Source organism: Caulobacter sp. (assembly GCF_017744445.1).
In the GTDB taxonomy this organism is placed as follows: domain Bacteria; phylum Pseudomonadota; class Alphaproteobacteria; order Caulobacterales; family Caulobacteraceae; genus Caulobacter.
In genome coordinates this window covers 54738-108698 of sequence record NZ_JAGIBH010000014.1, presented here as the reverse complement: position 1 = coordinate 108698, position 53961 = coordinate 54738, and the positions used below count along the sequence as shown (strand labels likewise).

Sequence of the window (53961 nt, the reverse complement as noted above, 5' to 3'; positions counted from 1 at the left end):
TCGACCCCAAGGTCGCCAGCGGCCACTACGGCTCCTACACCTCGCTGGTCTATATCGTGCCCCTGCTGGGCGGCTTCCTGGCCGACCGCTATCTGGGCACCCGCAAGGCCGTCGCGTTCGGCGCGATCCTGCTGGTGGCCGGCCACCTGGCCATGGCCGTCGAGGGCAAGCCTGCCGTCCAGACCCTGACCTATGCCGGCCAGACCTACGAATTTAAGTCCGACGGCCGTGGCGACGAGCGCGTGGCCAAGATGGTCGTGGCGGGCAAGCCCTACGACGTCAGCGCGACCGAGACCGGCGACTTCACGATCAAGAACCTGCCGGCCGACGCCGGCCTCCCCGCCGTGCTGCCCAAGGGCCAGTACAAGCTGGACGTGGCCGGTCGCGACCCGATGTACCTCAACATCTTCTGGCTGGCCCTGTCGCTGATCATCGTCGGCGTGGGCTTCATGAAGTCGAACGTCGCGGCGCTGGTCGGGCAGCTGTATCCGCAGGGCGATCCGCGCCGGGATCCCGGCTTCACCCTCTACTATTTCGGCATCAACCTGGGTTCGTTCTGGGCCTCGATCCTGTGCGGCATCCTGGGCGTCAATGTCGGCTGGTGGGCCGGCTTCGGCGCGGCGGGTCTGGGCATGCTGGCCGGCTTCATCATCTTCGTGCTGGGCAAGCCCTGGCTGCTGGGCCGCGGCGAGCCGCCGGAGGGCGCGAACCTGAAGGAGAAGGTCGCCGGGCCCATCACCCGCGAGGTGGTGATCTACGGCGTCTCGATCCTGGCCGTCGTGGCGGTGTTCCTGGTCGTCCAGCGCACCCCGGTCGTCAATGTCACCCTGCTGGCCGGCATGTTCGGCTCGCTGGGCTATATCCTGTGGTTCGCCTTCGCCAAGTGCGAGAAGGTCGAGCGTGAGCGCCTCCTGCTGGCCACGGTGCTGGTGCTGGGCGCGGTGGTGTTCTGGACCCTGTTCGAGCAGGCCGGCTCGTCGCTGAACCTGTTCGCGGCCACCAACGTCAACCTGACCTTGATCTCCAAGCCGGTCGAGTGGTTCGGCGGTTCGGTGGTGCTGGGCTCGCCCGCCCAGCTGAGCGCTGCGGGCATCTCGACGGCGGGCAAGTTCTGGGTCAACACCGACTTCAACGCCGCCCAGACCCAGGCCATCAACGCCGGCTGGATCCTGATCTTCGCCCCGGTCTTCGCCGCCCTGTGGACGGTGCTGACCGCGCGCGGGATCAACCCCAACCCGATGATCAAGTTCGGCCTGTCGCTGATCCAGGTCGGGGCCGGCTTCCTGATCCTGCTGGTCGGCGCCCAGTTCGCCGACGGCGCCTTCAAGATGCCGCTGATCTTCCTGGTGCTGATGTACATGCTGCACACGGGCGGCGAGATGTGCATGTCGCCGGTCGGCCTGTCGCAGATGACCAAGCTGTCGCCGCTGCACATGGTCTCGTTCGTGATGGCCGTCTGGTACATGGCCCTGGCCATGGCCAACTTGTTCGGCGGCTGGATCGCCGCCATCGCCGCCACCGAGACCATCGGCGGCCAGGTGCTGAACCCCGCCGCCGCCATGGCCCAGTCGCTGCTGGTGTTCAAGGTCATCGGCCTGGCCGCCATCGGCCTGGGCGTGCTGTTCCTGATCCTGTCGCCGTTCCTGAAGAAGTGGTCGCACGGCGCCGATGAAACCGATCCGCAGCCGATCGCGGACTCGACCGTCTCGGGCCAGGCCTAAGGCCCAAATGAAAGAAGGGCCCCGGCGGCTTGCCCGGGGCCCTTCACGAGGCGTGGAGGGGCCACGCCTCACCTTCGGGTGGGACGGTCTCGGGGGTGGCTCAAACCGCCCGAGGCCGTTTCCGCTCCCTACCCAAAGCTCTTGCGCACCTTGATGAACAGGTACGGCTCGAACGGAAGTTCACGCTGTTCCACTTGGGCGACGACACCGGTCCCCCGGCCGCCGGCGTACATCACCCGCGTGCGGCCCTTGTGCCGGCTGGTCCAGTTGGCCAGCTCGGTGCGGATGGTCAGGTCCTTGCGCGGCCGCCACTCGAAGAAGCCCTCGATCCACTGCTCGTAGGTGAAGGTGCGCACCTCGCCGACTCGGTAGTAGCGCTGCTCGTTCGGGCAGAAGGTGATCACGCCCCAGCTCCACTTGCCGCCCGGCATGTCGCGCGTGAAGCGCACGTCGCAGGTGAACGGCGTCTGGCCCGAGATGCGGCGCTTGGCCTGGGTGACCGGGTCGGTGACGTCGCTCTGCGCCCAGGAGGCCCGCATCTTCAGCTGGCCGCCGCTGACGCCCAGCTTGTCGGTGGGGAGGGTCAGGTTGACCTGGTAGAAGTCGCTCTTGCCGTCGCCGATATTGCCCGGCGCCTCGAAGACCTTGTTGATCGGGATGACGTCGACCACGTCCTGGATCTCGGCGTGGCGCCACAACAGCACCAGGGCGCCGCCGCCCCAGAAGCGCTTCTCCCAGGCCGTCTCCAGCACCCATTTGCGCTCGGGCACCAGGTCCGGGTTGCCGGCGTCGACCGTGCCGGTCTCGGTGCCCGCCGACGAGACGAAGTCGCCAAAGTCCAGCTGGCCCACCTCGCGCTCGATCCGCACCCGTAGCTGATCCGTGCCGGTCGGCGACCAGGTCGCGAGCAGCCGGGGCTTGGGATAGAAGAACTTCTTCGCGAGATCGGTGTCGCCGCTCTGGCTGATCTTGGAGACTTCAAGGCGGGCGCCGGCCTCGACGTTCAGCTTGGGCGTGGCCCGCCAGATCGCCTTGCCCGACAGTTCGCCGCGCAGCTCCTCGACCTTGACCTGGGCGGCCGGCAGCGGGAGGGCGACGCTGTTCTCGAAATAGCGCGTGTCGCCGTCCAGGACGTTATAGGCGCCCTCCAGCCCGGCCTCGAACGACAGCTTGTCGCTGCGGCGGTGGCGCAGTTCCGAGCGCAAGATCGTTTCGCCGGTGTCGGTGCGCGACTTGTAGTCCACGAACAGGCGCGGATCCTCGAAGGTCGAGCCGTAGATCTCGCGGTTCAGGTTCTGCAGCAGGACCAGCTGCAGGTCCGAGCGGGCCGACAGGGCGCGGTCGAAGCGACCCCCGAACTCGCCCGACCAGCTGTGCAGCTTCTCGCCGGTGACCTCGCGGCCGGGCGCCGGGAACACCCGCGTGGCGGTGACGTCGCGGTCGTAGCCGAAATATTCCAGCTTGGCGTTGACCCGGGCCTTGCCGCCCAGGGTCGGCCGCTGCACCGCGCCGCGCAGCACGTAGTTGTAGATGGTGTCGTAGCCCTTCAGGGCGTCCTTGGCGGTCGGGACGCCATTGCCGTCGGCGCGCAGGCGCACGCCGCCGTCGAAGGTGTTGTCGGTGCGGTCCTGGGTGGCCCGCAATGAGCCTTCCAGCGCGTAGTCGCCCTCGCGGCGCGAGCCTTCCAGCTCGACGATCGGGCCGAACATGCCATCCGGATAGACATAGGTCTGGACGTTGACGACCTTCTGCACCTGGACCGTGCGCTTGAGCACGATATTGGCCATCACCGTGCGGCCCTGCATGTCGATGCCCGGCGCGCCGCCACGGATCAGGTCGATGCGCTCGACGGTCGGGGCCGCGATCCGCCGCAGCATGTCCTCCAGCGATTCGTTCTTGGTCGTCGGACGCTCGCCGTTGATCAGCACATTGCCGGCCGCGCCGGCGAAGCCTCGAACATTGTCGCCCTGCTCCAGATTGAAGCCTGGCAGGCGGGTGATCATGTCCAGGGCCGTGCTGGGCTGGGCGGCGGCGAAGAATTCGGGAGCGTAGGGGATGACGCCGCGCTGGGACGGCTCGACATCTTGAGGCGCCATGGGGGCGGCCGGCGCGGCGGTGGAAATGGGTGGATCGGCGTCGAGCGGGGCGACCCCCGCCATGGCTATCAGCAGCACGCTCGCGAGCATCCGTCCGTTCCCCTTTGAAGGCCCTCCCCAGGGCCTTTGTTCTGCGGGGGCAACGTGGCCGGGGCGGGCTCGCGAAGAAAGTTACAAGCGTGAAATGTGGATTAAACTTCCGACACGTTGCCAGTGATCACTGTGGCCGAGCCGCTTGCGGCAAGGCTTTCGTCGCCCTAGGTGCTCGGGTTCCGAGGAGCTTTCGATGACCAACGCCGTGACCCCGCTGACGACGAACAACCTGGCCGGCAGCGACGGCGAGGCCCTGCTGGCGCTGAACAACGCCCATGCGGTGGAGCTGTCCTGGCTAGAGCTCCAGCGGCTGGCGCATCTGGTGAGCGAGGCCTTCGTCGCGCGTCGCGTGGGCGTCGCCGACGCCCTGCTGCTGACCTTCGACCAGGCGGCCGACTATGACAGCGTCAACTATCTGTGGTTCCGCGAGCGCTATCCGAGCTTCGTCTATGTCGACCGGGTGGTGGTGGCCGATAGCGCGCGGGGCAGAGGCCTGGCGCGGGCGCTGTATGACGACCTCTTCGCGGCGGCAAAGGCGGCCGGGCACCAGCGGATCGTGTGCGAGGTCAATTCCGATCCGCCCAACCCGGCGTCGGATGCGTTCCATGCGGCGCTGGGGTTTGTCCCGGTGGGGACGGCCGAGATCCATGGCGGGAAGAAGACCGTCACCTATCTGGAACGCCCCCTCTAGCCCGTTTTCCCGGCGAAAGCCGGGACCCAGATCGTAGGGCTGTGGAGGGCACGCAAAAACGCCCGCGATCCTGTCCGGGGCGCGGGCGCTCTTGCATTTGGGCCCGGCTTTCGCCGGGGAAACGGATGGAGGTTAAACCGCCGTCCCACCCACCGTCAGACCCGTAATCTTCAAGCTCGGCTGCCCCACGCCCACCGGCACGCCCTGGCCGGCCTTGCCGCAGACGCCGATGCCGGGGTCGAAGTCGAAGTCATTGCCGATCATCGTCACCCGCGTCAGGGCGCTCGGGCCGTCGCCGATCAGCGTCGCGCCCTTGACGGGCGCGGTGATCTTGCCGTCCTCGACCAGATAGGCCTCGGTGCACTGGAAGACGAACTTGCCGTTGGTGATGTCGACCTGGCCGCCGCCGAAATTGGCGCAGTACAGGCCGCGCTTCATGGAGGCGATCATCTCCTGCGGATCGTCGTTGCCGGCCAGCATGCCGGTGTTGGTCATGCGCGGCATCGGCATGTGGGCGTAGGACTGGCGGCGACCGTTGCCGGTGGCCTTCATGCCCATCAGGCGGGCCGACATCCGATCGTGCATGTAGCCCACTAGGATGCCGTCCTCGATCAGCACGGTGCGCTCGGTGGGCGTGCCTTCGTCGTCGACGGTCAGCGAGCCGCGACGGCCGGCCAGCGAGCCGTCGTCGAAGACGGTGACGCCGGGCGCGGCCACGCGCTCGCCGATGCGTCCCGAGAAGGCGCTGATGCCCTTGCGGTTGAAGTCGCCTTCCAGGCCGTGGCCGACGGCCTCGTGCAGCAGCACGCCGTTCCAGCCCGGACCCAGGACCACGTCCATCTCGCCGGCCGGGCAGGCGACGGCGTCGAGGTTGACCAGCGCCATGCGCAGGGCCTCGTCGACCTGGCCTTGCCACTTGTCGGGGCTGATCCAGGCCGAGAAGCCGGCGCGGCCGCCGGCGCCCGAACTGCCGGTCTCGCGACGGCCGTCCTTCTCGACGGTGACCTGGACGTTCACGCGCACCAGCGGGCGCACGTCGCGGATCAGCTTGCCATCGGCCCGCAGGATCTCGACCACGCGGCGCTCGCCGGCCATCGAGGCCATCACCTGCACGACGCGCGGATCGCGGGCGCGGGCGAAGGCGTCGATCTCCTGGAGGAGCGAGACCTTGTCGGAGAATTCGGGCGAGGAGACGGGGTTGTCCTCGCCGTACAGCTTTTCATTCGTGGAACGGGGAGCCTCGGCGCTGACGCCGGCATAGCCGCGCTTGGCCAGCTTGGCCGAATCGGCGGCGCGGCCGATGGCGGCTTCGCTGATCTCGGCGGCGTGGGCGTAACCGGCCGTCTCGCCGGCCACCACGCGCAGGCCAAAGCCCTCGCCGCTGTCGTAGGAGGCGCTCTTGAGGCGTCCGTCGTCGAAGACGAAGGCCTCGCTCTCGGAGCGTTCGAGGAACAGCTCGCCGTCGTCGGCGCCGGCCAAAGCGTCGCCGAGGATCGACTGGGCGCGGTCACGATCGACGCCGGCGGCGTCGAGAAGGGAAGGGGCGGAGATCGGAGCGTTCATGCCCATACAGGTAGGCTTTCCGAACGCGTCCGTCACCCCGCCCCTTTGTCTCAGTACTCGCGGCGGACTTCGCCCGAGCCGGTGATCTCGCTGCTGACCGACTTGGGTTCGGTGCGCAGCTCGACGTCGCCGCTGCCGGAGATGTCGATCTTGGCCTTGTTGGTGGCGAAGATCGCGCCGCCGCCGCTGCCCGAGACGCCGACGACGGCGTCCTTGGCTTTCAGGTCGGTCAGGTTGACGTAGCCCGAGCCCGAATTGTCGACCGTGGCCACCTCGACCCGGCCCGTCGCATTGACGTCGCCGCTGCCGCTGACGCTGACCCCGATGGCCGGGTGGTCGTAGCGACGGATGTCCAGGTCGCCCGAGCCGCGGATGTCGAAGCGGGTCACGTCCGGGGCGATGACGGTGATCTTCACCCGCTCGGAGTCGCTTTCGAACCGCAAACCCATGGCGTCGATCGTCACGCGGTCGTGGTCGATGCCGTCGCCGCCATCCAGGTAGATGCGGCCGCCGTCGACGCGCAGGCGGTTGACATAGTCCTTGGGGCCGGACGCCACGACCTTGGCCTCGGCGCCCTGGACGAAGACCACGTCGACCGGCAGGTCGATGGTCAGCTGGTCCTTGCCCGTCCAGGGCAGGGTGCGGTCGATGCTGGGCGAGGCCGCCCGGCCGGTGACCGTCACCTTGCGGCTCGAGCGGATCACCTGGCCGTTGTCACGGACGATGACGGTCTCGCCATTGTCGTCGAACGGCAGGGTCCAGCCATTCTTCATGATTTCCGGACCGGCGATGGCCGCCACGGCGGCGAAACAGCCGACGGAGAGCGCGAAGCTGGCCCCGGCGACGATGAGCGTATTACGGATCAACATGGGTCCCCTCCAATTCCGCTCAAGCTTGCTGCATGGCCGGCTTCAGCAGCCGGTAGTGAAGGCGGGCGTACCAGACGACCGCATTGAAGACCCCGATGGTCACCAGCGTCAGCAGGGCGCCGAAGCAGGTGGCCAGGCCCATCAGGCCCAGGCCCGCCAGGAAAGCGGTGATCGGGCCGCCGGGCGGGGCGGTCAGCGGGCCGGCCGCGAAGACGAAGCCGCCGGCGATGAACATGGTCACCACGGCGACCAGGAAGCCGAACAAAGCGCCCAGCACGCCCATCAGCAGGGGCAGCAGGAACATCACGTCCAGCGCGCCCAGGCCGATCAGGGCGATGATCGCGCCCATGGCGTTGGACGGCGTCTTCTTTTCTTCCCACGACTTCAGGCCGGCCTCGGCGCGCATCTCGCGAGCCAGGCGGTCGGGATCGCCCAGGGCGGCGGCGACCTCGGCCTCGGTGCGGCCGGCGGCCTGGCCGTCGGCGAAGTGGGCCTCGTGATCGGCGACGATGTCGGCGATCGTGGTGACCGGCAGGCCGGCCAGGCCACGACGCAGGCGGGTGATGAACTCGGCGCGGGTCATGCGGCGGCTCCCACGATGTCGTTGACCGCGGCCGAGAAGGCCGTCCATTCGGCCTTCTGCTGTTCCAGGCTCAGGCGCCCGGTCTGCGTCAGCCGATAATATTTGCGCGGCGGACCGCTCTGGCTTTCCACCAGATAGGTCTCGACCAGCCCATCCGACTGCATGCGGCGCATCAGCGGATAGATCGTCCCTTCCCCCATATCGATGTCCTTCGTGAGCCTGCTGGCGATCTCGTAGGCGTAGCTGTCGGCGTGCGAGAGCAGGGCCAGCACGCACAGCGCCAGCACGCCTTTCTTCAGTTGGATCTCAATTGTTTCCGGCACGGCGTCCTTGGCCTCCGTTGATGCGCCCTTGTACCGCCAGGTACTGTGCATCACAAGGTACCTGGCAATGAACAATGCGTAATGATTCCTGGAGGTCTGGAGGGCGCTGCCCGCACCGCTTTCGGGGTCGTGTTGAGAGGGGTTCGCAACTGGGCCCACCCTTGTGACGCAAAGCGGGCAATCCCATGTCGCGCGGGTGGTCTCTGGTGCTTGGCAAGGGCTGGCGATGCGCGTATGCAGCCTCCGGACCGACCATCGGGCGGACTGGGCGTCGACGCGCGACTCACCTGTGAGCAGCATCGATTGCAGAGGGCCGGCCCGGGGGTCGTAATACGCAGAATCGGCGCGGCGCGGCCTGGGGCAATCCTGGGTCAACTCGCCGCCGAAACGGGCCGTGAGGGATATGAAGGCGCAATTTTCGGGGATTCGGCGGATTCTGTCGGGCGCGTCCGCGCTCGCCGCCACGATGATGTTCGCGGGGAACGCCCTCGCCGAGGATCTGCTGGGCCAGCCGACGCCGGGGGCGATCGACCTTCAGCCGGCCGCTTCTGAGCTGAAGCACCACGCGATCCAGTTCCACAACCTGGTCCTGATGCCGATCATCACGCTCATCACCTTGCTGGTGCTGGGCCTGCTGATCTGGATCGTGGTGCGCTACAACAAGAAAGCGAACCCGGTCCCGGCCAAGTTCAGCCACAACACCACGATCGAGATCATCTGGACCCTGGTTCCGGTCCTGATCCTGATGGTCATCGCCATCTTCTCGTTCCGCCTGCTGTTCCACTACAACGATATGCCCAAGCCCTACATGACCGTGAAGGCCACGGGCTATCAGTGGTACTGGGGCTACGAGTACCCGGATCAGAAGATCAGCGAGATCGTGTCGCTGCCCCTGACCAAGGAACAGGCCGACGCCAAGAAGGTCCCGTACCTGCTGGCCGCCGACAAGGCGATGGTCGTCCCGGTCAACCAGGTCGTCCGCGTGCAGGTCACCGGCGCCGACGTGATCCACGCCTTCGCCCTGCCGGCCTTCGGCCTGAAGATCGACGCCATCCCCGGCCGCCTGAACGAAACCTGGTTCAAGGCCGAGAAGACCGGCGTCTTCTACGGCCAGTGCTCGGAACTGTGCGGCGTCGATCACTCGAACATGCCGATCGAGATCCATGTGGTCTCGCAAGCCCAGTTCGACGCGTGGGTTAAGGAAAAGGTCGCCCCGCCGGCTCCGGCCGCCGCGCCGGCCGCTCCGGCCGAAGGCGCTGCCCCGGCCGCTGCCGCGACCCCCGCCTCGGCTCCGGCCGCCGCCCCCGCTTCCGCTCCGGCCGCGGCTCCCGCCGCGCCGGCGGCCTAAGACTACGTAGGATAGAAGTCCGATGGCTCACGCCGCAGACACTCACGGCCACGGCGGTCACGACGACGCCGACCACAAGCCGCCCTTCATCGCCCGCTGGTTCTTCTCGACGAACCACAAGGACATCGGCACGCTGTACATCCTGTTCGCCATCATGGCGGGCATCGTCGGCGGCGCCCTGTCGGGCCTGATCCGCTGGGAGCTGATGCACCCGGGCATCCAGGTGTTCACCGACAACGGCCTGCTGGCCCAGCTCGGCGTCTTCAAGGGCAAGCACGGCTTCAACGCCGTGGTCACCGCCCACGCCCTGATCATGATCTTCTTCATGGTCATGCCCGCCATGATCGGCGGCTATGGCAACTGGTTCGTGCCGATCATGATCGGCGCGCCGGACATGGCCTTCCCGCGGATGAACAACATCTCGTTCTGGCTGCTGGTCGCCGCCTGGATCCTGCTGGTCACCTCGATGTTCGTCGACGGCGGCCCGGGCCACGGCTTCGGCGGCGGTTGGACGATCTATCCGCCGCTGTCGACCATCGGTCACAAGGGTCCGGCCATGGACCTGGCGATCCTGTCGCTCCACCTGGCCGGCGCTTCGTCGATCCTGGGCGCGATCAACTTCATCACCACGATCTTCAACATGCGCGCGCCGGGCATGACCTTGCACCGCATGCCGCTGTTCGCCTGGTCGGTGCTGATCACCGCCTTCCTGCTGCTGCTGTCGCTGCCCGTCCTGGCCGGCGCCATCACCATGCTGCTGACCGACCGTAACTTCGGCACGCACTTCTTCGACCCGGCCGCCGGCGGCGATCCCGTCATGTTCCAGCACCTGTTCTGGTTCTTCGGTCACCCGGAAGTCTACATCCTGATCCTGCCCGGGTTCGGCATCATCAGCCACATCGTCTCGACCTTCTCCAAGAAGCCGGTCTTCGGCTACCTGGCGATGGCCTACGCGATGGTCGCCATCGGCTTCGTCGGCTTCGTCGTGTGGGCGCACCACATGTACACCGTCGGCATGAGCATCAACCTGCGCGCCTACTTCGTGGCCGCCACGATGATCATCGCCGTCCCGACGGGCGTGAAGATCTTCAGCTGGATCGCCACGATGTGGGGCGGCTCGCTGGACTTCAAGACGCCGATGCTGTGGGCGATGGGCTTCATCTTCCTGTTCACCGTCGGCGGCGTCACCGGCGTCGTCCTGTCGAACGCCGGCATCGACTACAGCCTGCACGACACCTACTACGTGGTGGCCCACTTCCACTACGTGCTGTCGCTGGGCGCCGTCTTCGCCATCTTCGCGGGCTTCTACTACTGGTTCGAGAAGATGTGGGGCGTGAAGTACAACGAGTTCCTCGGCTGCGCCCACTTCTGGGTGATGTTCGTCGGCGTGAACCTGGTGTTCTTCCCGCAGCACTTCCTGGGCCTGCAAGGCATGCCGCGTCGCTACGTCGACTATCCGGAAGCCTTCGCGAAGTGGAACTACGTCTCGTCGGTGGGCTACATGATCACCGTCGCCGGCGTCGCCATCTTCATGCTGGTGCTGATCGAGGCCGCGATCCGTCGCCGCAAGGCCGAGGCCAACCCGTGGGGCGAAGGCGCCACCACGCTGGAATGGACCCTGTCCTCGCCGCCGCCGTTCCACCAGTTCAGCGAACCGCCGGTGATCAAGGAAGACAGCCACCACTAAGGCTTGTCGTCCTTAACTGGACCAAAGCAGGGGCGCGGTCGGGATCCTTAAGGGTCCAGGCCGCGCCCTTCGCCCATTGAAGACCGATATATTTCACTCAGCATGTCGAAGATCGCCGCCATGACTCCGGACACCGTTCAGCCGGACACCACCGAGACCGCCAGCTGGAAGGACTACTTCCAGCTGATGAAGCCGCGCGTGATGTCGCTGGTGGTGTTCACGGGCCTGACGGGCCTGCTGGCCGCTCGCGCGCCGATCCATCCCGTGCTGGGCGCCATCGCGGTGCTGTGCATCGCCGTCGGGGCCGGCGCCTCGGGCGCGCTGAACATGTGGTACGACGCCGATATCGACCAGCAGATGCGCCGCACGCGCGGCCGCCCGGTGCCCGCCGGCAAGGTCAAGGGCGAGGAGGCCGCCTCGCTGGGCGTCGTCCTGTCGATCCTGTCGGTGATGTTCCTGGGCTTCGCGATCAACTGGTTCGCGGCAGGCCTCCTGGCCTTCACCATCGTCTTCTACGCCGTCGTCTATACGATGTGGCTCAAGCGCTGGACGGCGCAGAACATCGTCATCGGCGGCCTGGCCGGCGCGCTGCCGCCCGCCATCGGCTGGGCCGCGGCCACGGGCCACGCGCCGCTGAACGCCTGGCTGATGGTGGCCATCATCTTCTTCTGGACCCCGCCGCACTTCTGGGCGCTGTCGCTGTACGTCACCACCGACTACGCCAAGGCCGGGGTGCCGATGCTGCCGGTGGTGAAGGGCGCCAAGGAAACCCGCAAGCAGATCCTGCTCTACAGCCTGCTGCTGATCCCGATCTGCCTGTCGCCGGTGCTGACCGGCCTGGGCGGTCCGATCTACCTGGCCGTGGCGGCCCTGGGCGGGGCGGTGTTCCTGATCCTGGCCTGGCGCGTGTTCGCCAGCAAGGCGGGCGACGCGGCCGATCCCCGCGTGGCCGACCGGGCCCTCTACGAAGTCACCGAGGACGAGAAGGCCGCCGGCTCGACCGCCGCCCGCAATCTGTTCGCCTTCTCGATCCTGTATCTCTTCGCCCTGTTCGCCGCCCTGCTGGGCGAGGCCGTGGCGAATGTGCACGCCCTGGAGCTGCTCAAGTGAATCAACCCGTCAATAAAGACGATGCGGCCCAATTGGCGGCGAAGAAGGCTCGGAGCGGCCGCAACGTCGCCCTGGCCCTTGGCCTGGTCGCCTTCGTCGTCCTGGTGTTCGTGGTCACCCTCGTGAGGCTCGGCGGCAATGTCGCGCACCCGCACTAAGAAGCCCGACTCGGAACTGACCCCGCAGGAACTGGCCGCCCGCCGCAACGGCAAGGTGGCCCTGATCTGCGCGGCGGCGTTCTTCGGCATGATCGGCGCGGCCTATGCCGCCGTGCCGCTGTACAAGCTGTTCTGCCAGGCCACCGGCTTCGACGGCACGGTGCGGAAGGCCGAGGCGAAACCGACCAGGATCCTGGACCGCAAGGTCACGATCCGCTTCGACGCCAACATCCGCGAGCTGCCGTGGCAGTTCCAGACCCTGCAGGCCAGCCAGGACATCCGCATCGGCGATACGGGCCTGGCCTTCTTCAAGGTCACCAACCCCACCGACAAGCCGCAGACCGGCCGGGCGCTGTACAATGTGGTGCCGGAATCGGCGGGGCCGTACTTCCAGAAGCTGGAGTGCTTCTGCTTCTCCAGCCAGACGATCCAGCCGCACCAGACGGTGGAATTCCCGGTCGTCTACTTCGTGGATCCCAAGTTCGCGGACGATCCCGAGACCAAGGGCAAGAACGAAATCACGCTCAGCTACACGTTCTTCCCGGCCGTCGAAGGTGACAAGAACAGTAAAGTTGCGGCGTCGGCGACGCCTCGTATCGTGGAACCCCTTGGCGGCGCACCGTCGAGAGGGCTATAGCGTTCACAACGACCATGTCGCGGGGGGAACCGGCGACGTGATCAGAGGGATATAAGGGTTAGCAGCAACATGGCCGGCGCCGTCAAACACGACTACCACATCCTTCCGCCCAGCCCGTGGCCGTTCGTCGGCTCGATGGCCGCCACCGTCATGGCGATCGGCCTGATCGGCTGGATCAAGGGCGGCGTCTTCGGCATCGAGAAGGGCAACTGGGCCATCTTCGCCGCCGGCTTCGCGGGCGTGCTCTACACCATGTTCGGCTGGTGGTCGGACGTGGCCAAGGAAGCCAAGGCCGGCGACCACACCCCGGTCGTCTCGATCGGCCTGCGCTACGGCATGATCCTGTTCATCGCTTCGGAAGTGATGTTCTTCGTGGCGTGGTTCTGGATGTTCTTCGAGATGGCGCTGTTCCATCACCACCGCACCCTGTCGGGCATCGAAGAAGTCCGCACCGCCTGGGCCACCTGGCCGCCCGCCGGCGTCGAGACCGTCTCGCCCTGGCACCTGCCGCTGGTCAACACCCTGACCCTGCTGCTCTCGGGCACGACCGTCACCTGGGCGCACCACGCCCTGCAGGTCGGCGACCGCAAGGGCGCCAAGTGGGGCCTGATCCTGACCATCCTGCTGGGCGCGCTGTTCACCTGCATCCAGGTCTATGAGTACGCCCACATCAACCACGAGCAGCTGTTCTACTCGGAAGCCGCGGCGAACTCGGGCCTCTATGGTTCGACCTTCTTCCTGGCCACCGGCTTCCACGGCTTCCACGTGTTCGTCGGCACCCTGTTCCTGATCGTGTGCCTGATCCGCCTGCTGAACGGCGCCTTCACGCCCAAGCAGCACTTCGGCTTCGAAGCGGCCGCCTGGTACTGGCACTTCGTGGACGTGGTCTGGCTGTTCCTGTTCGCGTTCATCTACGTGATCTTCGGGGCCTCGGCCCACTAGATCCAAAGATCCAGAGGGGCCCGGAACGCAGACCAGCGTTCCGGGCCTTTTTCGTTTCAGGGCGGTGGACTGAGGTTTGAATTCGAGCCCGAAACATCACTGCTTTCCTAGGCCTTGTGCCTAGGGCCCATGGTTCAGCCGAACCGACTTTGACCATTGGAGCGCCGCAGAGCCGCCGCACCATGGGTCCTCGCCACAAGGGCGAGGAAGACACTGTTGGGGATAGGGCCTTGTCCGGACGTACTGAAGCATGACCAAGACCAACCCCTACGCCGCCGGCGCGCGCGGCCTGTGCCCCCACTGCGGCGAGGGCTATCTGTTCGAGGGCTTCTTGAAGGTCTCGCGCCAATGCGAGGCCTGTGGCTTCGAGCTGGGCAAGTTCGAGACCGGCGACGGCGCGGCGACCTTCGTGATCCTGATCGCCGGCACGGTCTGCGCGTTCGGGGCGCTGTTTTCGATGTTCGCCTGGAACTGGCCGGTCTGGCTGCTGCTGATCGTCTGGTTGCCGGCGGTGCTGGTCATCGCCCTGGGCCTGATGCGCCCGGCCAAGGGCCTGATGGTGGCCGCCCAGATCGCCCAGAAGGCCTCGGAAGCGGGGCGCGCCGATGTCTGAGGCTCAAGTCAAGAAACCCGGCTTCCCGATCGGCCTGACGGTCGCCGTCGGGATTTCGTTCGCCATACTGTGCGGCCTCGGCTCCTGGCAGGTCCAGCGTCTGCACTGGAAGGAAAGCCTGCTGGCGCGGCTGGACAAACTGAAGGCCGCGCCCGCCGTGCCGCTGGCGCCGGTGCTGGCCGCCGCGGCGCGCGGCGAGGACGTCTCCTGGACCCGCGTCGAGACCGACTGCGCGCCCGCGCCGGCTCGCACGGACCTGCCGCTGGTCTATGGCGTGCGCGACGGCGACATTGTCTGGCGGGCGCAGGTGGTCTGCGGGCTGGGCGGCGGCGCGGCGAACGGCGCGATCCTGGCGGATCTGGGCGTGGTCGACGCCCTGACCGGCCAGCCGACGGGCGGCCAGCGCGCCTTCGTCCCGCCGGAGCACATCGTCGGGGTTCTGGCCGATGTCGCCCACATGGGCGGTGACGAGCGCCGCCATCTGATCGAGACGGCGCTCGGCGAGCGGCCCTCGACCTATGTCCTGATGGCCGAGGCCACGGCCCCGAAGGTCGACGGAATCACCCCCGCGCCGTTGCCGGCAGAAATTTCCAATCGGCACCTGGAATACGCTCTGACGTGGTTCGGTCTTGCCGTAACCTTGCTGTTTATCTATGCCGCCATGCTCTGGCGGAGATTGAGACCCTGATGCGCTACGTGTCGACCCGCGGCCAGTCCGCGTCCATCGGCTTCCTGGATGCGGTGCTGGCCGGCCTGGCCCCCGACGGCGGCCTGTACGTGCCCTCCGAGTGGCCCAGCTTCACGAAGGCCGAGATCGCCGGCTTCGCGGGCAAGCCCTATGCCCAGGTGGCCGCCACCGTGGTCGGCAAGTTCGTCGGCGACGACATCCCCAAGGACGACCTCGCCCACATGTGCGAGGAGGCCTATGCCAGCTTCGCCCACACGGCCGTCACGCCCGTCAAGCAACTCACCTCGAACCGCTACCTGCTGGAGCTGTTCCACGGCCCGACCCTGGCGTTCAAGGACGTCGCCATGCAGCTGCTGGGCCGCCTGTACGACTACGTGCTGGAGCGTCAGTCGCGGAAGATGACCATCATCTGCGCCACCTCGGGTGACACCGGCGGCGCGGCCGTCGAGGCGTTCCGGGGCCGCAAGAACGCCCGCATCGTCGCGCTCTTCCCGGAAGGCCGCATCAGCGAGGTGCAGCGCCGGTTCATGACCACGGCTGTTGATAGCAACGTCGCCTGCGTCTCGATCCTGGGCTCGTTCGACGACTGCCAGGCCATCGTCAAGCAGGCCTTCCAGGACGACCAGTTCCGCCATGCGGTGGACCTGTCGGGCGTCAACTCGATCAACTGGGCGCGGATCGCGGCCCAGAGCGTCTACTACTTCACCTCGGCCGTCGCCCTGGGCGCGCCCGAGCGGGAAACAGCCTTCGTGGTGCCGACGGGTAATTTCGGCGATGCCTATGCCGCCTTCGTGGCCAAGAAGCTGGGCCTGCCGATCCATTCGGTGACCGCCGCCACCAATTCCAACGACATCCTGGCCCGCGCCATGGAGACCGGTCGTTATTCGCGCGGCGCCCTGGCCGCCACCCAGAGCCCGGCCATGGACATCCAGGTCGCGTCCAACTTCGAGCGCCTGTACTTCGAAGCCGTCCGTCGTGATGGCGCCGAGACCGACCGGGCCTTCCGCGCCTTCGCCGCCACGGGGCTGCTGGACATCCCGCCGGGCGCCCATACCTGGATGCGGGAGCTGTTCCGCGGCGCGTCGGTCAGCGAGGCCGACACCGCCAAGACCATGCTCTCGACCCTGAACGAGACCGGCGAGGTCATCGACCCGCACACCGCCGTCGGCCTCGCCGCCGCGCAGGGCGTGGACGTCCCGGCCAACGTCCCGGTCGTGGTGCTGTCGACCGCGCACCCGGCCAAGTTCCCGGAAGCCGTCCAGGCGGCCACAGGCCTGCTGCCCAGCACGCCGCGCGCGACGCCCGACCTCTCCAAGAAGCCGGAGAAGTTCGAGCGCCTGCCCGCCGACGGCGCGTCGGTGAAGGCGTTCGTGCGGACCTTCGCGGCCAATACCTGAGGCGGGACTAGTGTTTAGGCGCGCGAGCGCCTAGATACCCCGCCACATGACGACCACTCTCCGCACCCTCCCCAACGGCGTCCGCGTCGTCTGCGACCCGATGCCGGGCCTTGAAACCCTGGCCCTGACGGTCGTGGCGGGACGCGGGGCGGCCTATGAGGACCCGGCGCGCTCGGGCTGGTCGCACCTGCTGGAACACATGGTGTTCAAGGGCGCGGGCGGCCGCTCGGCCCGCGACATCGTCGAGGTGATCGAGAACCAGGGCGGCTCGATCAACGCCGCCACCGGTTACGAGCGCACCAGCTTCCAGGTCCGCGCGCTGAAGGGCGGCCTGGACCTGGGCATGGACGTCATCGCCGACCTCCTGCGCCGGCCGACCTTCGATCCCGCCGACCTGACCCGCGAAAAGCAGGTGGTGAAGCAGGAGATCGCCGAGGCCGCCGACGCGCCCGACGACTATGTCTTCGACCTGATCCAGCGCGCCAGCTGGGGCGACCACCCGGTGGGGCGTCCGATCCTGGGCAACGACGAGACCGTCGACGCCGCCAGCGTCGAGGCCCTGTCGGACTGGCGCGCCCAGCTCTACGCCGCCGACCGCCTGGTGGTCAGCGCCACGGGCGCGGTGGATGAAGCCGAGCTTATGGCCGCCGCCGAGCGCGCCTTCGGCGACCTCCCGGCGACGCCGGGCGCGGCCGTGCCGGATCCCGCGACCTTCATCGGGGGTCCGCAAGCCGAGGCTCGCAAACTGGAGCAGGCGCACCTGGTGTTCATGCTGCCGGCCTGCGGCTCGCGCCACGACGACTATTTCGCCCTGCGCATCTTCGCCGAGACCCTGGGCGGCGGCATGTCCTCGCGCCTCTTCCAGGAAGCCCGCGAGAAGCGGGGTCTCGCCTACAATATCGACGCCTATGCCGACACCTATGCCGACCACGGCGCGCTGGGCATCTATGTCGGCTGCGCGGCTGGCGACGCGGTCGAGACCGCCAAGGTCTGCGCCGAGGAGCTGGTCAAGCTGGCGTCCAAGATCGACGACGCCGAGCTGGCCCGCGCCAAGGCCCAGCTGAAGGCCCACATGTTCATGGCCCGCGAGCAGCCCCTGGCCCGCGCCGAGCAGGGGGCCGGGCAGGTCCTGCTGTTCGACCGCCTGTATCCGCCGTCGGAACTGGCCGCCGAGGTCGATGCGGTCACCCCCGCCGACGTCGCCCGCCTGGGCCAGCGCCTGCTGTCCGGCCAGGCCGCCACCGCCGTGCTGGGCGCCAAGTCGGCCCTGAAGGCCGGTGAGGCGTTCTCCAAGGCTCTGGCCTAGGGATCGAGGGTTCGGCCGTGAATGCTCTGCTGCCGTTCCTGAAAACCCGTCCCCGCCTCCAGCTGGAGGGCAGCGCTGTCTATCTGCGGCCGCCGCGTCCGGGCGACCACCGAGCCTGGGCGGCCCTGCGCGCCAAGTCTCGGCCGTTCCTGGAACCCTGGGAGCCGACCTGGCCCGAGCACGACCTGACCCGCGCCGCCTTCCGCGCCCGCCTGTCGGCCTATGCCCGCGAGCTGGAACTAGGCGAGGCCTATCCGTTTTTCATCTTCCGCCGCGAGGACCACGCCCTGATCGGCGCCGTGCGGCTTTTCCACGTGCGACGTGGTGTCGCCCAGACCGGCTCGGTCGGCTACTGGATCGGCCAGCCCTATACCCGCCAAGGTCACATGCGCGACGCCGTGCAGACCTTGATCCGCTTTGCTTTCACCGGTCTTGGCCTGCACAGACTTGAGGCCGCATGCATGCCGGAAAACCACGCTTCGGCCGCGCTTTTGCTGAAATGTGGCTTTTCTGAAGAGGGATATGCGCCCGCTTATTTGAAAATTAACGGCGGTTGGCGAGATCATCGTCTGTTCGGCATGGTCGCGCCCGAGTAGCGGGTGGCCCCGGCCGAGAGTTTGGGACGGGCATGTCTTTTCGCACCGGTGAGCGACGCATCTGGGACACCACCGCCACGCTGGAAGCGTTGGGCGGGGCCGATGTCGCGCTGTGGATCTGGGAGCCCGAAGCCGACCGCCTGCGCCTGAACGGCGCGGCGCGCGCCCTGGGCCTGGGGCCGCTGGCCCCGGAATGCTCCTCCGCCGCCTTCCGCGCCTTGGCCCTGCCGCAGGACCGCGCCCAGGCCGAGGAAGTCCTCAAGGTTCGTGAACCCGGCTGCGAAGTGGTTGCCCGCTTCCGCGTGCGCGGCGGCGACACCTGCCTGTGGCGGGGCGTATGGCTGGAGGAGGGCGTTCGCGCCGCTGGCGTCGTCGCCCCCGAAACGAAATTCACCGCCTCCGAGCGTGACGAGCTCACGGGCCTGCTGGACCGTCGCAGCTTCGTCGCCCGCGCCCGTGAGCGCCTGGGCCAGGACGGCATGCACGAGCTGGTCGTCGCCGACCTGGACCGCCTGCGCCGCCTGAACGAGGCCCTGGGCCACGAGCGCGCCGACCTCGTCCTGGCCGCGCTGGGCTCGCGCCTGGCCGCCGCCTTCCCGTCCGACGCCCTGCTGGGCCGCATCGGCGAGGACGAGTTCGCCGTGCTATGCGAGCCGCAGGGCTATGAGCCGGCCGAGATGCTGCGCTCGGCGCTGGAGCAGCCGCTGCGCGTGGCGGGCTTCGACATCCACCCGACGCTGTCGGTCGGCGCGGTCTCGGCCGAGGGCGGCCTGGACGCGCCGGACGCCTGCGAACTGATCCGTCGCGCCGAGCTGGCCGTCGAGGCCGCCGCCGCCGCCGGGCGGGGTGGGGCCGCGGCTTACGGCCGCTCGATGGAGACCGACGGCCTCTCGCGCCTGGCGCTGGAGGCCGACCTGCGCGGCGCCATCGCCCGTGGCGAGATCATGCCCTACTTCCAGCCCGTGGTGCGCCTGTCGACCGGCGCGCTGTCGGGCTTCGAGGCCCTGGCCCGCTGGATCCATCCGCGCCGCGGCATGCTGCCGCCCGACGAGTTCCTCCCCCTGATCGAAGAGATGGGGCTGATGAGCGAGCTGGGCGCGCACATGATGCACACGGCCGCCAAGCAGCTGGCCACCTGGCGTGACGCGCACCCGGCGATGGGCGCCCTGACCGTCAGCGTGAACCTCTCGACCGGCGAGATCGATCGTCCGGGCCTGGTCGCCGACGTGGCCGAGACCCTGCGCGTCAACCGCCTGCCGCGCGGCGCCCTGAAGCTGGAAGTCACCGAAAGCGACATCATGCGCGATCCCGAGCGGGCCGCCGTGATCCTGAAGACCCTGCGCGACGCGGGCGCCGGCCTGGCGCTGGACGACTTCGGCACCGGCTTCTCGTCGCTGTCGTACCTGACGCGCCTGCCGTTCGACACGCTGAAGATCGACCGCTACTTCGTCCGCACCATGGGCGGCAACGCCGGCTCGGCCAAGATCGTCCGTTCGGTCGTCAAGCTGGGCCAGGACCTGGACCTGGAAGTCGTCGCCGAAGGCGTCGAGAACGCCGAGATGGCCCGCGCCCTGCAGTCGCTGGGCTGCGACTACGGCCAGGGCTTCGGCTACGCGCCGGCCCTGTCGCCGCAGGAAGCCGAGGTCTATCTGAACGAGGCCTATGTGGACGGCGCCGCGCCGGTGAAGGCGCGGGGCTGATCTACGCGCTGCCCGCCGTCGCCGACAGGTGGTCGGCGGTGATCCCCAGCTTGGCCAGGGCGCGGGTCCATTTGTGCTCGTGGTCCTCGTCGAACACGATGCCTTCGTCGGCGTCGCAGATCAGCCAGATGTTGTCGCGCAGCTCCTGCTCCAGCTGGCCCGGACCCCAGCCGGCATAGCCTAGGGCCAGGATCGCCTTGCGCGGCCGGCGCATGCGGCTGGCCATGGCGTCCAGCACGTCGCGGGTGGCGGTCAGGCCCAGGCCGTCGGCGACCGGCAGGGTCGAGTCCGGCGAGTTGAAGTCGTCGGTGTGCAGCACGAAACCCCGCTCGCGCTCGATCGGCCCGCCTAGCAGGACGAGGTCACCCGGCGCCTGGATGTCGGACTTCACGCCCAGCCGGTCCAGCAGCTCATAGACGGTCAGGCCGTCGACCGGCCGGTTCACGGCCAGGCCCATGGCCTGCTCCTCGTCGTGGGCGCACAGGTAGAGGACCGTGCGCTCGAACCTGGGATCCTCGATCCCTGGCATCGCCACGAGCAGGCGTCCCGTCAGGAAGTCCGCGTCTTCGTCTTCTTCGATGAAGTTGGCCATGGATGGAGCATTGGCTTTCGGTGTGACGGTTTCAAGTCGTACGCGTTATGAAAGCGTGCTTGGCGACCGCCCCGGCGAGGGATATGCGATCAGGCGCAATTCAATCGCACACACGAGGAAACACCGCCCATGGCGATCAAGGTTGGCGACACGCTGCCCGCGGCGACTTTCATGACCAGCACGGCCGAAGGGCCGGCGCCGCTCACCACCGACGACATCTTCAAGGGCAAGACCGTCGCCCTGTTCGCCGTCCCCGGCGCTTTCACCCCGACCTGCTCGGCCAAGCACCTGCCGGGCTTCAAGGAGAAGGCTGACGAGCTGAAGGCCAAGGGCGTCGACACGATCGCCTGCGTCTCGGTCAACGACGTCTTCGTGATGAAGGCCTGGGGCAAGGACCAGGGCATCGACGGCGAAGTCCTGCTGCTGGCCGACGGCAACGGCGACTTCACCCGCACGATCGGCCTGGATTTCGACGGTTCGAAGTTCGGCATGGGCGAGCGCTCGCAGCGCTATTCGCTGATCGCCAAGGACGGCGTCGTGACCCAGCTGAACATCGAAGAAGCCGGCCAGTTCAAGGTCTCGTCGGCCGAGTACCTGCTGGAGCAGCTGTAACTAGATCCTCCCCCGCGATGCGGGGGAGGTGGCCCAGAGGGCCGGAGGGGGCTCGTGCTGATTAGGCCGAGCTAGCCCCCTCAGTCACTCCGTGACAGCTCCCCCGCATCGCGGGGGAGCATCTATCAACGCTAGCCTTTACTCCCGCACGATCGCTTCGTGCAGCGCCTGGATCCGCTTGTTCAGCGCCCCCAGGTCCTCGCCGGCCATGCCGGAGCGCTCCAGCAGCGTGTCGTTCAGGCATCCCGACTGGCCCAGCAAGGCGCGGCCGGCTTCCGTCATCGTCACCTCGACCCGGCGCTCGTCCTCGAGCCCACGCCGCCGCGCGACCAGGCCGGCGGCTTCCAGGCGTTTGACCAGCGGCGTGACGGTGCTGGACTCCAGGTCCAGCCGCTCGGCGATGCCGCCGATGGTGACCCCTTCGTCTTTGCTTTCAGGGGCTTCGCCCAGCACGTTCAGCACCAGGTACTGCGGATAGGTCAGGCCCAGCGCGTCCAGTAGCGGCTTGTAGGCGCGAGTGATCGCCATGCTGGTCGCATACAGCGTGAAGCAGATTTGCTGATCCAGCGGATAGGGGCGTGGCGTCTTGTTGGTCATGGATCCTTCTTACCACGAAAAATGATATCGCGATAAAGAAAGTTCTGGACACGCTGTCGCAGCCGGCCTAAGACGCTTTTCGTTACCGCGATAACAATTATCGCGGACAAGAGATGAGGGTTGATCCATGAGCCAGTCGAACCAAGCTTCCCGTCGCGGCGTGATGACCGCCGGCTTCGGTCTCGCCGCCGTGGCGGCCGCCTCGCTGGGCCAGAGCGCCAAGGCCGCGACCCCGAAGGCGACGACGACGCCCCACGCCGCCAACCGCGCCGAAAGCGGTTTCGTCACCACCCAGGACGGCGTGCAGATCTTCTACAAGGACTGGGGTCCCAAGGACGCCCAGCCGATCGTGTTCCACCACGGCTGGCCGCTCAGCGCCGACGACTGGGACGCCCAGATGATGTTCTTCCTGCTGAAGGGCTATCGCGTCATCGCCCATGACCGTCGCGGCCACGGTCGCTCGACCCAGACCGACAGCGGCAACGAGATGGACACCTATGCGGCCGACGTCATCGCCTTGGCCGACCACCTCGATTTGAAGAACGCCTTCCACGTCGGCCACTCGACCGGCGGCGGCGAGGCCATCCACTACGCCGCCCGCGCCAAGCCGGGCCGGGTGGGCAAGGTGGTGCTGATCGGCGCGGTGCCGCCGGTGATGCTGAAGTCGGCCAAGAACCCGGGCGGCCTGCCGATCGAGGTGTTCGACGGCTTCCGCGCCGCCCTGGTCGCCAACCGCGCCCAGTTCTTCCGCGACATCCCCGAAGGTCCATTCTTCGGCTTCAACCGTCCGGGCGCCAAGGTTAGCCAGGGCCTGATCGACAACTGGTGGCGCCAGGGCATGACCGGCGGCGCCAAGGCCCACTACGACTGCATCAAGGCGTTCTCGGAAACCGACTTCACCGATGATCTGAAGAAGGTCGATGTGCCGGTCTTCATCATGCACGGCGAAGACGACCAGATCGTCCCGATCGCCGACAGCGCCCACCTGGCCATCAAGCTGGTCAAGAAGGGCACGCTGAAGACCTATCCGGGCCTGCCGCACGGCATGGCGTCGACGCATCCGGAGGTGATCAACGCGGATCTGCTGGCGTTCTTCAAGGCGTAGGTTCACGCTGAATTGTCATCCCGGCCGTAGCGCAGCGGAGAGCCGGGACCGCGGAAAGCTCAGCGTTTCCGGCGGTCCCGGATAGCCTCTGCGAGGCTTCCGGGATGACAATCTATTCTAAGCCCCCAGAACCTCCGGCGTCATCGCCGCGAAATCCTCCGCGCCGATCATCACCCCGGCCGCCGCGCCGGGAACCTGGGCCAGCACCGCTTCAGCGAACACGCGCGCCAGGGCACGCTTGCTCTCCGCCCAGGCCGCATCCGCCTCGCCGTCGGCCGCCGCCAGCGCCCCCTTGGCCAGCATCCAGCCGCCGACCACGTCGCCCAGCAGCTTCTGATAGGCCGTGGCCCCAGACAGCGCGTCCGGCATCGACTTCGCGCGGCGCTCGATCAGCCAGGCCGTCGCCGAAGAGGCCGCGTTCAGGGCCGCTTCCAGGCGCAGGCCGACGGCCTTCAGCTCGCCGGCGTTCAGCAGTTCGATGGTGTCGCGGATGTCGTCCATCAGGTCGGCCATGGCCTGGCCTTCGCCCAGCATCAGCTTGCGGCCGACCAGGTCGATGGCCTGGATGCCGTTGGTCCCCTCGTAGATCGGGGCGATGCGGGCGTCGCGATAGTGCTGGGCCGCGCCGGTCTCCTCAATGAAGCCCATGCCGCCGTGGATCTGCAAGCCCAGCGAGGCGACCTGGACGCCGACGTCAGTCGACCAGGATTTCGCGATCGGGGTCAGCAGTTCCTCGCGCAGCTTGGCGGCGGTCCGGGTGGCTTCATCGGTCGCGGCGCGCGACAGGTCGGCGGCGACGGCGGTCGACAGGCAGATGCCCCGCGCCGCTTCGATATGGGCCTTCATCAGGACGAGCGTGCGGCGCACGTCCGGATGGTCGAACAGGCGGGCGGGATAGGCCCCGGTCCAGGCCGAGCGGCCCTGGGCGCGCTCCTGGCTGAAAGCGAGGGCCTGCTGATAGGCGCGTTCGGCGATGGCGGTGCCCTGCGTCCCGACCTGCAGGCGGGCGGCGTTCATCATCGTGAACATGTTGGGCAGGCCTTGGCCCAGGCCGCCGACCAGCTCGGCCTTGGCGCCCTCGAACAGCATCACGCAGGTGGGCGAGCCGTGGATGCCCAGCTTGTGCTCCAGCCCGCCGACGCGCACGCCATTGGCTTCGCCCAGCGAGCCGTCTTCGTTGACCAGCACCTTGGGGGCCAGGAACAGCGAGATGCCCTTCACGCCCGGAGGGGCGTCGGGCGTGCGGGCCAGGACCAGGTGGATGATGTTGTCGGCCGCGTCGTGGTCGCCCCAGGTGATGAAGATCTTCTGGCCGGTGATCTTCCAGCCGCCGTCGCCATCGGGCGTGGCCACCGTGGTCAGGGCCGCCAGATCCGAGCCGGCCTGGGGCTCGGTCAGGTTCATGGTCCCGGTCCACTCGCCCGAGACCAGGCGCGGCAGGTAGAGGTGTTTCTGGCTGTTCGAGCCGTGATGCTCCAGCGCCTCGATCGCGCCCAGGCTCAGCATCGGGCACAGGCCGAAAGCCATGTTGGCGGCCTGGACCATTTCCAGCACCGCCACCTCCAGCGTCTTGGGCAGGCCCTGGCCGCCGTGCTCGACCGGCGCGGCCAGGCTGGCCCAGCCGCCTTCGGCAAATTGTTTGTAGGCGTCGGCGAAGCCCGGGGCGCAGCGGACCATGCCGTTCTCCAGCTTGGCGCCGACCAGGTCGCCCTGGCGGTTCAGCGGGGCCAGCACGTCGGCGGCGAAGGCTCCGGCCGCTTCCAGAACCGCCGCCACCGTGTCGGTGTCGGCTTCGGGGAAGGCGTCGGCCAGTCGCCCGAAATCCGCCGCATGGCGCAGCGAGAAAGCCAGATCACGGACGGGCGCGCGGTAGGTCATGCCGAAAAACTCCAGACGGTCGCGGCCTGTTTAGGGAGGGTGACGTTACGTCGCCAAGTCGTTGGCGGCTTTCTGTGCATGATCACGGTCTCGTGATCAGCTCAGCCTTTAAAGCCGTGTTGGAGTGCCTAGATCGGGGAACTGCAACTAGTGCTGTTGTAATTCCTTTCCTGGAGCCCTCCCCGATGATCCGTCCCTACGCCTATGCCGCGCTCGCCGTGGCCCTCTTCACGGCCCCCGCCGCGCTGGCCGCGCCGGGCGTCTCGTCGACCAAGCCGGCCGACCTGCCGGCCGGCCACTACGTGCTGGACAAGACCCACGCCGTGCTGACCGCCAAGCTCAAGCACATGGGCTTCTCGAACTACACCCTGCGCTTCACCAAGCTGGACGCCGACTTCCACTATGATCCCAAGGCCCCGGAAGCCTCGAAGATCAACGTGACGATCGACCCGGCCTCGCTGGACACCGCCACGGGCGCCGACGCCTTCGGCCTGAAGTTCAACAAGGAGCTGATCGGCGACGGCTGGCTGGAAGCGGCCAAGTACCCGACCATCACCTTCGTCTCGACCGCCGTGAACGTCGGCGACGGCCAGCACGGCTCGGTGACCGGCGACCTGACCTTCCACGGCGTCACCAAGCCGGTGACCCTGGACGTCGTTTTCAACGGCGTCGGTTCGGGCATGATCCCGCTGCAGACCCGTACGGGTTTCTCGGCCTCGACGACGATCAAGCGTTCGGAGTTCGGCGTCGGCAAGTACGTCCCGCTGATCGGCGACGACGTCACGCTGAACATCGAAGTCGAGTTCGAAAAGAAGTAAGCGTTACCTAGGGATCTGGGAGACCTGCATGGCCGAGAGCCGTACGCGCTACACGACGGTGGCGATCGTCATTCACTGGCTGATCGCCGCGGCCATCATCTTCCAGATCATCCTGGGCTGGCGAATGGGGGACGGACCCAAGGGTCCGACCACCTACGCCCTGTTCCAGCTGCACAAGTCGATCGGCATCACCATCCTGCTGCTCAGCCTGGCGCGGCTGGCCTGGCGGCTGTTCAACAAACCGCCGGCCCCGCCCGAGCGGCAGCCGAAGTGGGAGCGTATCGCCTCGCACGTCGTGCACTGGGGCTTCTACGTGATCATGATCGGCCTGCCGGTGACGGGCTGGATCATCGTCTCGACCAGCCGGGTGCCGATCCCGACCTTGCTCTACGGAACCGTGCCGTGGCCGCACATTCCGGGCCTGCCCGAGCTGGCGGCCGGAGCCAAGCACGCCTGGCACGAGGCCGGCGAGCTGGGTCACGGCGTGCTGGTCAAGACCACCTACCTGCTGCTGGCCTTGCACCTGGGCGCGGTGGCCAAGCACCAGATCCTGGACCGCGACGAGGTCTTCGGCCACATGGCCGCCGGCGCCAAGCCGGGGATCAAGGAGCCGCGCCTGTGGCTGGCCGCCGCCGGCCTGGCCGCCGTCATCGCCGCCGGCTACCTCTACATGCCGGCCGTGAAGGCCGCGCCTGCGCCGGCCCCCGCGCCGGTCGAGGAGCCCGCTCCGGTCGCCGCGCCTGCGCCGACTGAAACCGCCGCGCCCGCTCCTGAGACGCTCGCACCGGCCGAGTCCGCGCTGAAGGACCCCGTCGCCTGGGCTGTGCAGAAGAGCTCGACCCTGACCTTCACCGCCTCGTGGTCGGGCAGCGGCATCGACGGCCGGTTCAAGACCTGGAGCGCCGACATCCTGTTCTCGCCGGAGGCTCTCGACCGCTCGAAGGTCACGGTCAGCATCGACATGGCCTCGGCCGCCACCGGCGACGACCAGCGTGACCAGAGCCTGCCCAGCGGCGACTTCTTCGACACCGCCGAGCATCCGAAGGCCACCTTCACGGCGACCAAGTTCCGCAAGACCGGCGAGGGCAAGTTCGTCGCCGACGGGACCCTGGACCTGCGCGGCGTGAAAAAGCCGCTCAGCCTGCCCTTCACCCTTAAGATCGACGGCGACACGGCCACGGCGCGCGGTGTAACCACCCTGGACCGGACGACATTCGGAGTTGGACAGGGCGAATGGGCGTCGACGGACGAAATCGCGGCGAAGGTGAAGGTCAGCTTCGCGATCACCGCCAAGAAGAAATAACAGCCGCCGCCGACGCGTTGCGGGCCGGCGGGCTCGTTCTGCTGCCGACCGAGACGGTCTACGGGCTGGGGGCGGACGCCGCCAACCCGGCGGCCGTGGCGGCGATCTTCGAGGCCAAGGGCCGTCCGCGCTTCAACCCGCTGATCGCCCATGTCGCCGATCTGGAAACCGCCGCGCGGATCGCCGATCTGGACGACCGCGCCTACGCCCTGGCCCGCGAATTCTGGCCGGGGCCGCTGACCATCGTCGCGCCGATCAAGGACACGAGCGCGGTGTGTGACCTGGCCCGCGCGGGCCTGGACACCGTGGCTATCCGCGTGCCGGGCCATCCGGTCTCGCATGCGGTGCTGGAGGCGTTCGGCGGCGCGGTCGTGGCGCCGTCCGCCAACCGCTCGGGCCGGCCCAGCCCCACGACCTATGCCGACGCTGTGGCCGAGACGGGCGACAAGGCCGCCGCCGCCCTGGACGGCGGGCCGTGCGCCGTGGGCCTGGAATCGACCGTGGTCTCGGTCCTGGACGGCCTGCCGCGCCTGTTGCGTCCCGGCGCGGTGACCCGCGTCCAGCTGCAGCAGATCGTCGGCCCGCTAGCCGAAGCCGACGACGACGCCAAGCGCTCGCCGGGCCGTCTGGCTCTGCACTACGCCCCCGACGCTCCAGTGCGGATCAACGCCAAGGCGCCCGAGGCTGGTGAGGCCTATCTGGCGTTCGGCGACTGGCCCGAGAGCCCGCGCGTCTTCAACCTGAGCCCGTCTGGCGATCTGGCCGAAGCCGCCGCCAACCTCTTCGCCTATCTCCGCGCCGCCGACCGCATCCGCCCCTCGGCCATCGCTGTCGCTCCGATCCCGGAAGACGGCCTGGGCGAAGCGATCAATGACCGCCTGCGCCGCGCGGCCGGCTTCGTCGGCTAAAGCGCCGAGCGGACGTCGGTCTGGGCGAAGTCGTCGCCTTTGTAGAGCAGGGGGGCGTCGAGCCCCTTGGCCAGGGCATAGGGAAAGCAGTCGCCTAGGTTCAGCTGCGCGGGATGGCGACCTTTCCCGTATTGGATATGCGCATCAAGCGCCAAGGGTTCGATCACTGCGTAGCGCGCAACGCGAATCCGAAAATCGACCAGCCAAGCGTCGAGGTCTTCACGCGAGAGCAGAAAGCGCCGCCTCACCAGCACAATGCCCAGCTCGACATAGGTCATCGCGGAGATCAGCGGATCATCCGCCTCTTCCAGACGGTCGAGGAAGGCGTCGCATTCTGGTTCTTCCAGCGCGATGGCGACCAGCGCCGAAGTATCGAGGACGAGCGTGCTCACGCGTCGAGATCGGTGACGCCAGGGATTTCCCACAACTCGTCAAAGTCGGCCTTCGTGATAGGCGCCAGCAGACCCGCGCGCGCTTCGGGCGTGAGATACTTTCTGGTGAGCGCCTTCAGTTCCGCGACGCTGCGACGTCGCCGGGGCGGCTCCTCGCCACGCTTGGCCGCCAGCCGTTCCTTCACGGCGATCTCGATCGCCATCGTCAGGCTCTCGCCGGTCAGCTCGGCCAGTTCGCGCACCGCGCGTTCGGCCTCGGGGTTCTTGATCAGGATGCCCACTGTGGTTCCTCGCGGCGCCTCCGTATAGACCGCAGTATATACTGACAGCCGCCCCCTCGAAAGCGTATCGTCCCGCCCATGACCAAGCCCGTTCCCGCCGATGTCGTCTCCCGCCTGAAAGCCGTGCTCGGCGAGGGCGGATGGAGCCAGGATCCGGACGTGATCGCGCCCAAGCTGGTCGAGTGGCGCGGCCGCTGGAAGGGCGAGACGCCGCTGCTGGTCACGCCGCGCACGACCGCCGAGGTCGCCGCCGTCGTCGGCATCTGCGCGGCCGAGGGCGTGGCGATCACGCCCCAGGGCGGCAATACCGGCCTGGTCGCCGGCCAGATCCCGCATGGCGAGATCCTGCTGTCGACCCAGAAGCTGACGGCCATCCGCGACGTCGACCCGATCGACGACGCCATGGTGCTGGAGGCCGGGGTCACGCTGTACGAAGCCCACCAGCAGGCCGCCAAGGTCGGCCGTCGTTTCACCGTCGGCGTGGCCTCGGAAGGCTCGTGCACGATCGGCGGCCTGATCTCGACCAATGCCGGCGGCACCGCCGTCCTGCGCTACGGCATGATGCGCGAGCAGGTGCTGGGCATCGAGGCCGTGCTGCCCAATGGCGAGATCTGGAACGGGCTCAAGCGCCTGCGCAAGGACAACACCGGCTATGACCTCAAGCAGCTGCTGATCGGGGCCGAGGGCACGCTGGGCGTCGTCACCGCCGCCTCGCTGAAGCTGCACGCGCTGCTGGCCTCGCGGGCCGTGGCGATCGTCGGCCTGGCCTCGCCGGCCGACGCCATCCAGCTGCTGGCGCGGGCGAAAGACGAGACCGGCGGCGCGGTCGAGGCCTTCGAACTGATGGGCCGGCTGGGCTTCGAGCTGACCGTCCGCAACATGCCCGGCCTGCGCGACCCGCTGCCGGACGTGCACCCCTGGTACGTGTTGATCGAGATCGCCAGCGGCGAGCCGGGCGTGGCCGAGGCGGCCCTCGAACGGCTATTGGCCGGCGCCCTGGAGCGGGGCCTGATCGCGGACGCAGCCGTGGCCCAGACCGAAACCCAGATGAAGGCCTTCTGGCATATCCGCGAGGGCCACTCGGCCGGCCAGAAGCCCGAAGGCGCGGTGTGGAAGCACGACGTGTCCGTGCCGGTCTCCAAGATCCCCGACTTCATCGGCCAGGCCAACGCGGCGATCGAAAAGACCTTCCCCGGCACGCGCATCGTCGCCTTCGGCCATGTCGGCGACGGCAATGTCCACTACGACGTTCTGCAGCCGGTCGGCGGCGACGGCGACGCCCACGAGGCCCAGCGCGAGGCCGGGGCCAAGATCGTCCACGACATCACCGCCACCTTCTCAGGCTCGATCAGCGCCGAGCACGGCCTGGGAGCGATGAAGACGGGCGAGGCCCTGACCTACAAGGACCCGATCGAGGTCGCGGCGCTGCGGGCGATCCGGGGGGCGCTGGACCCCGCGCGGATCATGAATCCGCGGGTGCTGTTTTAGCAGCAGCCGCCGCTGCGCGCTTGCGGGCCCGCAGGTACAGCACCGTCAGCACGGCGAACGCGCCGACCGGGATCGTGGCCTTGTAGAAGCCGGGCTGCACGTTGGGCATCAGGCTGATCGCCATGGGCACGAAGCCCCACTTGCCGGTGGAGGCTTCCATCCAGAAGGCCCCAACCCCGACGAAGCTCATCACCGCGAACACGATGCGATATTTCAGCGTCCTGTCGCGCAGGACGAAGAACAGGGCCGTGATCATCGGCAGCGGCCAGAGAAGGGCGGCCAGCAGGCCCAGGGTGTTGCTCATCCCTCGCTGATAGCCGGGACGGAGGCGTTGCGCCAACCTATCTAAGCCGACATCGTACTCGCCAAGGAGACCGCCATGACCATCGAGAACGAAGACCAGCTGGAGAAACTGCGCGCGGTCGGCAATCTGGTGGCCCGAACCCTGGCGGCCATGGGCGAGGCCCTGGAGCCGGGCATGACGACCCGCGAGCTGGACGATTTCGGCCGCGCCCTGCTGGAAAAGGAAGGCGCGCGTTCGGCGCCGGAGCTGACCTACAACTTCCCGGGCGCGACCTGCATCTCGGTGGGGCCAGACTGCGCCCACGGCATTCCGGGTGAGGTGGTGGTCAAGGCCGGCGACCTGATCAATATCGACGTCTCGGCCGAGCTGGACGGCTACTATGGCGATACGGGCGCCAGCTTCGCGGTGCCGCCGGTGACCAAGCGCGTCGAGCGCCTGTGCCGCGACGGTCGCCGGGCGATGTGGGCCGGCATTCGGGCCGTGCGGCCCGGCGCGCGGCTGAACGAGATCGGCCGCTCGATCGAGACCTTCGCCGACAAGAACGGCTACAGCCTGGTCCGCAACCTGGCCAGCCACGGCGTCGGCCGCTCGCTGCACGACGACCCGCGCGAGATCCCGACCTGGTACGAGCCCCGCGACCGCCGCACCATCCCCGAAGGTCTGGTCTTCACCATCGAGCCGTTCCTGTCGCTGGGCGCCGACTGGGTCGAGGAACTGGACGACGGCTGGACCCTGCGCCCGCCCCAGCGCCAGGCGACGGTGCAGTACGAGCATACCCTGGTGGCGACGCGGAACGGGCCGCTGGTGCTGACGCTGATCTAGGGACTCAGTTCATCTGGTCGAGGAAGGTCCCGGGGCCGTAGACGCCGATCAGGTCGACGTTGAAGTGGGCGCTGCCGTCGGTCAGGTCGAGATAGAAGGTCTCGACCGCGCGCGCATAGGCGCCGACCCCCGCCTTCTCGGCCTCGGCCAGCAGCCAGCCGATCATGGCCGCCTTGGTCCCGATCCCGTTCGCGCCGTCGCCGCCGTAGCTGGCGAAATAGTCGATGCGCGTGTCGATCAGGGCGTGGACCTTGTCGTCGGTCGGCGCGGCGCCGCCGAAGATCGTCCTGTAGGCCTCGCGCGTGGCGTCGAACAGGCTCATCGCGCCGTACTTGGCCTCGAACTGCGCCCGCCCTTCGCCAACCTTGCCCAGATTGACGGCGAAGTTGATGTAGCGGTTTTCGAGATTGAACGACTGGTAGTAGGCGCTGTTGAGATTGTTTGGGTTGGGCCCGGTCGGGGCGACCAGATAGTCGATGCCCTTTTCGGTCGGGATTTTGCCGGTGAAGAACTGATAGGCGGTCAGGGCGACGGAGGTCGTGCCCAGGGCGAATTTTTCGAAGACCTGGACCATCTCGCGCGTCGACAGGTTGGCGCGCTCGTTCGGGATCGGGGACACGGCCTCCTTGTCCTCGGGGCGCACGTCCGGCAGGCGGGTGATGGCGGTGTAGCTGGCGTAGCCGCTGGGAATGAGGACGCTGAAGCCGTTGGCGTCATTGTCGACGATGTCGAGGCGCAGATCGTAGGACGCCGCGCGCGGGTCCGGATAGAACCGCTCAAAGAAGCTCGTCAGTCCGATCGTGACCCATCCATGACCGTTGTGTCCGTTCTCGCTGACATTGAACGAGAACTGGAAAACGCTCTGACCCGCCGCGCCTTGGACGGCGAAGCCGCTCGAGACGCCGCCATTGGACGGGTAGCGCTCGTCCGTGGGGCCGGAAATCAGCGTGCTCCGGGTCAGGGGCGACGACAGGGTCACCTCGATGTTCACCCGGCCGCCTTCCATGACCGTGGGGTTGAGAACACGCAGGGTCGCGAAGGTCTGGGGCGTGATCACGGGCGTGAAGCCCAGCTGCGCCGCGGTCAGCGATGTGGCGTCGACATTCGCCAGGACGGCCAGGCTGTTCCAGCTGTTCGCGCCGCTGTTGTACTGCAGCACCGTGTCAGGCCCCAGCTGGGCCAGCCGCATCAGCTTTCCGGCGAAGGGGTCATAGCCGGGTTCGCGATTGATCAGCAGCGCGGACAGGTCGATCTTGTCCTCCGGCGAGAAGTCCATGATCTGGAATGGCGCCGGCCGGTTGTACATCACCGCGAAGGTGTCGGCGCCGGCGCCGCCATAGACCACGCCGCCATCGTAGAGCTTGAAGGTGTCGTTGCCCGCGCCGCCGTGGGCGGTCAGGGCCGCGATCCGATAGCTGTTGACGATGATGGTGTCGTCGCCGTCGCCCGCGTCGATCGTGACCGTGTTATAGTCGCCGATATAGGCCGAGATGTAGTCGGCGCCCGCGCCGGCGCGGATGTCAGAGTCCAGCGCCTGGTTCTGCTCGATCCTATCGTCGCCCGACGTACCGTTGACGATCGTCATCCGGGCTTGCCCCCAAACAGCCAAGGTTGAGCCGTCGGCGTAGACCGAGCCAGAGATTGCGGTCAATGCCTCCGTTCGGCGGACGACGGTCTATTTCGCCTCCCGCTAGCGAAGCTGCTCCGAACCCTCTATCTCCCCGACCATGCTGATGGTCATCTCGCCCGCCAAGTCGCTGGACTTCACCGCGCCCGCCCAGGCCCTGCCCCTGACGACGCCGGAACTCAAAGCCCAGATCGCCGAACTGGCCAAGGTCACGCGCAAGCTGACGGCCGCTGACCTCAAGCGCCTGATGCACATCAGCGACGCCCTGGCCAAGCTGAACCGCGAGCGCTTCCAGGCCTTCGACTCCGAGCTGGAAGAGGGCCTGCAAGCCGTCATCGCCTTCAATGGCGACGTCTATGGGGGCCTGGCCGCCCGTGAACTGGATCGCCCGGCCCTGGAATGGACCCAGGATCACCTGCGGATTCTGTCGGGCCTGTACGGCGTGCTGCGCCCGTTCGACGCCTTGCAGCCCTACCGCCTGGAGATGGGCACGCGGCTGAAGACCAAGAAGGGCTCGAACCTCTACGACTTTTGGGGCGAGACGATCTCCAAGACCCTGAACGCCGCTGCCGAGGGCCAGACCGATCCGACCCTGGTGAACCTGGCCAGCCAGGAATATTTCGGCGCCGTCGACGCCAAGGCCCTGAAGCTGCCGGTCGTGACCTGCCACTTCAAGGAAGAGAAGGGCAACGAACTGCGGGTGCTGGGCTTCTTCGCCAAGAAGGCGCGCGGCCGCATGGCGCGCTACGCCATCGACAACCGCATCGACCGCGCCGAGGGGCTGAAAAGCTTCAATCTGGACGGCTATGGCTTCCGCGCCGATCTCTCGACCGAGGCCGACTGGGTTTTCGCTCGCCCGCAGCCATAATTTCATCTACTGATGAATTTAATAAGGGCTCGCCTCTCGCAATGGCGAGCTATATGTTGCGTTGCAATATCATTGGGGCGTTGCCTTAGGAGCGCGTGATGGCCGTCGATTTCGGTTTGCAGGGTCAAGTCGCCATCGTCACCGGGTCTACCAGCGGCATCGGCCATGCGCTGGCCGACGCGCTCGCCGCCCAGGGCTGCAACATCGTCATGAACGGCCTGGGCGAGATGAACGCCATCGAGCGGGCCCGGGCCGAGATGGCCGAAAAGCACGGCGTCGAGGTGCTGTACCACGGCGCCGACATGACCAAGCCCGATCAGATCGCCGACATGGTCCGCGCGGCCAAGGCCGAGTTCGGCGAGCTGGACATTCTCGTGAACAACGCCGGCGTCCAGCACGTGGCCCCGATCGAAGAGTTCCCGGACGACAAGTGGGACCTGATCATCGCCATCAACCTGTCCTCGGCCTTCCACGCCACCAAGGCGGCGGTGCCGATCATGAAGGAGCAGGGGCGCGGGCGGATCATCAACATCGCCTCGGCCCACGCGCTGGTCGCCTCGCCGTTCAAGTCGGCCTATGTGGCGGCCAAGCACGGCATCATGGGCCTGACCAAGACCGTCGCCCTCGAGGTCGCCCAGGACGGCATCACCTGCAACGCCATCTGCCCGGGCTTCGTGAAGACCCCGCTGGTCGAGGCCCAGATCGCCGACCAGGCCAAGGCCCGCGGCATCAGTGAAGACGCGGTGATGAAGGACGTGATCCTGGCGGCCCAGCCGACCAAGCAGTTCGTCACCTTCGACCAGCTGGCCGGCATGCTGCTGTATCTGGTCTCCGACGCCGGGGCCTCGGCCAATGGCGCGGCCTTCCAGGTCGACGGCGGCTGGGTGGCGCAATAGGCTGGGCTCCGTGCCCATCCCCCCCTTCAAGAAGAAACCCGCCGGTCCCCGGCAGCTGAGCCTGGCCCTCCAGGGCGGCGGCGCCCACGGCGCTTTCGAATGGGGCATCCTCGACCGCCTGCTCGAGGAAGACGACATCGAGATCCGCGCCGTCACCGCCGCCTCGGCCGGGGCGATGAACGCCGTCTGCCTGGCCCAGGGCCTGATCGACGACGGCAAGGCGGGGGCGAGGAAGCGGCTGGACTCGTTCTGGCGGCAGGTGAACCGCCAGGGCGGCCGCAACGTCTTTGGCGACACCTCGATCTGGACGTCGGCCTTCGGCGGCAGCGCCGACTGGATCAAGAACACGCCCGGCTGGCGGATGGCCGAGACCTTCGCCCTGTCGCTCAGCCCCTACGAGTTCAACCCGTTCAACCTGAACCCGCTGCACGACACGCTGGAAGCCGAGATCACCTTCAAGCAGATCCGCGAGAAGAGCCCGATCAAGCTGTATGTCGCCGCCACGGCGGTGCGGACCAGCAAGTCGGTGATCTTCCGCGAGACCGAGCTGACGGCCCGCCACATCATGGCCAGCGCCTGCCTGCCCCAGGTCTTCCAGGCCGTGGAAATCGACGGCGAGCCCTATTGGGACGGCGGTTTCCTGGCCAATCCGCCGCTGTGGCCGCTGTTCTACGACGACACGCCCGACGACATCCTGATCGTCAGCCTGAACCCCTTCGTCCGCGACGAGACGCCCAAGACGCCGGGCGAGATCATGGACCGGCTGAACGAGATCACCTTCAACGCCTCGCTGGCCTCGGAACTGCGGGCCATCGGCTTCGTGCAGAAGCTGCTGGACGAGGGGCTGCTGAAGGACAACGCCCGGGGCCGTTATCGCCGGATGCTGGTCCACGCGATTACGGCCGACAAGCCGCTGGCGGATCTGTCGCTGTCGACCAAGTTCGACACCGAGTGGAGCTTCCTGACCGACCTGAAAGAGCGCGGGCGCAAGGCAGCCGAAGCCTGGCTGACCGACTGCGGCAACTGTATCGGGGTGAAGTCCTCGGTCGATCTGAAGGTCGGATTCCCATGAGCAATCCCGTCCCGACTGTCGGCGTCGTCTGCCTGAAGGGCGACCAAGTGCTGCTGATCAAGCGCGGCCAGCCGCCGCGCCTGAACCAATGGAGCCTGCCCGGCGGCCGGCTGGAATGGGGCGAGACCCTGGAGGTCGCCGCCCTGCGCGAGCTGAAGGAAGAAACCGGGGTGGACGCGGAACTGCTGGGCTTGCTCGACGTGGTCGACGGCGTCTTTCCGGCAAGGCCGGCCGGCGAGATCACCCGGCACTACGTGATGATCGACTACGCCGCCCGCTGGACGTCCGGCGAGCCTGTGGCCGGTGACGACGCGGCCGAGGCGAAGTTCGTGACCCTGGACGAGGCCATGGCGATGGTCGAATGGGACGAGACGCGGCGGGTGATTGAAGAGACGTTTGAGCGGTTCGCTCACCTGTAGGGTTCAAAGACTCCTGCTTTCCTGGGCCCTGTGCCCAGGACCCATGCCAGCGGCGGGCTCCGAGGCGCCGGGCTGGTGCGCGCATCCATGCTTCGCCAAGTTTTGACCTACTATGCGGGTTGAACCATGGGCCCTAGGCACAAGGCCTAGGGAGGCGATGAGGGGAAAGGGTTGCGCTTGTCTCGAAGCTCAACAACATCTTCTCCATGACCGTCATCGAAGCCCGCGCGCCGCGCACCCCGATCAGTCCGAACGCCCTGATCCTGATCGCCGCCTGCGTGGGCCTGGGCTGGGCGGTGGCCGCCGAGGTTCAGCCGGCCGGCATCCTGACCTTCGCCTTCGTCGCCGCGGCGTGGGTGCTCAGCGTCGGCATCCACGAGTTCGGCCACGCCTTCGTCGCTCACAAGGCCGGCGACACGACCATCGTCGAGAAGGGCTATCTGACCCTCGACCCGCTCAAGTACTCGGACCTGGTCACCACCATCATCTTCCCGCTGATCGCCCTCGCCCTGGGCGGCATCGGCTTTCCGGGCGGCGCGGTCTATCTGCGCGAGGACCTGATGCGGTCCAGGGGCTGGCGGTCGCTGGCCTCGCTGGCCGGACCGCTGGGGACGTTGCTGGTGCTGATCGTGCTGGCCGTCGCCCTGCCGTTCGTCGCGTCCGAGGCGCTGTACAACGCCCTGTCTCTGCTGGCCCTGCTGCAGGCCAGCGCCCTCGTCCTGAACCTGCTGCCGATCCCCGGCCTGGACGGCTATGGCGTCATCCGGCCGTTCCTGCCCGACGGCGTCCGCGAGAAGATGGTCAAGATCGAGCGGGTCGGCTTCCTGCTGCTGTTTGCCCTGATCTTCTGGGTCCCTGGCGCCAGCAACCTGATTTTCGGCGCGGCCCTGGCGATCGCCGACCTGCTGGGCGTGTCGCGGCCGGCGATCGGGGCCGGCTGGCAGGCCTTCCACTTCTGGGGCTCTTGACCGGGACGGCCTGACCGCTTCTTCTTCAAACAAGCGTTTCAAGAAGAATGAGGGAGGGACGACCATGGCCTACGCGCCGTTCAACCTGTTGGGCAAGGTGGCCCTGGTCACCGGCGGCAATCGCGGCATCGGCCTTGGCATGGCCAAGGCGATGGCGCAGGCCGGCGCCGACATCGTCATCTGGGGCTCCAACCCCGAGCGCAATCTCGAGGCGGAAAAGCAGCTGACGACCTTGGGCGTTCGCGTGAAGGCCCAGACCGTCGATGTCTCGGACGAAGCCCAGGTCCGCGAAGGCATGGAGGAGGCCGTGGCCGCCATGGGCCGCGTGGACAGCGTCTTCGCCAATGCCGGCATCGGCTACGGCTCGCCCTCGTTCGTCGAGATGAAGACCGAGACCTATCGCAAGGTGCTGTCGGTCAATCTGGACGGCGTCTTCTTCACCCTGCGCGAGGCCTGCCGCCACATGGTCGAGCGGGCCAAGGCCGGCGACGCGGGCGGTTCGCTGGTCGGCATCGCCTCGCTGGCCGCCATCGAGGGCGCGGCCCGCAACGAGGCCTATGCCGCAACCAAGGGCGCGGTGATCTCGATGATCAAGTCGGTGGCCGTCGAGCACGCCCGCTACGGCGTGCGCGCCAACGCCATCCTGCCGGGCTGGATCGCCACCGACATGACGGCCGGCGCGCAGGGCAACGCCGCCTTCGCCGAGAAGGTCATCCCCCGCGTCCCGGCCCGGCGCTGGGGCGAGCCCGAGGACTTCGGCGGCATGGCGGTCTACCTGGCCTCGGACGCCTCCAGCTACCAGTCGGGCACGACCATCGTCATCGACGGCGGATACTCGATCTTCTAGGGCGGCTAACCTCGCGGCACGCTTGCCGGGTTAAGCAGAGGCCGAAATCCTCCCGGAAACCGACGGGAGGAACGGCCATGGGGCTGCGCACGCCGCTCTGCGATCTTCTGGATATCCAGCATCCGATCCTGCTGGCCGGCATGGGCGGCGTTTCCTACGCCCCCCTGGCGGCGGCGGTGTCGAACGCCGGCGGCTATGGCGTGCTGGGCATGGCCGGGACCTCGCCGGACTTCATCCGCGCTCAGATGCGGGAAGTGCGCCAGCTGACCGACAAGCCGTTCGGCGTCGACCTGCTGGCCGCCACGCCCGACGCCCTGACCGCCAGCGTCGAGGTCATCATCGAGGAAGGCGCCAGCGCCTTCATCGCCGGTCTGGGCGTGCCGCTGCCGATCATCGAGCGCCTGAAGAAGGCCGGCCTGAAGGTCATGGTCGTCTGCGGGGCCGTGAAGCACGCGGTGAAGGCTGAAGCTGCCGGCTGCGACGCCGTCATCTGCCAGGGCGGTGAAGGCGGGGGTCACACCGGCCTCGTCGGCACCCTGCCGCTGGTCGCCCAAGCCGTGGAGGCCGTGAAGATCCCGGTGGTCGCCGCCGGCGGTCTGCATGATGGCCGGGGTCTCGCGGCGTCATTAGCCCTGGGCGCCCAGGGCGTCTGGATGGGCACGCGTTTCATCGCCTCGACCGAAGCCCATGCCGGCGACCTCTATCGCCAGGCGATCCTCGAAGCCGCCGACGAGGACACCGTCCGCACCCGCTGCTACTCGGGCAAGCCCATGCGGGTGCGCAAGAACCCCTATGTCGACGACTGGGAGAGCCGGTCGGCCGACATCCAGCCGTTCCCGCAGCAGGCCATGGTCTCGATCCGCAACGGCGCCATGGGCGGCATCGGCGGGCAGGTCGAGGGGCTGGATCCCGACAAGTCCTGCTTCGCCATGGGCCAGAGCGCCGGCGGCGTGCGCGAAGTGCTGCCGGCCGCCGAGATCGTCGCGCGGCTGGTCAGCGAGGCCGAAGCGGCGCTGGATCGGGCCAGCGCCTTTCGCACCTAGTCGCGCTCGAACTTCGGCAGCACCCGCTTGAAGTGGGCCTCGACGGCGTCGTGGCACTCGCAGGCGCGCTTTTCCAGGGCCGGGCGATCCAGGATCTCGACCCGGCCGCGGCCGATGTGGATGACCCCGGCGTCCTGCAGCACGCGAGCGACGGCGCTGATCGTCGTGCGCTGCACGCCCAGCATCTGGGCCAGGGTCTCCTGGGTCAGACGGATCGGCTCATTGCCCGAACGGTCGTGGGCGAACAGCAGCCAGCGGCAGGTGCGCTGCTCGATCGGGTGCAGGGCGTTGCAGGCGGCGACCTGCATCATCTGGGCGATAAAGACGTCGGCGGCGCGATCAAACAGGTCGGCGATGATCGGATACTGGGTCTTGATCTCTTCCAACCGCGCGGTCGGGATGCAGAAGGCGTGACCCGGCACCCGGACCACGGCGCGGCCATAGGCGGGCTTGAAGCCGGCGCTGACGACGCCGCCGATCGCGCCCTCGAAACCGATGCTGGCGGCCTCGATCTCCTGGCCGTCCGAGGTGACGACCAGCAGCGAGACCTGGGTCGGGCCGCAGGGCAGATAGGTGTGCTCGACGTCGTCGCCGGCGTCGAACAGCACCGCGTCGGCGGGCAGGTCGACCAGCACCAGATACGGCGCGAGCGCGGTCATCGCCTCGGACCGCAGGGCGGCCAGCAGGCGGTTGGAGGCATAGGGCGGGGCAGCGTCACCTTCGACGGTGCTGCGGGTTATGCGGGCGAAAGCGGTCATGCGGATCTCCCGTGAAGCTCGACTGCATAAGCGCGCAGCGAACAGCTTAGTTTCCCGTGGACGGCGAGACTCTTCCGAAGCACCCTCCGACCGATCGGAGAACAGCGATGATCGCCAAGCGGCATCTGAGGCGACGGCTCAGCCAATATGGCGCCCTCTGGCTGGGCGCTTTTGTGGTCACCCTGCTGGTGATGGCGGTGATGGTCTTCGCGGTCGGCATGCCGGTGGCCGAGACCGCCGACCTGACCCTGCCGATCGCCTTCGCGCTGCTGGGCTTGGCGGTGATCGCCGGCGTCGGGATCACCGTCGTCAAGGACGTCGGCCTGACCACCAAGTCGCTGATCACGGCCCTGGCGCTGCTGTTGATCCTGCCGCTGCTGTGGGCGCCGGTCCTGGCCGTCGTGGTCACGGCCGCGATCGCCGGGGCGTCGGTGGAGTATTCGCTGGCCTATGCCCAATTTCGGATCACGGTCAGCCACCTGATCTATCCGCTGGTCGCCATGCTGGGCGAGGACCCGCTGGTCAGCTTCGTCTGGAACGCCTTCCAGGTGGTCGCCTCCATCGTCGGCGCGGTCGCGTCCGCGCTGCAGGTGTGGCGCGTGCTGAAGCCGTTGCTGTATGGCGAGGATGAGGAAGGGGCTGTCGAGGCGTAACCCCATCCCTTGCCTTCCTAGGCCTTGTGCCTAGGACCCATCGTTCCGCAGATATTGCGTCAGCCAGCGTGTCGTTGCATTGGCGGCGATCTCCTTGGAATGGGCCGCATCCAGTCTATCCATGGGTCCTAGGCACAAGGCCTAGGAAGGCAAGATTTTGGAGTTTGCTCCAAAAAGCCAACGCCGCGTGGGTCCCGCTTTCGCGAGGACAATCGGTGTTGGAATTGGCCGTTAGCTCAGCTGCGTCGGACCAGGCAGCACCCAGTCCTCTTCCTGCACGTGCAGCATCACCGGCAGGCCTAGACCGGCTGGATGTTCGGCCAGGCGGCGAGCCGCGTCGCGGGCTTCGCCGCGCGTCTCGTAGGCGCCGAAACGCAGATTGTCTCCGATGATCGACCAGCGGTCACCGACGCGCACGACGCCGTAATGCACCTCAGTCATGGGCTTGACCTCCTTGCAGTATCCACAGGAAAGACCCGATCTGTGGCGATCGCAAGGCCTTTATCGCCAAAGCTTTTTCTGACACCGGGGGACATTTTGTCCCCAGGCTGGCCCCCAAGCTTCGGCGTCCCGTTTCTCGCCTTTTGGGCGCGGGCTGATGACAGGTGTGGGGGCTCTGATAATAACTGACGGCATGTCGCGTCCGTTCCTCATCGGCGTCGTTCTGGCCGCCCTTGTCGCAACACCCGTCCTGGCCCAGGAGCGGGACGCGAAGGACCGTCAGCGCCTGCTGGATCTGGCCTATACGCTGGGTGAGAGCCACGCCCTGCGCCAGGCTTGCCAGGGCGAAACCGATCAGTACTGGCGCTCGCGCATGGTGCGGCTGACCGAGGTGGAGCAGGCCGACCAGGCCTTCGACGCCCAGATGCGCGAGCGGTTCAACACGGGCTTCGCCTCGCGCCGCAGCGAGTATCCCACCTGCGACGACGCCAGCCGCAAGGCTGAGCAGCAGGTCTCGCGCAAGGGCCAGTCCCAGGCCCAGAGGCTGTCGCAGTCGGTCCGCCAGGCGCACCGAGAACCGGATTCCGTGGCGGACGACGAAGGCGCGCGGTAAGCTCCACCAAAAGTTGGTGAGGAGCTAAGTCTTGAGCGGCATTATCGTCCTGATCTTCCTGGGCTTTGCGTTCGTGCTGCTGTTCAGCGCGGTCAAGATCGTGCCCCAGGGCCGCGAGTTCACCGTCGAGCGCTTCGGCCGCTACACCCGGACTCTCAAGCCCGGCATCTCGATCCTGACCCCGTTCTTCGAAACCATCGGCCGCAAGGTCAATGTGATGGAGCAGGTCCTGGAGGTGCCCCAGCAGGAGGTCATCACCAAGGACAACGTGTCGGTGAAGGTCGACGCCATCGTCTTCATCCAAGTGATGGACGCCGCGGCCGCCGCCTATCGTGTCGACAACCTGATCTACGCCATCACCCAGCTGGCCCAGACCAACCTGCGCACCGTGGTCGGTTCGCTGGAGCTGGACGAGGTGCTGAGCCAGCGCGACCAGATCAATACCCGCCTGCTCTCGACCATCGACCATGCGACGGGTCCCTGGGGCGTGAAGGTGGCGCGGATCGAGATCAAGGACCTGACGCCGCCCAACGACATCACCAACGCCATGGCCCGCCAGATGAAGGCCGAGCGCGAGCGCCGCGCCGTGATCACCGAGGCCGAGGGCGAGAAGCAGGCCCAGATCGCCCGCGCCGAGGGCCAGAAGCAATCGGCCATCCTGCAGGCCGAGGGCCGCCGCGAGGCCGCCTTCCGCGACGCCGAGGCCCGCGAGCGGGAAGCCGAGGCTGAAGCGAAAGCGACGGCCTTCGTCTCGGAAGCCATCGCCAAGGGCGACGTCAACGCCATCAACTATTTCGTGGCCCAGAAATATGTCGAGGCCTTCGCCGAACTGGCCCGCAGCCCGCAGCAGAAGACCGTCATCGTGCCGGCCGACTTCGCCGGCCTGACGGGTTCGGTCGCCGGCGTCGGCGAGCTGATCAAGAGCCTGAGCGCCGACGTGGCGCGCCCGACGCCGGCGCCGCGAGCCTCTTCGTCGAGCACGGCGACCAACACGCCCACCGGCGGTAAGCGCGGGGCCTGACGTCATGGATGGTCTCGGAAGCTTCTACGCGCTGCATCCGTTCTGGGTCTGGCTGGCCGTGGCCGCCGTCTTCCTGGCGGTCGAGGTCTCGACTGGCACCGGCTGGCTCTTGTGGCCGGCCGCCAGCGCGTTCGTTGTCGGGGCGATCGCGCAGTTCACCCATCTGGGCCTCTTGGTCGATGTGGGCCTGTTCGCGGCGCTGACCATCGCCACGACCTTGCTGGCGAGGCGCTATCTGCGGCCGGTGCTGGAGCCCAAGAGCCCCGATCTCAATGATCCCACCCAGCGGCTGGTCGGCCAGCGCGGCCAGGTGCTGTCGACCTTCGAGCAGGGCCGCGGCCGGGTCTTTGTCGACGGCAAGGATTGGGCGGCCGAGACCGACGAGCCGATCCCGGCGATCAGCCAGGAAGTCGTGGTCATCGGCGTCGATGGCAGCGTGCTGAAGGTCCGCAAGATCCCGACCTAAGGACAGCTGCTGACAGAAGTCGGCGGCCCCCCTGTTATCTGGCGACCGCGACACCATTTACGGCCGCATCAGCCACCTAGCAGGGCACGCGCGACGCTGCATCGTCGCGTTTAGGGGAGACGGCGTGACTTCGATCATATCGGTAAAGGGTCTGAACAAGACCTATGCGTCGGGCCATCAGGCCCTCAAGACGATCGACCTGGACATCCGGCAAGGCGAGATCTTCGCCCTGCTGGGTCCGAACGGGGCGGGCAAGACCACCCTGATCAGCATCATCTGCGGGATCGTCAATCCCAGCCAGGGCGTCGTTTTGGCCGACGGTCATGACGTGGTGAAGGACTACCGCGCCGCCCGCTCCAAGATCGGCCTGGTGCCGCAGGAGCTGAACACCGACGCCTTCGAGACGGTGTGGGCCACGGTCACCTTCTCGCGCGGCCTGTTCGGCAAGCCGCGCAACGACGCCCTGATCGAGAAGATCCTTCGCGACCTGTCCCTGTGGGACAAGAAGGACAGCAAGATCATGGCGCTGTCGGGCGGCATGAAGCGCCGGGTGATGATCGCCAAGGCGCTGAGCCACGAGCCGACCATCCTGTTCCTGGACGAGCCCACCGCCGGCGTCGATGTCGAGCTGCGCCGCGACATGTGGGAGATGGTCCGTCAGCTGCGCGAAAACGGCGTCACCATCATCCTGACCACCCACTATATCGAGGAGGCCGAGGAGATGGCCGACCGGATCGGGGTGATCAACAAGGGCGAGATCATCCTGGTCGAGGACAAGTCGGTCCTGATGCGCAAGCTGGGCAAGAAGCAGCTGACCGTGCACCTGCGCGAGCCGCTGACCGCCCTGCCGGCCGGGCTGGCGGGCGATGCGTCGCTGAGCCTGATCAATGACGGCGCCGACCTCGTCTACACCTTCGACACCCAGGCCGACGACACCGGCATCGCCGACCTGCTGCGCCGCCTCTCGGACCACGGCGTCGACTTCAAGGACCTGCAGACCGACCAGAGCTCTCTGGAAGACATCTTCGTCAGCCTGGTGAGGGCCCCGCAATGAACCTCTACGCGATCAAGGCCATCTACCGTTTCGAGATGGCGCGGTGGTTCCGCACCCTGCTGCAGAGCATCCTGGCGCCGGTCATCTCGACCTCGCTGTACTTCGTGGTGTTCGGTTCGGCGATCGGCTCGCGCATGCAGGCCATCGACGGCGTCAGCTATGGCGCCTTCATCATCCCGGGCCTGATCATGCTGTCGCTGCTCAGCGAAAGCATCTCCAACGCCTCGTTCGGCATCTACATGCCCAAGTGGGCCGGCACGATCTATGAGCTGCTGTCGGCCCCGGTGTCGTGGGTCGAGACGGTGATGGGCTATGTCGGCGCGGCGGCGACCAAGTCGATCTGCCTGGGCCTGTTGATCCTGGCCACGGCCCGGCTGTTCGTGCCGTTCGAGATCGCCCACCCGTTCGTGATGCTGCTGTTCCTGGTGCTGACGGCGGTGACCTTCAGCCTGTTCGGCTTCGTGATCGGCGTCTGGGCCGACAACTTCCAGAAGCTGCAGATCGTGCCGGCGCTGATCATCACGCCGCTGACCTTCCTGGGCGGCAGCTTCTACTCGATCAAGATGCTGCCGGAGATCTGGCAGAAGATCACCCTGTTCAACCCGGTGGTCTATCTGGTCAGCGGCTTCCGCTGGGCCTTCTACGGCCAGTCGGACGTGGGCGTGGGCGTCAGCCTGGGCATGACCGCCGTGTTCCTGGCGGTGTGCCTGACGGCCGTCTGGTGGATCTTCAAGACCGGCTATCGCCTGAAGGTCTAGCCACACCAAACACCGACTATCCCCGCGAAAGCGGGGATCCAAGCTGAGCTGGCGGGCCTGCCTACAGTCTTCCTGAACGTCAGCTTGGGTCCCCGCCTTCGCGGGGATGATCGGATGAAGAAAGCCCCTTCATGCCGCCGGCCTTGCCGCCCTTGGCGATCAGCGCCGTCTCCGCAGCGCGGACCATCGGCCGTTCGCGGCTGAAGCTGGCCAGCATCTGGCAGCTTTCGAAGAAGCCGGGATCGGTCCGGGTGTCCACCTCGGGCTGCTGCACGACCAGGTGCAGGCCTTTGGCCCTCAGTTTCAGCACCGCATCGACCAAGCCCGCCATGTCGCCGCCCAGGGCGTGGAAGCTGGGCACGGCCAGCGCGCCGCCGTCCTCAAGGGCTTCGAAGGCCCGCGCCAGGCCTGGCCGCACGACGCCCGAGGCCAGGCACCGGTCGCTGAACACCTCCTCGCAGCCCAAGAGCAGCAGGCGCTCCTCCTGGGCGGGGCTGAAGAAGATCCCGCGCACGGGCGGCACGCGGTAGTAGCCGACGAGTTTCATCCCGGCTGCTTGGCAAACCGGCCGGCCGTTGGCGAGGACTTTCCGCCGCCGCCGGCCAGCCGCCCACAGCTTCCTAGCCGAGGGTCTTGAGGGCCTGCGCGACCGCGTCGGTCAGCGAGGTCGTCGGACGACCGATCAGGCCCGACAGCGTATGGCTCTCGTCGAACAGCCCGCCGTGGCCCGCGCCGACATCCGACTGGGCGATGATCGCCGCATAGGGCGCGGGTAGACCGAAGCTCTCCAGGATCCCGGCATAGGTCGCTTCGGGCAGGTCGTTATAGACGATCGTCTTGCCGGTCTGGCGCGAGACCTCGGCGGCCAGATCGGCGCGGGTGAAGGCGGTGTCGCCGGCCAGCTCGTAGACCCGGTTCTCGGTGTCCGGCGTCGAGACGACGACCGCAGCGGCCTCGGCATAGTCCTGGCGCGTGGCGGCGGAGACGCGGCCCTCACGCGAGGCGCCGATGATGGCTCCGGCCGCGATCGCGCCGGCCAGGCTGCCGGTATAGTTCTCGAAGTACCAGCCGTTGCGCAGCAGGGCGTAGGTCAGGCCCGAGGCCTTGATCAGCGCCTCGGTGGCGACATGCTCCTGCGCCAGAGCGATCGGCGTCGTGTCGGCATGCAGGATGCTGGTGTAGGCGATCCGCTTCACGCCGGCGACCTTGGCGGCCTCGATGACATTGCGGTGCTGGGCCACGCGCTGGCCGACCGCGTCGCTGGAGATCAGCAGCAGGGTGTCGACGCCGGCGAGGGCCGTCGCGAGCGTCTCGGGCTGGGCGTAATCGGCCACGCGGACGGCGACGCCGAGGTCGGCCGCCTTGGCCGGATCACGGACTAGGGCGACGATATCGCCGGCCGGGACGCGGGTCTTCAGGTCTTCGATGACGAGGCGGCCCAGCTGGCCCGTGGCTCCGGTGACGGCGATGGTCATGATCGTTCTCCGTTGATGACGGAAGCGATCTGGGCGCCTTGCTTACTTTCCGTAAGTACATACATTAATGTAAGTATGAAAGAAAAAGCCACCCTCTCCGAAAAGCTGATGCGCGGCGATCTGATGGAGCCCGACTGCCCGTCGCGGGGCGTGCTGATGCACGTCACCAGCCGCTGGGGCGTGCTGGTGCTGATCGCGTTGGAGACCGGAACGCATCGCTTCAGCGAGCTGCGCCGAGGCATCGGCGGGGTCAGCGAGCGGATGCTGGCCCAGACCCTGCAGCAGCTGGAAGGCGACGGCTTCGTGCGCCGCGTGGCCTACCAGGTCGTGCCGCCGCACGTGGAATACAGCCTCACGCCCATGGGTCTGGAGGTCGCCGAGAAAGTGCGGAGTCTCGCCGACTGGATCGAGCTCAACATCGAGCGGATCGTGGCGCGGGAGCCGGCCTAGGGCCGGTCGACATTCAGCTTTGACCTAACCCCAATCCGACCATCCCCGCGAAAGCGGGGACCCAAGCGGAGGCGGCGGGTCATGGTTCGGCCTCGTCCCGTCCTGAAAGCCAGCTTGGATCCCCGCTTTCGCGGGGACGATCGGTGATGGGGAAGTGATTTTGCTGAATGTCGATCCGCTCTAGGCCCGCGCGAAGCGGGCTCGGTACGCGCCGGGTGTCGTCGAGAACTGACGCCGGAAGTGGTGGCGCAGAGCGGGCGCGCCGAGGCCCACGGCTTCGGCGATCTGGTCGATGCCGGCCGGCGAGGTCTCCAGCAGGTCCCGCGCCCGGTTCATGCGCTCGGCCAGCAGCCAGCGGGCCGGGGTGTCGCCGGTGGCGGCCTCGAACCGCCGCAGGAACGTCCGCTCGCTCATCCCCGCCGCCTCGGCCAGGGCCTTGATGGTGTGGGCCCGCGAAAGGTCGCCGCGCATGCGGTCCAGGATCGGCCCCAGCCGCGAGGCCTCGTGGGCGACCGGCACGGGCCGCTGGACGAACTGGGCCTGGCCGCCGTCGCGATGCGGCGGCACCACCAGCCGGCGGGCCACGGTGTTGGCCGCTTCTGGCCCGAAGTCGCGGCGGATCAGGTGCAGGCCAAGATCGATGCCCGCCGCGCTGCCGGCCGAGGTCAGCAGGTCGCCCTCGTCGACATACAGCACGTCGGGCTGCACCTCGATCGCCGGATAGCGCTCGCGCAGGGCGTCGGCATAACGCCAGTGGGTCGTGGCCCGCCGGCCGTCCAGCAGGCCCGTCGCCGCCAGCACGAAGACGCCCGAGCAGATCGACATCAGCCGCGCGCCCCCGGCGTGCGCCGCGCGCAGGGCCTCGACCAGCGGCGCCGGCACGGGCTGGTCCATGCCCCGCCAGCCGGGCGCGACGATGACGCTGGCCTGTTCTAGGAGCTCCAGCCCGCCGTCGCCGACGATCCGCACCCCGCCCAGACCCTTCAGGTCGCCCGGCTCCACGGCGGCGGTGGCGAAGCGGTACCAGTCGTCGCCCATCTCCGGCCGGAGCAAGGCGAACAGCTCCACCGCCACCCCGTACTCGAAGGTGCAGAGGCCGTCATAGGCGAGGGCGACGATAAGTCGGTTTGGCATGATCTTTACGCCAGGTGTCGATCTCGCCAGCTAACGCGATGGGAGCTCATGCGGCAAGTCTCCAGGCGTCCAACCGCTGGAGAGCGCCATGAGCTTCGTTTCAGAAATCCCCGCCGCCCCGTCTGACGCCGCCGCCGCCCACTTCGCCGCGCGGCTGTCGCTGGAGACCGACTGCGCCGACGTCGCTGCGTCCATGAAGGCCGGCCAGGTCGACTTTGTCCTGCTGCACGTGGTCGGCTCGCCCGAAGCCTATGTCCGCCGCCACGTGCCGGGCGCGATCCACCTGCGCCACGCCGAGATGACCGCCGAGCGCATGGCGGAATGGCCGCAGGACACGCTGTTCGTGGTCTACTGCGCCGGCCCGCACTGCAACGGCGCCGACCGCGCGGCGCTGAAGCTGGCCCAGCTGGGGCGGCCGGTGAAGCTGATGATCGGCGGCATCACGGGCTGGGAGGACGAGGGCCTGGCCTTTGCGACCGGCTCGGAGCCTGGCGCGCTGGCGGCCTAGACGAACCGGGGATTGGCCTTGCGCAGGCCTTCGTTGGCGAGCGCGTCGGCGCGCTCGTTCAGCGGATGGCCGGCATGGCCCTTGACCCAGCGCCAGTCGACGTCGTGCCGCTCGCGCGCGGCGTCGAGCCGCTTCCACAGGTCGTCGTTCTTGACCGGGCTCTTGTCGGCCGTCTTCCAGCCGCGCGCCTTCCAGCCGCGGATCCACTCCTGGATGCCCTTCATCACGTACTGGCTGTCGGTGTGCAGCTCGATCTTGCAGGGACGGTTCAGCAGCTCCAGCGCCTGGATGGCCGCCATCAGCTCCATGCGGTTGTTGGTCGTCCCCGGCTCGCCGCCGCAGATTTCCTTCTTCTTGTCGCCATAGAACAGGATGGCGCCCCAGCCGCCCGGGCCGGGATTCCCCTTGCAGGCGCCGTCGGTATAGATCGTGACCTTGGGCGTCATCAGAACAGCACGAGACCTTCGCGGTGGACGGCCAGCTTGCGCTCGTACTCCAGCGGATCCTTGGGCCGCACCAGCGCGCCGGCGGGCGTCGCGCCCCAGTCGGCCAGGCGGGTCAGGAAGAAGCGCATGGCCGCGCCGCGCGCCAGGATCGGCAGGGCTTCCTTCTCGGCCGGGCTCAGCGGGCGACGGCGCTCATAGCCGTTCAGCAGCGCCTTGGCGGCGGTGATGTTGAAGCTGCCGTCGGCCTCGAAGCACCAGGCGTTCAGGGTCACCGCGACGTCGTAGGCGTAGCTGTCGTCGCAGGCGAAATAGAAGTCGATCGCGGCGGCGAACTTGCCGTTCGGCTGGAAGAAGACGTTGTCGGGGAAATAGTCGGCGTGGATCGTGCCCGACGGCAGACTTCGGGGCCACATCAGGGACAGCTGCGCCAGATCGTTGTCGACGGTCGCCGACAGGCCGGGCTTGAGGTCCTCGGCCGCCTTGCGGTGCTTGGAAAACAGCGGGGCCCAGGCGCTCTGGCCCAGGTCGTTGGCGCGGCGAGCCGGATAGCCTTCGCCGGCCAGGTGCAGCCAGGCCAGGCCCTCGCCGGCTTCGCGGCAGTGAGCGGCGGTCGGCTTGCGCACCGACAGGCCGGGCAGGAACTCGACGATCGCGGCGGCCTTGCCGCGCAGGGTCGACAGCGTGGCGCCCTTGCGGTCGGCGATCGGCCGGGCGCTGGGATAGCCCTTGTCGGCCAGCCAGGTCAGCATGTTGAGGAAGTAGGGCAGCTCCTCGGCCTTCACCCGCCGCTCATAGACGGTCAGGATGTAGCGGCCCTTCTCCGTCTCCAGCAGGAAGTTGGAGTTCTCCACGCCCTCGGCGATGCCCTTGAACGCCAGCGCGGCGCCCAGGTCATAGCCTTCCAGGAAGGTCGCGAGTTCTTGGTCGGTGATGTCGGTATAGACGGCCATGGCGCGGGGATGCGGGACGGGGCGCTGGCGGTCAAGGGGGCGGGCTCAATCGATATCCCCAACAACCGTCATTCCCGCCCTCGTGGCGGGAACCCCTCTGTCAGTCGCAGGTGAAGATGTGGCTTCACGTCACGCGATCGGCCTTGAGTCTCACGTGCCAGCTGAACCAGGGGTTCCCGCCACGAGGGCGGGAATGACGGATGGGGTTAGGCCGTCAGCAGCCTTGGCAGCTTGAAGGTGATGGTCTCGCGCGCCTCGACCAACTCCTCGACGGTGGTGTCGAAACGGGCCGAGATGGCGTCGATCACGCCCTGCACCAGGTCTTCCGGGGCCGAGGCGCCGGCGGTGAGGCCCACGCGGGTGACGCCGTCGAACCAGCTCCAGTCCATGCCGCTGGCGTCGTCAATCAGGTGGGCGGCGCTGGCGCCGGCCTTCAGGCCGACCTCCATCAGGCGCACCGAGTTGGATGAGTTCTTCGAGCCGACCACCAGCACCAACTCAGCCTGTTCGGCCAAGTGCTTGACCGCGTCCTGGCGGTTGGTGGTGGCGTAGCAGATGTCTTCCTTGTGTGGAGCGGCGATGTCGGGGAAGCGCTCGCGCAGCAGGGCGATCATGTCGGCTGTGTCGTCGACCGACAGGGTGGTCTGGGTGAGGAACGCGACGTTGGAGACGTCCTTGGGCTGCCAGGCGGCGGCGTCCTTGATGTCCTCGATCAGGGTGACCGAGCCTTCGGGCAGCTGGCCCATGGTGCCGATCACCTCGGGGTGGCCGGCGTGGCCGATCAGCACGATCTCGCGGCCGGCGTCGTAGTGCTTCTGGGCCTCGACATGGACCTTGGAGACCAGCGGGCAGGTGGCGTCGAGGTAGATCATCTGCCGCGACTGGGCCTCGGCCGGCACCGACTTGGGCACGCCGTGGGCCGAGAACACCACCGGGCGGTCGTCGGGGGCCTCGGACAGTTCCTCGATGAACACCGCGCCCAGCGCCTTCAGGCGATCGACCACGTGGCGGTTGTGCACGATCTCGTGACGCACATAGACCGGCGCGCCGAACTTCTCGACGGCGCGCTCGACGATCTGGATGGCGCGATCGACCCCGGCGCAGAAGCCGCGCGGGCTGGCCAGCACGAGCGAGATCGGGCGTCGGATCGAGGTCTGGGCGTTCATGGCGCGGAAACTAGTCGCTCACGGGCCCCGGCGCCAGGAGTCTGCGTCGTTGCGACGTCACGCATATGCCTTTATCAGGCTGCATGACGCCGAAGGGGCTCCATGGTCCCGCTTGGCTCTTCTTGTCCGGAACCGACGTTTCATGCGCCGCACCTTCTCGCTCGCCCTCAGCGCTTTGATGGCCGTCTCGATCGCCGCGACCACGGCGACGATCGCTCACGCCCAAGGCCCGGGCGGCGGTGGCGGCCAGGACGACGGCGATCAGGCCGCCAAGAAGAAGAAGCGCGACGAAGAGTGGAACCAGCCCAAGGCGCCGCTGCCGCAGCTGCGCAATGCCGGCCCGTGCCCCTATGTGAAGGTGCTGTACGACGCCAGCCGCTATGTCGAGTTCAAGGACGCCAAGGAATCGGCCGCCCAGGCTGGCTTCACCGGCGAGATCCAGAGCCTGAGCTCGGGCTGCGCCTACAAGAGCGACGAGCCGATCCGCATCCGCGCCGAGGTCCTGTTCCAGCTGGGCAAGGGCCCGCAGGCCCAGGGCGACAAGCACGTCTACCGCTATTGGGTGGCCGTGACCGAGCGCAACCAGGCGGTCATCGCCAAGGAATATTTCGACCTGCCGGTGACGTTCGCCGCCGGCCAGGACCGCGCCTATGCGCGTGAAACCATCGAGCAGATCACCATTCCGCGCGCCGACGTGAAGGTCAGCGGCGGGAACTTCGAGGTGCTGATCGGCTTCGACGTGACGCCGGAAATGGCCGCCTTCAATCGTGAGGGCAAGCGCTTCCGCGTCAACGCCGGCCAGACTGCTCAAGCAGGCCAAACCCAATCAGGGACTTCCACTAAACAATGAACGATTTGAAGCGGTCCCTGAGCGAGGCGGCCGCGGCCGCTTTCCAGGCCGCCGGACTGCCTCCCGAGTTCGGACGCGTCACCGCCTCCGACCGACCCGACCTGGCCGATTTCCAGTGCAACGGCGCCCTCGCGGCGGCCAAGAGCGCCAAGCGCAATCCGCGCGAGATCGCCGTGCAGGTCGTCGATATCCTCAAGGGCGACCCGCGCCTGGCCTCGGTGGAGATCGCCGGGGTCGGCTTCATCAACATGCGCGTCAGCGACGAGGCCCTGTCGGCCCGCGTTCGCGAGATCGCTGGCGATGACCGGGTCGGCGCCCAGCTGCTGGAGCAGCCGCGCCGGGTCCTGATCGACTATGCCGGCCCGAACGTGGCCAAGCCGATGCACGTGGGCCACCTGCGCGCCTCGATCATCGGCGAGTCGGTCAAGCGCCTGTACCGCTTCCGCGGCGACGACGTGGTGGGCGACGCCCACTTCGGCGACTGGGGCTTCCAGATGGGCCTGCTCATCTCGGCCATCGTCGACGAGGACGCCTTCATCCGCGCCCTGATGGACAAGCTGCCGGAAGCTCCGCGTGGCTTCAGCGCCGCCGACGAAGCCAAGGTCATGGCCGAGTTCGAGAGCCGGATCACCCTGGCCGACCTCGACCGCATTTATCCGGCCGCCTCGATCCGCCAGAAGGAAGATCCGGCCTTCAAGGAGCGCGCCCGCAAGGCGACCGCCGAACTGCAGAACGGCCGCTTCGGCTACCGCCTGCTGTGGCGTCACTTCGTCAATGTCAGCCGCGTGGCCCTGGAACGCGAGTTCCACGCCCTGGGCGTCGACTTCGACCTGTGGAAGGGCGAGAGCGACGTCAACGACCTGATCGAGCCGATGGTCAACCAGCTGGAGGTCAAGGGCCTGCTGGTCGAGGACCAGGGCGCCCGCATCGTCCGCGTGGCCCGCGAGGGCGACAAGCAGGACGTGCCGCCGCTGCTGGTGGTGTCGTCGGAAGGCTCGGCCATGTACGGCACGACCGACCTGGCGACGATCCTGGATCGCCGCAAGTCGTTCGACCCGCACCTGATCCTCTACTGCGTGGACCAGCGTCAGGCCCTGCACTTCGAGACCGTGTTCCGCGCCGCCTACCTGGCCGGCTACGCGACCGAGGGCTCGCTGGAGCACATCGGCTTCGGCACGATGAACGGCACGGACGGCAAGCCCTTCAAGACCCGCGCCGGCGGCGTCCTGAAGCTGCACGACTTGATCGAGATGGCCCGTGAAAAGGCCCGCGAGCGCCTGCGCGAAGCCGGCCTGGGCGCCGAGCTCTCCGAGGCCCAGTTCGAGGACACCGCCCACAAGGTCGGCGTCGCGGCCCTGAAGTTCGCCGACCTGCAGAACTTCCGCGGCACCTCGTACGTCTTCGACCTCGACCGCTTCACCAGCTTCGAGGGCAAGACCGGCCCGTACCTGCTGTACCAGTCGGTGCGCATCAAGAGCGTGCTGCGCAAGGCCGCCGAAGCTGGCGCGACCGCCGGCCGCATCGTGATCCACGAACAGGCCGAGCGGGACCTTGCCATGCTGCTGGACGCCTTCGAGGGCGCCCTGCAGGAGGCCTATGACAAGAAGGCCCCCAACTTCGTGGCCGAGCACGCCTACAAGCTGGCCCAGACCTTCTCGAAGTTCTACGCCGCCTGCCCGATCATGAGCGCCGACACCGAAGAGCTGCGGGCCTCCCGCCTGTCGCTGGCGGAGACGACGCTGCGGCAGCTGGAGCTGACGCTCGACCTGCTGGGTATCGAAGCGCCCGAGCGGATGTAGGATCTCGCATGCGCCATCCTCTCTATGTTGCTGCCGAATGGGACGCCGAAGCGGGTTTCTGAATTTCGGAGAGCAACATAGTGGGTTTGGTCGTCGAGGCCTCCAATCTGCCTGAGTTCTTCGAGATCGCGATCACGCTTGCGCCCGAACTCTTGGCCGAAAATGCTCACTAGAACCGATCTTCCCGGCGAAAGCCGGGACCCAGATCTCAAGGTGCTGGGGATGATTAGACGAGCTCAGCGCTCGTAGCGCCAGCCCAAGCGCTCTTCCATCTGGGCCCCGGCTTTCGCCGGGGAAATCGGTGTTTTGGGTGCGCAGCCCATTCGACGAGCAAGTCGGGGTGTGTCGCCTCCAGACAGTTGCAATCCCTCCAAACCCGCCCGACAGTCCCGGCGCTTCGATGCGTTCGGGAGGGGTCATGAAGTCGTCCGTGGTCGCCATGTTGATGGCGAGCGTCT

General features: G+C 67.6%; 59 protein-coding genes (2 of these 59 running past the window's edge). 39 read left to right on the top strand and 20 right to left on the bottom strand.

Annotated elements, in window-relative coordinates:
* Positions 1-1721, top strand: partial view of an oligopeptide:H+ symporter gene (locus tag J7528_RS19380; protein WP_291877794.1) — the 3' portion only. 184 nt of this gene lie to the left of the window's left edge; the window shows 1721 of its 1905 coding nt (coding positions 185-1905); its start codon lies off the left edge, out of view; it ends in the stop codon at positions 1719-1721.
* Between the two features lie 128 nt (positions 1722-1849).
* On the opposite strand, the gene J7528_RS19375 is transcribed toward J7528_RS19380, so the two are convergent.
* Positions 1850-3907: a TonB-dependent receptor gene (locus J7528_RS19375; protein WP_291877793.1), complete on the bottom strand. Its 2058-nt coding sequence runs from the start codon at positions 3905-3907 to the stop codon at positions 1850-1852.
* A gap of 196 nt (positions 3908-4103) precedes the next feature.
* On the opposite strand from J7528_RS19375, the gene J7528_RS19370 reads away from it, so the two are divergent.
* The gene (locus tag J7528_RS19370; RefSeq protein ID WP_291877791.1) at positions 4104-4601 is read left to right on the top strand and encodes a GNAT family N-acetyltransferase; all 498 of its coding nucleotides are present in this window, start codon (positions 4104-4106) and stop codon (positions 4599-4601) included.
* Between the two features lie 132 nt (positions 4602-4733).
* Here J7528_RS19370 and tldD read toward each other — a convergent pair whose 3' ends face one another.
* The 4 genes from tldD to J7528_RS19350 are packed head-to-tail and all read right to left on the bottom strand — an operon-like array spanning position 4734 to position 7939.
* A complete protein-coding gene (gene tldD / locus J7528_RS19365; RefSeq protein WP_291877789.1) occupies positions 4734-6164 on the bottom strand; it encodes a metalloprotease TldD in 1431 nt (476 codons plus the stop codon).
* Between the two features lie 50 nt (positions 6165-6214).
* Positions 6215-7033 carry a DUF2807 domain-containing protein gene (locus J7528_RS19360; RefSeq protein WP_291877787.1) on the bottom strand — a complete coding sequence of 273 codons (819 nt, stop codon included), beginning with the start codon at positions 7031-7033 and terminating at the stop codon, positions 6215-6217.
* 19 nt (positions 7034-7052) lie between these two features.
* Complete coding sequence (locus J7528_RS19355; protein WP_291877785.1) at positions 7053-7616, bottom strand: DUF1700 domain-containing protein; 564 nt, start codon at positions 7614-7616, stop codon at positions 7053-7055.
* On the bottom strand, positions 7613-7939 hold the full coding sequence (locus J7528_RS19350) for a PadR family transcriptional regulator (protein ID WP_291877867.1): 327 nt from the start codon (positions 7937-7939) through the stop codon (positions 7613-7615). Before J7528_RS19350 ends, J7528_RS19355 begins: the two co-directional genes overlap by 4 nt.
* Positions 7940-8342: 403 nt before the next feature.
* Between J7528_RS19350 and coxB the strand changes: the two genes are divergently transcribed.
* The 12 genes from coxB to J7528_RS19290 all read left to right on the top strand — a co-directional run bounded on the left by coxB (position 8343) and on the right by J7528_RS19290 (position 20121).
* Positions 8343-9287, top strand: a complete 945-nt coding sequence (gene coxB / locus J7528_RS19345) for a cytochrome c oxidase subunit II (protein ID WP_291877783.1) — start codon at positions 8343-8345, stop codon at positions 9285-9287.
* A 22-nt stretch (positions 9288-9309) separates the two neighbouring features.
* Complete coding sequence (gene ctaD / locus J7528_RS19340; RefSeq protein WP_291877781.1) at positions 9310-10974, top strand: cytochrome c oxidase subunit I; 1665 nt, start codon at positions 9310-9312, stop codon at positions 10972-10974.
* 102 nt (positions 10975-11076) lie between these two features.
* On the top strand, positions 11077-12084 hold the full coding sequence (gene cyoE, locus J7528_RS19335) for a heme o synthase (RefSeq protein WP_291877778.1): 1008 nt from the start codon (positions 11077-11079) through the stop codon (positions 12082-12084).
* Positions 12081-12242 carry a hypothetical protein gene (locus tag J7528_RS19330; RefSeq protein WP_291877775.1) on the top strand — a complete coding sequence of 54 codons (162 nt, stop codon included), beginning with the start codon at positions 12081-12083 and terminating at the stop codon, positions 12240-12242. Before cyoE ends, J7528_RS19330 begins: the two co-directional genes overlap by 4 nt.
* Positions 12223-12879, top strand: a complete 657-nt coding sequence (locus J7528_RS19325) for a cytochrome c oxidase assembly protein (protein WP_291877771.1) — start codon at positions 12223-12225, stop codon at positions 12877-12879. The genes J7528_RS19330 and J7528_RS19325 overlap by 20 nt, the downstream gene beginning before the upstream one ends.
* 69 nt (positions 12880-12948) lie before the next feature.
* The gene (locus J7528_RS19320) at positions 12949-13821 is read left to right on the top strand and encodes a cytochrome c oxidase subunit 3 (RefSeq protein ID WP_291877769.1); all 873 of its coding nucleotides are present in this window, start codon (positions 12949-12951) and stop codon (positions 13819-13821) included.
* Positions 13822-14071: 250 nt separating this feature from the next.
* Positions 14072-14434, top strand: coding sequence for a DUF983 domain-containing protein (locus J7528_RS19315; RefSeq protein ID WP_291877767.1), 363 nt, complete (start codon positions 14072-14074; stop codon positions 14432-14434).
* Entirely contained in the window at positions 14427-15122 is a 696-nt protein-coding gene (locus J7528_RS19310) for an SURF1 family cytochrome oxidase biogenesis protein (RefSeq protein WP_291877764.1), read from the top strand. Before J7528_RS19315 ends, J7528_RS19310 begins: the two co-directional genes overlap by 8 nt.
* A complete protein-coding gene (gene thrC / locus J7528_RS19305; protein ID WP_291877762.1) occupies positions 15122-16519 on the top strand; it encodes a threonine synthase in 1398 nt (465 codons plus the stop codon). Before J7528_RS19310 ends, thrC begins: the two co-directional genes overlap by 1 nt.
* A gap of 46 nt (positions 16520-16565) precedes the next feature.
* Positions 16566-17825: a pitrilysin family protein gene (locus J7528_RS19300; protein ID WP_291877759.1), complete on the top strand. Its 1260-nt coding sequence runs from the start codon at positions 16566-16568 to the stop codon at positions 17823-17825.
* A gap of 17 nt (positions 17826-17842) precedes the next feature.
* Entirely contained in the window at positions 17843-18421 is a 579-nt protein-coding gene (locus J7528_RS19295) for a GNAT family protein (protein ID WP_291877756.1), read from the top strand.
* A gap of 32 nt (positions 18422-18453) precedes the next feature.
* A complete protein-coding gene (locus J7528_RS19290; RefSeq protein ID WP_291877753.1) occupies positions 18454-20121 on the top strand; it encodes a bifunctional diguanylate cyclase/phosphodiesterase in 1668 nt (555 codons plus the stop codon).
* A 1-nt stretch (position 20122) separates the two neighbouring features.
* Here J7528_RS19290 and J7528_RS19285 read toward each other — a convergent pair whose 3' ends face one another.
* Positions 20123-20713: a YqgE/AlgH family protein gene (locus tag J7528_RS19285; RefSeq protein ID WP_291877751.1), complete on the bottom strand. Its 591-nt coding sequence runs from the start codon at positions 20711-20713 to the stop codon at positions 20123-20125.
* Positions 20714-20842: 129 nt separating this feature from the next.
* Between J7528_RS19285 and J7528_RS19280 the strand changes: the two genes are divergently transcribed.
* A complete protein-coding gene (locus tag J7528_RS19280) occupies positions 20843-21325 on the top strand; it encodes a peroxiredoxin (protein WP_291877748.1) in 483 nt (160 codons plus the stop codon).
* A 138-nt stretch (positions 21326-21463) separates the two neighbouring features.
* On the opposite strand, the gene J7528_RS19275 is transcribed toward J7528_RS19280, so the two are convergent.
* A complete protein-coding gene (locus J7528_RS19275; RefSeq protein ID WP_291877745.1) occupies positions 21464-21922 on the bottom strand; it encodes a MarR family transcriptional regulator in 459 nt (152 codons plus the stop codon).
* Between the two features lie 127 nt (positions 21923-22049).
* Between J7528_RS19275 and J7528_RS19270 the strand changes: the two genes are divergently transcribed.
* Complete coding sequence (locus tag J7528_RS19270; protein ID WP_291877743.1) at positions 22050-23027, top strand: alpha/beta hydrolase; 978 nt, start codon at positions 22050-22052, stop codon at positions 23025-23027.
* Positions 23028-23144: 117 nt separating this feature from the next.
* On the opposite strand, the gene J7528_RS19265 is transcribed toward J7528_RS19270, so the two are convergent.
* Positions 23145-24905 (bottom strand): acyl-CoA dehydrogenase, encoded by a 1761-nt coding sequence (locus tag J7528_RS19265; RefSeq protein ID WP_291877741.1) that lies wholly within the window; start codon positions 24903-24905, stop codon positions 23145-23147.
* Positions 24906-25090: 185 nt separating this feature from the next.
* Here J7528_RS19265 and J7528_RS19260 point away from each other — a divergent pair, with 185 nt between their 5' ends.
* From J7528_RS19260 to J7528_RS19250, 3 genes are read left to right on the top strand one after another with little or no spacing between them, the layout of a single operon-like run.
* Positions 25091-25723 (top strand): YceI family protein, encoded by a 633-nt coding sequence (locus tag J7528_RS19260; RefSeq protein ID WP_291877738.1) that lies wholly within the window; start codon positions 25091-25093, stop codon positions 25721-25723.
* A gap of 28 nt (positions 25724-25751) precedes the next feature.
* Complete coding sequence (locus J7528_RS19255) at positions 25752-27026, top strand: YceI family protein (RefSeq protein WP_291877735.1); 1275 nt, start codon at positions 25752-25754, stop codon at positions 27024-27026.
* Complete coding sequence (locus tag J7528_RS19250; protein WP_291877733.1) at positions 26957-27934, top strand: L-threonylcarbamoyladenylate synthase; 978 nt, start codon at positions 26957-26959, stop codon at positions 27932-27934. Before J7528_RS19255 ends, J7528_RS19250 begins: the two co-directional genes overlap by 70 nt.
* Here J7528_RS19250 and J7528_RS19245 read toward each other — a convergent pair.
* The gene (locus J7528_RS19245; RefSeq protein ID WP_291877731.1) at positions 27931-28326 is read right to left on the bottom strand and encodes a type II toxin-antitoxin system VapC family toxin; all 396 of its coding nucleotides are present in this window, start codon (positions 28324-28326) and stop codon (positions 27931-27933) included. The two genes, J7528_RS19250 and J7528_RS19245, sit on opposite strands and share 4 nt — an antisense overlap.
* Complete coding sequence (locus J7528_RS19240) at positions 28323-28607, bottom strand: type II toxin-antitoxin system VapB family antitoxin (protein WP_291877728.1); 285 nt, start codon at positions 28605-28607, stop codon at positions 28323-28325. The genes J7528_RS19245 and J7528_RS19240 overlap by 4 nt, the downstream gene beginning before the upstream one ends.
* A 78-nt stretch (positions 28608-28685) precedes the next feature.
* Between J7528_RS19240 and J7528_RS19235 the strand changes: the two genes are divergently transcribed.
* On the top strand, positions 28686-30095 hold the full coding sequence (locus J7528_RS19235) for an FAD-binding oxidoreductase (RefSeq protein WP_291877725.1): 1410 nt from the start codon (positions 28686-28688) through the stop codon (positions 30093-30095).
* Here the strand turns inward: J7528_RS19235 and J7528_RS19230 are convergent.
* Complete coding sequence (locus tag J7528_RS19230; RefSeq protein ID WP_291877723.1) at positions 30070-30399, bottom strand: hypothetical protein; 330 nt, start codon at positions 30397-30399, stop codon at positions 30070-30072. The two genes, J7528_RS19235 and J7528_RS19230, sit on opposite strands and share 26 nt — an antisense overlap.
* 75 nt (positions 30400-30474) lie before the next feature.
* Here J7528_RS19230 and map point away from each other — a divergent pair, with 75 nt between their 5' ends.
* A complete protein-coding gene (gene map, locus J7528_RS19225; RefSeq protein ID WP_291877721.1) occupies positions 30475-31221 on the top strand; it encodes a type I methionyl aminopeptidase in 747 nt (248 codons plus the stop codon).
* A gap of 4 nt (positions 31222-31225) precedes the next feature.
* Here the strand turns inward: map and J7528_RS19220 are convergent, their stop codons facing one another.
* Positions 31226-32806, bottom strand: a complete 1581-nt coding sequence (locus J7528_RS19220) for a hypothetical protein (protein WP_291877719.1) — start codon at positions 32804-32806, stop codon at positions 31226-31228.
* Between the two features lie 142 nt (positions 32807-32948).
* Between J7528_RS19220 and yaaA the strand changes: the two genes are divergently transcribed.
* From yaaA to J7528_RS19185, 7 genes are all read left to right on the top strand, one after another.
* Positions 32949-33716, top strand: a complete 768-nt coding sequence (gene yaaA / locus J7528_RS19215; RefSeq protein ID WP_291877717.1) for a peroxide stress protein YaaA — start codon at positions 32949-32951, stop codon at positions 33714-33716.
* Between the two features lie 98 nt (positions 33717-33814).
* On the top strand, positions 33815-34612 hold the full coding sequence (locus tag J7528_RS19210; protein ID WP_291877713.1) for a 3-hydroxybutyrate dehydrogenase: 798 nt from the start codon (positions 33815-33817) through the stop codon (positions 34610-34612).
* 10 nt (positions 34613-34622) lie between these two features.
* Positions 34623-35684 (top strand): patatin-like phospholipase family protein, encoded by a 1062-nt coding sequence (locus J7528_RS19205; protein ID WP_291877710.1) that lies wholly within the window; start codon positions 34623-34625, stop codon positions 35682-35684.
* A complete protein-coding gene (locus J7528_RS19200) occupies positions 35681-36103 on the top strand; it encodes an NUDIX hydrolase (RefSeq protein WP_291877709.1) in 423 nt (140 codons plus the stop codon). The genes J7528_RS19205 and J7528_RS19200 overlap by 4 nt, the downstream gene beginning before the upstream one ends.
* A gap of 206 nt (positions 36104-36309) precedes the next feature.
* Positions 36310-37071, top strand: coding sequence for a site-2 protease family protein (locus J7528_RS19195; RefSeq protein ID WP_291877707.1), 762 nt, complete (start codon positions 36310-36312; stop codon positions 37069-37071).
* A 64-nt stretch (positions 37072-37135) separates the two neighbouring features.
* Positions 37136-37918 (top strand): SDR family oxidoreductase, encoded by a 783-nt coding sequence (locus J7528_RS19190; RefSeq protein ID WP_291877704.1) that lies wholly within the window; start codon positions 37136-37138, stop codon positions 37916-37918.
* Positions 37919-37995: 77 nt separating this feature from the next.
* On the top strand, positions 37996-38961 hold the full coding sequence (locus tag J7528_RS19185) for a nitronate monooxygenase family protein (protein WP_291877701.1): 966 nt from the start codon (positions 37996-37998) through the stop codon (positions 38959-38961).
* On the opposite strand, the gene J7528_RS19180 is transcribed toward J7528_RS19185, so the two are convergent.
* The gene (locus J7528_RS19180; protein WP_291877698.1) at positions 38958-39719 is read right to left on the bottom strand and encodes a Crp/Fnr family transcriptional regulator; all 762 of its coding nucleotides are present in this window, start codon (positions 39717-39719) and stop codon (positions 38958-38960) included. The genes J7528_RS19185 and J7528_RS19180 overlap by 4 nt on opposite strands.
* A gap of 107 nt (positions 39720-39826) precedes the next feature.
* Here J7528_RS19180 and J7528_RS19175 point away from each other — a divergent pair, with 107 nt between their 5' ends.
* On the top strand, positions 39827-40372 hold the full coding sequence (locus J7528_RS19175) for a hypothetical protein (RefSeq protein ID WP_291877696.1): 546 nt from the start codon (positions 39827-39829) through the stop codon (positions 40370-40372).
* Positions 40373-40603: 231 nt separating this feature from the next.
* Here J7528_RS19175 and J7528_RS19170 read toward each other — a convergent pair whose 3' ends face one another.
* On the bottom strand, positions 40604-40813 hold the full coding sequence (locus J7528_RS19170; protein WP_291877693.1) for a hypothetical protein: 210 nt from the start codon (positions 40811-40813) through the stop codon (positions 40604-40606).
* Between the two features lie 193 nt (positions 40814-41006).
* Between J7528_RS19170 and J7528_RS19165 the strand changes: the two genes are divergently transcribed.
* The 5 genes from J7528_RS19165 (at position 41007) to J7528_RS19145 (ending at position 44725) form a co-directional block, all read left to right on the top strand.
* On the top strand, positions 41007-41426 hold the full coding sequence (locus J7528_RS19165) for a TIGR02301 family protein (protein WP_291877690.1): 420 nt from the start codon (positions 41007-41009) through the stop codon (positions 41424-41426).
* Between the two features lie 31 nt (positions 41427-41457).
* Positions 41458-42447, top strand: coding sequence for an SPFH domain-containing protein (locus J7528_RS19160; RefSeq protein WP_291877688.1), 990 nt, complete (start codon positions 41458-41460; stop codon positions 42445-42447).
* A 4-nt stretch (positions 42448-42451) separates the two neighbouring features.
* A complete protein-coding gene (locus J7528_RS19155) occupies positions 42452-42913 on the top strand; it encodes an NfeD family protein (protein ID WP_291877686.1) in 462 nt (153 codons plus the stop codon).
* Between the two features lie 100 nt (positions 42914-43013).
* Complete coding sequence (locus J7528_RS19150; protein WP_291877865.1) at positions 43014-43967, top strand: ABC transporter ATP-binding protein; 954 nt, start codon at positions 43014-43016, stop codon at positions 43965-43967.
* Positions 43964-44725, top strand: coding sequence for an ABC transporter permease (locus J7528_RS19145; protein WP_291877684.1), 762 nt, complete (start codon positions 43964-43966; stop codon positions 44723-44725). The genes J7528_RS19150 and J7528_RS19145 overlap by 4 nt, the downstream gene beginning before the upstream one ends.
* A 79-nt stretch (positions 44726-44804) precedes the next feature.
* On the opposite strand, the gene J7528_RS19140 is transcribed toward J7528_RS19145, so the two are convergent.
* The gene (locus J7528_RS19140; RefSeq protein WP_291877682.1) at positions 44805-45272 is read right to left on the bottom strand and encodes a recombinase family protein; all 468 of its coding nucleotides are present in this window, start codon (positions 45270-45272) and stop codon (positions 44805-44807) included.
* 73 nt (positions 45273-45345) lie between these two features.
* Positions 45346-46200, bottom strand: a complete 855-nt coding sequence (locus tag J7528_RS19135; protein ID WP_291877681.1) for an SDR family oxidoreductase — start codon at positions 46198-46200, stop codon at positions 45346-45348.
* Positions 46201-46275: 75 nt separating this feature from the next.
* On the opposite strand from J7528_RS19135, the gene J7528_RS19130 reads away from it, so the two are divergent.
* Positions 46276-46650, top strand: coding sequence for a helix-turn-helix domain-containing protein (locus J7528_RS19130; protein WP_291877679.1), 375 nt, complete (start codon positions 46276-46278; stop codon positions 46648-46650).
* A gap of 180 nt (positions 46651-46830) precedes the next feature.
* Here the strand turns inward: J7528_RS19130 and ftrA are convergent, their stop codons facing one another.
* Positions 46831-47784 carry a transcriptional regulator FtrA gene (ftrA, locus tag J7528_RS19125; protein ID WP_291877676.1) on the bottom strand — a complete coding sequence of 318 codons (954 nt, stop codon included), beginning with the start codon at positions 47782-47784 and terminating at the stop codon, positions 46831-46833.
* A gap of 88 nt (positions 47785-47872) precedes the next feature.
* On the opposite strand from ftrA, the gene J7528_RS19120 reads away from it, so the two are divergent.
* Complete coding sequence (locus tag J7528_RS19120) at positions 47873-48292, top strand: rhodanese-like domain-containing protein (protein WP_291877674.1); 420 nt, start codon at positions 47873-47875, stop codon at positions 48290-48292.
* Here the strand turns inward: J7528_RS19120 and rnhA are convergent.
* From rnhA to ispH, 3 genes are all read right to left on the bottom strand, one after another.
* On the bottom strand, positions 48289-48738 hold the full coding sequence (gene rnhA / locus J7528_RS19115; RefSeq protein ID WP_291877671.1) for a ribonuclease HI: 450 nt from the start codon (positions 48736-48738) through the stop codon (positions 48289-48291). The two genes, J7528_RS19120 and rnhA, sit on opposite strands and share 4 nt — an antisense overlap.
* Positions 48738-49688, bottom strand: a complete 951-nt coding sequence (gene thrB / locus J7528_RS19110) for a homoserine kinase (RefSeq protein WP_291877669.1) — start codon at positions 49686-49688, stop codon at positions 48738-48740. The genes rnhA and thrB overlap by 1 nt, the downstream gene beginning before the upstream one ends.
* 206 nt (positions 49689-49894) lie before the next feature.
* Complete coding sequence (gene ispH, locus J7528_RS19105; RefSeq protein WP_291877667.1) at positions 49895-50854, bottom strand: 4-hydroxy-3-methylbut-2-enyl diphosphate reductase; 960 nt, start codon at positions 50852-50854, stop codon at positions 49895-49897.
* Between the two features lie 142 nt (positions 50855-50996).
* On the opposite strand from ispH, the gene J7528_RS19100 reads away from it, so the two are divergent.
* From J7528_RS19100 to J7528_RS19090, 3 genes are all read left to right on the top strand, one after another.
* Positions 50997-51704, top strand: coding sequence for a Tat pathway signal sequence domain protein (locus J7528_RS19100; RefSeq protein WP_291877664.1), 708 nt, complete (start codon positions 50997-50999; stop codon positions 51702-51704).
* Positions 51701-53503 carry an arginine--tRNA ligase gene (locus tag J7528_RS19095; RefSeq protein WP_291877662.1) on the top strand — a complete coding sequence of 601 codons (1803 nt, stop codon included), beginning with the start codon at positions 51701-51703 and terminating at the stop codon, positions 53501-53503. The genes J7528_RS19100 and J7528_RS19095 overlap by 4 nt, the downstream gene beginning before the upstream one ends.
* A 418-nt stretch (positions 53504-53921) precedes the next feature.
* A protein-coding gene (locus J7528_RS19090; protein WP_291877659.1) for a zinc-dependent metalloprotease crosses the window boundary here: on the top strand, positions 53922-53961 show its start. Its footprint extends 2459 nt past the window's final position; 40 of the gene's 2499 nt are visible here — the first part of the coding sequence; it begins with the start codon at positions 53922-53924; the stop codon falls past the right edge of the window.

What these genes read in the sequence shown, in the direction of transcription:
- J7528_RS19375 (WP_291877793.1), bottom strand. Translation starts at nt 3,907, where the DNA reads ATGCTCGCGAGCGTGCTGCTGATAGCCATGGCGGGGGTCGCCCCGCTC.
- J7528_RS19370 (WP_291877791.1), top strand. Translation starts at nt 4,104, where the DNA reads ATGACCAACGCCGTGACCCCGCTGACGACGAACAACCTGGCCGGCAGC.
- tldD (WP_291877789.1), bottom strand. Translation starts at nt 6,164, where the DNA reads ATGAACGCTCCGATCTCCGCCCCTTCCCTTCTCGACGCCGCCGGCGTC.
- J7528_RS19360 (WP_291877787.1), bottom strand. Translation starts at nt 7,033, where the DNA reads ATGTTGATCCGTAATACGCTCATCGTCGCCGGGGCCAGCTTCGCGCTC.
- J7528_RS19355 (WP_291877785.1), bottom strand. Translation starts at nt 7,616, where the DNA reads ATGACCCGCGCCGAGTTCATCACCCGCCTGCGTCGTGGCCTGGCCGGC.
- coxB (WP_291877783.1), top strand. Translation starts at nt 8,343, where the DNA reads ATGAAGGCGCAATTTTCGGGGATTCGGCGGATTCTGTCGGGCGCGTCC.
- ctaD (WP_291877781.1), top strand. Translation starts at nt 9,310, where the DNA reads ATGGCTCACGCCGCAGACACTCACGGCCACGGCGGTCACGACGACGCC.
- cyoE (WP_291877778.1), top strand. Translation starts at nt 11,077, where the DNA reads ATGTCGAAGATCGCCGCCATGACTCCGGACACCGTTCAGCCGGACACC.
- J7528_RS19325 (WP_291877771.1), top strand. Translation starts at nt 12,223, where the DNA reads ATGTCGCGCACCCGCACTAAGAAGCCCGACTCGGAACTGACCCCGCAG.
- J7528_RS19320 (WP_291877769.1), top strand. Translation starts at nt 12,949, where the DNA reads ATGGCCGGCGCCGTCAAACACGACTACCACATCCTTCCGCCCAGCCCG.
- J7528_RS19315 (WP_291877767.1), top strand. Translation starts at nt 14,072, where the DNA reads ATGACCAAGACCAACCCCTACGCCGCCGGCGCGCGCGGCCTGTGCCCC.
- J7528_RS19310 (WP_291877764.1), top strand. Translation starts at nt 14,427, where the DNA reads ATGTCTGAGGCTCAAGTCAAGAAACCCGGCTTCCCGATCGGCCTGACG.
- thrC (WP_291877762.1), top strand. Translation starts at nt 15,122, where the DNA reads ATGCGCTACGTGTCGACCCGCGGCCAGTCCGCGTCCATCGGCTTCCTG.
- J7528_RS19300 (WP_291877759.1), top strand. Translation starts at nt 16,566, where the DNA reads ATGACGACCACTCTCCGCACCCTCCCCAACGGCGTCCGCGTCGTCTGC.
- J7528_RS19290 (WP_291877753.1), top strand. Translation starts at nt 18,454, where the DNA reads ATGTCTTTTCGCACCGGTGAGCGACGCATCTGGGACACCACCGCCACG.
- J7528_RS19285 (WP_291877751.1), bottom strand. Translation starts at nt 20,713, where the DNA reads ATGGCCAACTTCATCGAAGAAGACGAAGACGCGGACTTCCTGACGGGA.
- J7528_RS19280 (WP_291877748.1), top strand. Translation starts at nt 20,843, where the DNA reads ATGGCGATCAAGGTTGGCGACACGCTGCCCGCGGCGACTTTCATGACC.
- J7528_RS19275 (WP_291877745.1), bottom strand. Translation starts at nt 21,922, where the DNA reads ATGACCAACAAGACGCCACGCCCCTATCCGCTGGATCAGCAAATCTGC.
- J7528_RS19270 (WP_291877743.1), top strand. Translation starts at nt 22,050, where the DNA reads ATGAGCCAGTCGAACCAAGCTTCCCGTCGCGGCGTGATGACCGCCGGC.
- J7528_RS19265 (WP_291877741.1), bottom strand. Translation starts at nt 24,905, where the DNA reads ATGACCTACCGCGCGCCCGTCCGTGATCTGGCTTTCTCGCTGCGCCAT.
- J7528_RS19260 (WP_291877738.1), top strand. Translation starts at nt 25,091, where the DNA reads ATGATCCGTCCCTACGCCTATGCCGCGCTCGCCGTGGCCCTCTTCACG.
- J7528_RS19255 (WP_291877735.1), top strand. Translation starts at nt 25,752, where the DNA reads ATGGCCGAGAGCCGTACGCGCTACACGACGGTGGCGATCGTCATTCAC.
- J7528_RS19250 (WP_291877733.1), top strand. Translation starts at nt 26,957, where the DNA reads ATGGGCGTCGACGGACGAAATCGCGGCGAAGGTGAAGGTCAGCTTCGC.
- J7528_RS19235 (WP_291877725.1), top strand. Translation starts at nt 28,686, where the DNA reads ATGACCAAGCCCGTTCCCGCCGATGTCGTCTCCCGCCTGAAAGCCGTG.
- J7528_RS19230 (WP_291877723.1), bottom strand. Translation starts at nt 30,399, where the DNA reads ATGAGCAACACCCTGGGCCTGCTGGCCGCCCTTCTCTGGCCGCTGCCG.
- map (WP_291877721.1), top strand. Translation starts at nt 30,475, where the DNA reads ATGACCATCGAGAACGAAGACCAGCTGGAGAAACTGCGCGCGGTCGGC.
- J7528_RS19220 (WP_291877719.1), bottom strand. Translation starts at nt 32,806, where the DNA reads ATGACGATCGTCAACGGTACGTCGGGCGACGATAGGATCGAGCAGAAC.
- yaaA (WP_291877717.1), top strand. Translation starts at nt 32,949, where the DNA reads ATGCTGATGGTCATCTCGCCCGCCAAGTCGCTGGACTTCACCGCGCCC.
- J7528_RS19210 (WP_291877713.1), top strand. Translation starts at nt 33,815, where the DNA reads ATGGCCGTCGATTTCGGTTTGCAGGGTCAAGTCGCCATCGTCACCGGG.
- J7528_RS19200 (WP_291877709.1), top strand. Translation starts at nt 35,681, where the DNA reads ATGAGCAATCCCGTCCCGACTGTCGGCGTCGTCTGCCTGAAGGGCGAC.
- J7528_RS19195 (WP_291877707.1), top strand. Translation starts at nt 36,310, where the DNA reads ATGACCGTCATCGAAGCCCGCGCGCCGCGCACCCCGATCAGTCCGAAC.
- J7528_RS19190 (WP_291877704.1), top strand. Translation starts at nt 37,136, where the DNA reads ATGGCCTACGCGCCGTTCAACCTGTTGGGCAAGGTGGCCCTGGTCACC.
- J7528_RS19185 (WP_291877701.1), top strand. Translation starts at nt 37,996, where the DNA reads ATGGGGCTGCGCACGCCGCTCTGCGATCTTCTGGATATCCAGCATCCG.
- J7528_RS19180 (WP_291877698.1), bottom strand. Translation starts at nt 39,719, where the DNA reads ATGACCGCTTTCGCCCGCATAACCCGCAGCACCGTCGAAGGTGACGCT.
- J7528_RS19175 (WP_291877696.1), top strand. Translation starts at nt 39,827, where the DNA reads ATGATCGCCAAGCGGCATCTGAGGCGACGGCTCAGCCAATATGGCGCC.
- J7528_RS19170 (WP_291877693.1), bottom strand. Translation starts at nt 40,813, where the DNA reads ATGACTGAGGTGCATTACGGCGTCGTGCGCGTCGGTGACCGCTGGTCG.
- J7528_RS19165 (WP_291877690.1), top strand. Translation starts at nt 41,007, where the DNA reads ATGTCGCGTCCGTTCCTCATCGGCGTCGTTCTGGCCGCCCTTGTCGCA.
- J7528_RS19155 (WP_291877686.1), top strand. Translation starts at nt 42,452, where the DNA reads ATGGATGGTCTCGGAAGCTTCTACGCGCTGCATCCGTTCTGGGTCTGG.
- J7528_RS19145 (WP_291877684.1), top strand. Translation starts at nt 43,964, where the DNA reads ATGAACCTCTACGCGATCAAGGCCATCTACCGTTTCGAGATGGCGCGG.
- J7528_RS19140 (WP_291877682.1), bottom strand. Translation starts at nt 45,272, where the DNA reads ATGAAACTCGTCGGCTACTACCGCGTGCCGCCCGTGCGCGGGATCTTC.
- J7528_RS19135 (WP_291877681.1), bottom strand. Translation starts at nt 46,200, where the DNA reads ATGACCATCGCCGTCACCGGAGCCACGGGCCAGCTGGGCCGCCTCGTC.
- J7528_RS19130 (WP_291877679.1), top strand. Translation starts at nt 46,276, where the DNA reads ATGAAAGAAAAAGCCACCCTCTCCGAAAAGCTGATGCGCGGCGATCTG.
- ftrA (WP_291877676.1), bottom strand. Translation starts at nt 47,784, where the DNA reads ATGCCAAACCGACTTATCGTCGCCCTCGCCTATGACGGCCTCTGCACC.
- J7528_RS19120 (WP_291877674.1), top strand. Translation starts at nt 47,873, where the DNA reads ATGAGCTTCGTTTCAGAAATCCCCGCCGCCCCGTCTGACGCCGCCGCC.
- rnhA (WP_291877671.1), bottom strand. Translation starts at nt 48,738, where the DNA reads ATGACGCCCAAGGTCACGATCTATACCGACGGCGCCTGCAAGGGGAAT.
- thrB (WP_291877669.1), bottom strand. Translation starts at nt 49,688, where the DNA reads ATGGCCGTCTATACCGACATCACCGACCAAGAACTCGCGACCTTCCTG.
- ispH (WP_291877667.1), bottom strand. Translation starts at nt 50,854, where the DNA reads ATGAACGCCCAGACCTCGATCCGACGCCCGATCTCGCTCGTGCTGGCC.
- J7528_RS19100 (WP_291877664.1), top strand. Translation starts at nt 50,997, where the DNA reads ATGCGCCGCACCTTCTCGCTCGCCCTCAGCGCTTTGATGGCCGTCTCG.
- J7528_RS19095 (WP_291877662.1), top strand. Translation starts at nt 51,701, where the DNA reads ATGAACGATTTGAAGCGGTCCCTGAGCGAGGCGGCCGCGGCCGCTTTC.